The 57,671-nt window shown below is 62.5% G+C and carries 53 protein-coding genes and 1 pseudogene (1 of these 54 running past the window's edge); 35 read left to right on the top strand and 19 right to left on the bottom strand.

Going from position 1 to position 57,671, the window contains the following annotated elements:
* The 3 genes from ABWI03_RS30590 to ABWI03_RS30580 all read left to right on the top strand — a co-directional run.
* A protein-coding gene (locus tag ABWI03_RS30590) for a ChuX/HutX family heme-like substrate-binding protein (protein ID WP_298775785.1) crosses the window boundary here: on the top strand, positions 1-66 show its 3' end. The gene continues 828 nt to the left of window position 1, outside the view; the window shows 66 of its 894 coding nt (coding positions 829-894); the start codon falls outside the window, past its left edge; its stop codon occupies positions 64-66.
* 129 nt (positions 67-195) lie between these two features.
* The gene (locus ABWI03_RS30585; RefSeq protein ID WP_298775783.1) at positions 196-1,815 is read left to right on the top strand and encodes an ATP-binding cassette domain-containing protein; all 1,620 of its coding nucleotides are present in this window, start codon (positions 196-198) and stop codon (positions 1,813-1,815) included.
* Positions 1,812-3,359: an ATP-binding cassette domain-containing protein gene (locus ABWI03_RS30580; RefSeq protein ID WP_298775781.1), complete on the top strand. Its 1,548-nt coding sequence runs from the start codon at positions 1,812-1,814 to the stop codon at positions 3,357-3,359. The genes ABWI03_RS30585 and ABWI03_RS30580 overlap by 4 nt, the downstream gene beginning before the upstream one ends.
* A 60-nt stretch (positions 3,360-3,419) precedes the next feature.
* Here the strand turns inward: ABWI03_RS30580 and ABWI03_RS30575 are convergent, their stop codons facing one another.
* A complete protein-coding gene (locus ABWI03_RS30575) occupies positions 3,420-4,577 on the bottom strand; it encodes an acetyl-CoA C-acetyltransferase (protein WP_298775779.1) in 1,158 nt (385 codons plus the stop codon).
* Between the two features lie 666 nt (positions 4,578-5,243).
* Here ABWI03_RS30575 and ABWI03_RS30570 point away from each other — a divergent pair.
* The gene (locus tag ABWI03_RS30570; protein WP_298775776.1) at positions 5,244-5,663 is read left to right on the top strand and encodes a hypothetical protein; all 420 of its coding nucleotides are present in this window, start codon (positions 5,244-5,246) and stop codon (positions 5,661-5,663) included.
* A 96-nt stretch (positions 5,664-5,759) separates the two neighbouring features.
* Here the strand turns inward: ABWI03_RS30570 and ABWI03_RS30565 are convergent, their stop codons facing one another.
* Positions 5,760-6,845 carry an ABC transporter substrate-binding protein gene (locus tag ABWI03_RS30565; RefSeq protein ID WP_298775774.1) on the bottom strand — a complete coding sequence of 362 codons (1,086 nt, stop codon included), beginning with the start codon at positions 6,843-6,845 and terminating at the stop codon, positions 5,760-5,762.
* 72 nt (positions 6,846-6,917) lie between these two features.
* Entirely contained in the window at positions 6,918-7,748 is an 831-nt protein-coding gene (locus tag ABWI03_RS30560) for a siderophore-interacting protein (protein ID WP_298775771.1), read from the bottom strand.
* Positions 7,749-7,917: 169 nt separating this feature from the next.
* Here ABWI03_RS30560 and ABWI03_RS30555 point away from each other — a divergent pair, with 169 nt between their 5' ends.
* The gene (locus tag ABWI03_RS30555) at positions 7,918-9,504 is read left to right on the top strand and encodes a helix-turn-helix domain-containing protein (RefSeq protein WP_298775768.1); all 1,587 of its coding nucleotides are present in this window, start codon (positions 7,918-7,920) and stop codon (positions 9,502-9,504) included.
* A 31-nt stretch (positions 9,505-9,535) separates the two neighbouring features.
* On the opposite strand, the gene ABWI03_RS30550 is transcribed toward ABWI03_RS30555, so the two are convergent.
* Positions 9,536-9,850, bottom strand: a complete 315-nt coding sequence (locus ABWI03_RS30550; protein WP_206029123.1) for a hypothetical protein — start codon at positions 9,848-9,850, stop codon at positions 9,536-9,538.
* A gap of 172 nt (positions 9,851-10,022) precedes the next feature.
* Between ABWI03_RS30550 and ABWI03_RS30545 the strand changes: the two genes are divergently transcribed.
* Together ABWI03_RS30545 and ABWI03_RS30540 are read left to right on the top strand one after the other, a co-directional pair.
* On the top strand, positions 10,023-11,138 hold the full coding sequence (locus tag ABWI03_RS30545) for an agmatine deiminase family protein (RefSeq protein WP_298775765.1): 1,116 nt from the start codon (positions 10,023-10,025) through the stop codon (positions 11,136-11,138).
* 36 nt (positions 11,139-11,174) lie between these two features.
* Complete coding sequence (locus tag ABWI03_RS30540; protein WP_298775763.1) at positions 11,175-11,747, top strand: TetR/AcrR family transcriptional regulator; 573 nt, start codon at positions 11,175-11,177, stop codon at positions 11,745-11,747.
* Positions 11,748-11,757: 10 nt separating this feature from the next.
* On the opposite strand, the gene ABWI03_RS30535 is transcribed toward ABWI03_RS30540, so the two are convergent.
* Complete coding sequence (locus ABWI03_RS30535; RefSeq protein ID WP_172436663.1) at positions 11,758-12,399, bottom strand: TetR/AcrR family transcriptional regulator; 642 nt, start codon at positions 12,397-12,399, stop codon at positions 11,758-11,760.
* Between the two features lie 176 nt (positions 12,400-12,575).
* On the opposite strand from ABWI03_RS30535, the gene ABWI03_RS30530 reads away from it, so the two are divergent.
* Genes ABWI03_RS30530 through ABWI03_RS30505 form a run of 6 tightly spaced genes read left to right on the top strand, consistent with a single transcriptional unit; the run spans position 12,576 to position 20,353 of the window.
* Positions 12,576-13,964, top strand: a complete 1,389-nt coding sequence (locus ABWI03_RS30530; protein ID WP_298775754.1) for a flavin-containing monooxygenase — start codon at positions 12,576-12,578, stop codon at positions 13,962-13,964.
* The gene (locus tag ABWI03_RS30525; RefSeq protein WP_298775752.1) at positions 13,961-15,115 is read left to right on the top strand and encodes a serine hydrolase domain-containing protein; all 1,155 of its coding nucleotides are present in this window, start codon (positions 13,961-13,963) and stop codon (positions 15,113-15,115) included. The genes ABWI03_RS30530 and ABWI03_RS30525 overlap by 4 nt, the downstream gene beginning before the upstream one ends.
* Positions 15,112-16,152 carry an NAD(P)-dependent alcohol dehydrogenase gene (locus tag ABWI03_RS30520; protein WP_298775750.1) on the top strand — a complete coding sequence of 347 codons (1,041 nt, stop codon included), beginning with the start codon at positions 15,112-15,114 and terminating at the stop codon, positions 16,150-16,152. Before ABWI03_RS30525 ends, ABWI03_RS30520 begins: the two co-directional genes overlap by 4 nt.
* Positions 16,153-16,171: 19 nt before the next feature.
* Positions 16,172-17,833 (top strand): steroid-24-oyl-CoA synthetase, encoded by a 1,662-nt coding sequence (gene casG, locus ABWI03_RS30515; protein ID WP_353799023.1) that lies wholly within the window; start codon positions 16,172-16,174, stop codon positions 17,831-17,833.
* A complete protein-coding gene (locus ABWI03_RS30510) occupies positions 17,830-19,575 on the top strand; it encodes an N-acyl-D-amino-acid deacylase family protein (RefSeq protein WP_298775745.1) in 1,746 nt (581 codons plus the stop codon). The genes casG and ABWI03_RS30510 overlap by 4 nt, the downstream gene beginning before the upstream one ends.
* The gene (locus tag ABWI03_RS30505) at positions 19,565-20,353 is read left to right on the top strand and encodes an SDR family NAD(P)-dependent oxidoreductase (protein WP_298775743.1); all 789 of its coding nucleotides are present in this window, start codon (positions 19,565-19,567) and stop codon (positions 20,351-20,353) included. The genes ABWI03_RS30510 and ABWI03_RS30505 overlap by 11 nt, the downstream gene beginning before the upstream one ends.
* 1 nt (position 20,354) lies before the next feature.
* On the opposite strand, the gene ABWI03_RS30500 is transcribed toward ABWI03_RS30505, so the two are convergent.
* The 3 genes from ABWI03_RS30500 to ABWI03_RS30490 form a co-directional block, all read right to left on the bottom strand.
* The gene (locus ABWI03_RS30500) at positions 20,355-20,834 is read right to left on the bottom strand and encodes a carboxymuconolactone decarboxylase family protein (RefSeq protein WP_019745891.1); all 480 of its coding nucleotides are present in this window, start codon (positions 20,832-20,834) and stop codon (positions 20,355-20,357) included.
* The gene (locus ABWI03_RS30495; protein WP_298775738.1) at positions 20,831-21,955 is read right to left on the bottom strand and encodes an NAD(P)H-dependent amine dehydrogenase family protein; all 1,125 of its coding nucleotides are present in this window, start codon (positions 21,953-21,955) and stop codon (positions 20,831-20,833) included. Before ABWI03_RS30495 ends, ABWI03_RS30500 begins: the two co-directional genes overlap by 4 nt.
* A gap of 61 nt (positions 21,956-22,016) precedes the next feature.
* The gene (locus ABWI03_RS30490) at positions 22,017-22,697 is read right to left on the bottom strand and encodes an NUDIX hydrolase (RefSeq protein WP_166809915.1); all 681 of its coding nucleotides are present in this window, start codon (positions 22,695-22,697) and stop codon (positions 22,017-22,019) included.
* A 79-nt stretch (positions 22,698-22,776) separates the two neighbouring features.
* Here ABWI03_RS30490 and ABWI03_RS30485 point away from each other — a divergent pair.
* Together ABWI03_RS30485 and ABWI03_RS30480 are read left to right on the top strand one after the other, a co-directional pair.
* Positions 22,777-23,658: pseudogene (locus tag ABWI03_RS30485) on the top strand (ADP-ribosylglycohydrolase family protein); the annotation flags it as partial.
* Between the two features lie 561 nt (positions 23,659-24,219).
* The gene (locus ABWI03_RS30480) at positions 24,220-24,729 is read left to right on the top strand and encodes an O-acetyl-ADP-ribose deacetylase (RefSeq protein WP_296554066.1); all 510 of its coding nucleotides are present in this window, start codon (positions 24,220-24,222) and stop codon (positions 24,727-24,729) included.
* A gap of 15 nt (positions 24,730-24,744) precedes the next feature.
* On the opposite strand, the gene ABWI03_RS30475 is transcribed toward ABWI03_RS30480, so the two are convergent.
* Complete coding sequence (locus ABWI03_RS30475; protein WP_298775734.1) at positions 24,745-25,482, bottom strand: helix-turn-helix transcriptional regulator; 738 nt, start codon at positions 25,480-25,482, stop codon at positions 24,745-24,747.
* A gap of 176 nt (positions 25,483-25,658) precedes the next feature.
* On the opposite strand from ABWI03_RS30475, the gene ABWI03_RS30470 reads away from it, so the two are divergent.
* From ABWI03_RS30470 to ABWI03_RS30435, 8 genes are all read left to right on the top strand, one after another.
* Positions 25,659-27,392: an amidohydrolase gene (locus ABWI03_RS30470; RefSeq protein ID WP_298775732.1), complete on the top strand. Its 1,734-nt coding sequence runs from the start codon at positions 25,659-25,661 to the stop codon at positions 27,390-27,392.
* Positions 27,389-28,825 carry an amidase gene (locus tag ABWI03_RS30465; RefSeq protein WP_298775730.1) on the top strand — a complete coding sequence of 479 codons (1,437 nt, stop codon included), beginning with the start codon at positions 27,389-27,391 and terminating at the stop codon, positions 28,823-28,825. Before ABWI03_RS30470 ends, ABWI03_RS30465 begins: the two co-directional genes overlap by 4 nt.
* The gene (locus tag ABWI03_RS30460) at positions 28,815-29,948 is read left to right on the top strand and encodes a nitrilase-related carbon-nitrogen hydrolase (protein WP_209910377.1); all 1,134 of its coding nucleotides are present in this window, start codon (positions 28,815-28,817) and stop codon (positions 29,946-29,948) included. Before ABWI03_RS30465 ends, ABWI03_RS30460 begins: the two co-directional genes overlap by 11 nt.
* A 238-nt stretch (positions 29,949-30,186) precedes the next feature.
* Positions 30,187-31,329: an Ig-like domain-containing protein gene (locus ABWI03_RS30455; protein ID WP_124567159.1), complete on the top strand. Its 1,143-nt coding sequence runs from the start codon at positions 30,187-30,189 to the stop codon at positions 31,327-31,329.
* 29 nt (positions 31,330-31,358) lie between these two features.
* On the top strand, positions 31,359-33,104 hold the full coding sequence (locus tag ABWI03_RS30450; protein ID WP_298775723.1) for an Ig-like domain-containing protein: 1,746 nt from the start codon (positions 31,359-31,361) through the stop codon (positions 33,102-33,104).
* A gap of 104 nt (positions 33,105-33,208) precedes the next feature.
* Positions 33,209-35,332 carry a phosphocholine-specific phospholipase C gene (locus tag ABWI03_RS30445; protein ID WP_298775720.1) on the top strand — a complete coding sequence of 708 codons (2,124 nt, stop codon included), beginning with the start codon at positions 33,209-33,211 and terminating at the stop codon, positions 35,330-35,332.
* A gap of 82 nt (positions 35,333-35,414) precedes the next feature.
* Positions 35,415-36,884, top strand: coding sequence for a cellulase family glycosylhydrolase (locus ABWI03_RS30440; protein WP_298775717.1), 1,470 nt, complete (start codon positions 35,415-35,417; stop codon positions 36,882-36,884).
* 83 nt (positions 36,885-36,967) lie between these two features.
* Positions 36,968-38,029, top strand: coding sequence for an alpha/beta hydrolase (locus ABWI03_RS30435; RefSeq protein WP_298775715.1), 1,062 nt, complete (start codon positions 36,968-36,970; stop codon positions 38,027-38,029).
* Between the two features lie 7 nt (positions 38,030-38,036).
* On the opposite strand, the gene ABWI03_RS30430 is transcribed toward ABWI03_RS30435, so the two are convergent.
* Positions 38,037-38,363, bottom strand: coding sequence for a winged helix-turn-helix transcriptional regulator (locus tag ABWI03_RS30430; RefSeq protein ID WP_296554053.1), 327 nt, complete (start codon positions 38,361-38,363; stop codon positions 38,037-38,039).
* A gap of 56 nt (positions 38,364-38,419) precedes the next feature.
* Between ABWI03_RS30430 and ABWI03_RS30425 the strand changes: the two genes are divergently transcribed.
* Positions 38,420-39,304 (top strand): SDR family oxidoreductase, encoded by an 885-nt coding sequence (locus tag ABWI03_RS30425; RefSeq protein WP_298775712.1) that lies wholly within the window; start codon positions 38,420-38,422, stop codon positions 39,302-39,304.
* 61 nt (positions 39,305-39,365) lie between these two features.
* Here ABWI03_RS30425 and ABWI03_RS30420 read toward each other — a convergent pair whose 3' ends face one another.
* Positions 39,366-39,494, bottom strand: a complete 129-nt coding sequence (locus ABWI03_RS30420) for a hypothetical protein (RefSeq protein WP_003943237.1) — start codon at positions 39,492-39,494, stop codon at positions 39,366-39,368.
* A 179-nt stretch (positions 39,495-39,673) separates the two neighbouring features.
* Entirely contained in the window at positions 39,674-40,246 is a 573-nt protein-coding gene (locus ABWI03_RS30415) for a TetR/AcrR family transcriptional regulator (RefSeq protein WP_298775708.1), read from the bottom strand.
* A 53-nt stretch (positions 40,247-40,299) separates the two neighbouring features.
* Between ABWI03_RS30415 and ABWI03_RS30410 the strand changes: the two genes are divergently transcribed.
* Positions 40,300-40,737, top strand: a complete 438-nt coding sequence (locus ABWI03_RS30410; protein ID WP_298775706.1) for a DUF2867 domain-containing protein — start codon at positions 40,300-40,302, stop codon at positions 40,735-40,737.
* Here the strand turns inward: ABWI03_RS30410 and ABWI03_RS30405 are convergent, their stop codons facing one another.
* From ABWI03_RS30405 to ABWI03_RS30395, 3 genes are read right to left on the bottom strand one after another with little or no spacing between them, the layout of a single operon-like run.
* Positions 40,738-42,366: a cation:proton antiporter gene (locus ABWI03_RS30405; RefSeq protein ID WP_298775704.1), complete on the bottom strand. Its 1,629-nt coding sequence runs from the start codon at positions 42,364-42,366 to the stop codon at positions 40,738-40,740.
* 39 nt (positions 42,367-42,405) lie between these two features.
* Positions 42,406-43,071: a YoaK family protein gene (locus ABWI03_RS30400; RefSeq protein ID WP_124567166.1), complete on the bottom strand. Its 666-nt coding sequence runs from the start codon at positions 43,069-43,071 to the stop codon at positions 42,406-42,408.
* Positions 43,072-43,085: 14 nt separating this feature from the next.
* Complete coding sequence (locus ABWI03_RS30395) at positions 43,086-44,639, bottom strand: MBL fold metallo-hydrolase (RefSeq protein WP_298775702.1); 1,554 nt, start codon at positions 44,637-44,639, stop codon at positions 43,086-43,088.
* Between the two features lie 244 nt (positions 44,640-44,883).
* Here ABWI03_RS30395 and ABWI03_RS30390 point away from each other — a divergent pair, with 244 nt between their 5' ends.
* Positions 44,884-45,861, top strand: coding sequence for an ABC transporter substrate-binding protein (locus ABWI03_RS30390; protein ID WP_298775699.1), 978 nt, complete (start codon positions 44,884-44,886; stop codon positions 45,859-45,861).
* Positions 45,862-45,863: 2 nt separating this feature from the next.
* On the opposite strand, the gene ABWI03_RS30385 is transcribed toward ABWI03_RS30390, so the two are convergent.
* Entirely contained in the window at positions 45,864-46,742 is an 879-nt protein-coding gene (locus ABWI03_RS30385; protein WP_124567169.1) for an alpha/beta fold hydrolase, read from the bottom strand.
* A gap of 98 nt (positions 46,743-46,840) precedes the next feature.
* On the opposite strand from ABWI03_RS30385, the gene ABWI03_RS30380 reads away from it, so the two are divergent.
* Positions 46,841-48,781 carry an AfsR/SARP family transcriptional regulator gene (locus ABWI03_RS30380; protein WP_298775696.1) on the top strand — a complete coding sequence of 647 codons (1,941 nt, stop codon included), beginning with the start codon at positions 46,841-46,843 and terminating at the stop codon, positions 48,779-48,781.
* A 10-nt stretch (positions 48,782-48,791) separates the two neighbouring features.
* On the opposite strand, the gene ABWI03_RS30375 is transcribed toward ABWI03_RS30380, so the two are convergent.
* A complete protein-coding gene (locus ABWI03_RS30375) occupies positions 48,792-50,369 on the bottom strand; it encodes a carboxylesterase/lipase family protein (RefSeq protein WP_298775695.1) in 1,578 nt (525 codons plus the stop codon).
* 61 nt (positions 50,370-50,430) lie between these two features.
* On the opposite strand from ABWI03_RS30375, the gene ABWI03_RS30370 reads away from it, so the two are divergent.
* Positions 50,431-50,700 (top strand): hypothetical protein, encoded by a 270-nt coding sequence (locus tag ABWI03_RS30370; RefSeq protein ID WP_298775796.1) that lies wholly within the window; start codon positions 50,431-50,433, stop codon positions 50,698-50,700.
* On the opposite strand, the gene ABWI03_RS30365 is transcribed toward ABWI03_RS30370, so the two are convergent.
* On the bottom strand, positions 50,681-52,009 hold the full coding sequence (locus ABWI03_RS30365; RefSeq protein WP_298775693.1) for a diacylglycerol/lipid kinase family protein: 1,329 nt from the start codon (positions 52,007-52,009) through the stop codon (positions 50,681-50,683). The genes ABWI03_RS30370 and ABWI03_RS30365 overlap by 20 nt on opposite strands.
* Before the next feature lie 143 nt (positions 52,010-52,152).
* Between ABWI03_RS30365 and ABWI03_RS30360 the strand changes: the two genes are divergently transcribed.
* From ABWI03_RS30360 to ABWI03_RS30345, 4 genes are read left to right on the top strand one after another with little or no spacing between them, the layout of a single operon-like run.
* Positions 52,153-52,587 (top strand): hypothetical protein, encoded by a 435-nt coding sequence (locus ABWI03_RS30360; RefSeq protein ID WP_298775691.1) that lies wholly within the window; start codon positions 52,153-52,155, stop codon positions 52,585-52,587.
* Positions 52,584-52,847 (top strand): hypothetical protein, encoded by a 264-nt coding sequence (locus ABWI03_RS30355; RefSeq protein WP_298775688.1) that lies wholly within the window; start codon positions 52,584-52,586, stop codon positions 52,845-52,847. Before ABWI03_RS30360 ends, ABWI03_RS30355 begins: the two co-directional genes overlap by 4 nt.
* Positions 52,835-53,479, top strand: coding sequence for a TetR/AcrR family transcriptional regulator (locus ABWI03_RS30350; RefSeq protein ID WP_124567179.1), 645 nt, complete (start codon positions 52,835-52,837; stop codon positions 53,477-53,479). Before ABWI03_RS30355 ends, ABWI03_RS30350 begins: the two co-directional genes overlap by 13 nt.
* 10 nt (positions 53,480-53,489) lie before the next feature.
* Positions 53,490-54,128 (top strand): DUF5701 family protein, encoded by a 639-nt coding sequence (locus ABWI03_RS30345; protein WP_235170641.1) that lies wholly within the window; start codon positions 53,490-53,492, stop codon positions 54,126-54,128.
* Here ABWI03_RS30345 and ABWI03_RS30340 read toward each other — a convergent pair.
* Positions 54,125-55,558, bottom strand: a complete 1,434-nt coding sequence (locus ABWI03_RS30340; protein WP_298775683.1) for an amidase — start codon at positions 55,556-55,558, stop codon at positions 54,125-54,127. The genes ABWI03_RS30345 and ABWI03_RS30340 overlap by 4 nt on opposite strands.
* Before the next feature lie 68 nt (positions 55,559-55,626).
* Here ABWI03_RS30340 and ABWI03_RS30335 point away from each other — a divergent pair, with 68 nt between their 5' ends.
* The 3 genes from ABWI03_RS30335 to ABWI03_RS30325 form a co-directional block, all read left to right on the top strand.
* Entirely contained in the window at positions 55,627-56,259 is a 633-nt protein-coding gene (locus ABWI03_RS30335) for a TetR/AcrR family transcriptional regulator (protein WP_260395404.1), read from the top strand.
* Positions 56,256-57,110, top strand: coding sequence for an alpha/beta fold hydrolase (locus ABWI03_RS30330; RefSeq protein WP_298775676.1), 855 nt, complete (start codon positions 56,256-56,258; stop codon positions 57,108-57,110). Before ABWI03_RS30335 ends, ABWI03_RS30330 begins: the two co-directional genes overlap by 4 nt.
* 58 nt (positions 57,111-57,168) lie before the next feature.
* Positions 57,169-57,671 (top strand): DUF222 domain-containing protein (locus ABWI03_RS30325; protein ID WP_353799024.1); only part of this gene is annotated, 503 nt, incomplete at its 3' end.

Raw genomic sequence — 57,671 nt, 5'->3', positions numbered from 1 at the left:
CCAGCCGAACCCGCAGTCATGGACATGTGGGAAGACGTGTTGACTTCCATTTCGGCCGCATCCTGACGCCGACGGCTGCCAATCGAGTGTAAGAAATCGGCGTACTGCGATAACCAAGAGTGGCAACCGAAGCCTAACCTCAGGTTTCGGTCACTTGTCGTGCCCGCACCCTGACGCTGATTCAAGGAGTTATCCATGCCCCGCCCTCTCGTCGAACCATCGCTGGTCCCGGCCTTGCGCCCGGCGCTGCCTGCATTGGCCGCCGGGGTGGTCGCGGCGGCTGCGTCGGGGGTCGCGATGCTCGGAGCGCTCTGGTGCGTCGTGCAACTCATCGGTGAACCGTCCATGAGTTGGGCCGAATGGGCATGCGGGCTCTGGCTCGTCGGCGTCACGCTCGCCGCCACGTCGTCGTGGCTCTCGCACCACGCCGAGGCGCTGTTCGAGGCCAGGCTCAGGCGCCAGCTCGCTGCCCACGTCGTCCGGTTGCCGGCAAGCACGCTGTCCCGCTACAGCGGGGACGCGCTGAGAAGGCTCGTCTCCGAAGACATCTCGGCGCTGCACCATATGACTGCGCACCTACCTGCCGAGTTCGCGACGCTCGTGGTGGTCCCGGCGCTCACGATCGCGGCGCTGGCCGTCTCAGCCGGCCCGGTGGCGCTTCTCGCTCTGGCTCCCGGCATCGTGGCAGCACTGTTCTATGTGATCGTGATCCCTCGAATGGCTGCGCGGTACAGCGCTGAACGTGCGGATGTCATGGGCGACATCGTGACCGCCGTGGACGACTATGCCCGCGGCATCCGCGTCTGCCGGATCTACGGCGCGCAGACCGGTGCTGCCGCTGACTATGCAGAATCGACAGCACGGTTCACTCGGGGAATGCAGGAGCGCGTTCGACTCGTGGCGACCCCTGCGGCCGTCGCCGTTTCCCTCATGCAGGCGACGGCAACGTTTGCGATCGCCTATGCCGTCGGATTTCGCTGGGATGCACCGACATTGGCCGCCACCATTCTCTTCAGTCTCGCAATCGTGACACCGGCCCTGCGGCTCGGGCACGGCCTCGACTACGTCGCGGCTGGACGCTCTGCTGCAGTCCGACTCGCCGCAGCGCTGGAGGAAGCCACCCTCCCGGCTGGTGAAGCATCAACCGTTCCGGCCGCCAGTCCCTCCGATCGACTGGAGATCCTCGGCCTGACTGTCACGATCGCGGACCGCAGAGTCATCGACGGCGTCACGCATGCATTCCGCCCGTCCGCAATCACTGCGATCACGGGACCGAGTGGAGCGGGCAAGTCGACGCTGCTGAAAGCACTGGCCGGCTTCGAAATCCCGGATCTGGGTACCGTCCGCTACGCGGGCCAGAGCGTCGACACTATCGACGAGAACCTGCGGCCACGGTCCATTCTGCTCACGCCTCAGGGCGCAGACGTATTGCCTGCCACGGTGCGCGAGAACATCGCGCTGGCCGCCCCCGACGCAACAGACGCGGAATACGCCGCAGCGCTTCGCCGGGCACAGATCGACGTCAGCCTCGATGTCGATGCCGCTTCACTCTCCGGCGGAGAACGTCAGAGAGTCGGGCTTGCTCGGGTATTCCTTTCGCCCGCAACAGTACTGCTGCTCGACGAGCCGACCAGCGCACTCGACGATCGGACAGCGGCCGAACTGTTGAAAGAACTACGACATCTCGCACACGACGAAGGAAAGACGATCGTGATCGTCACCCACGACCCCGCTCTTGCAGACGACGCCGACGATCGGCTCGACCTCCGGAGTCTCATCGCATCCGATGCTGCCCTGACTGGAGCCGAACAATGAACAGCACCACTGCAGCCCGTCGACGCTTGATCACCATCGGACTCGGTTGGGTGTCCGTCGCGGTCCTCGAGGCGATCGCGTACACCACTCTCGCGCTCTCGATCGCCGATCACCGGCCGCCGGTTCTCGTCCTGGCCACGGCCGCAATCGCCCTCTTCGTGACCGTCCTGGTCTCGCGGGGCGGATATTTCACCGGGGCTCGACTCGTCGGCGATCTCTACGACGCGCTCGGGGATGCCTTCGCCCGCGCGAAGCTGTCCTGGTTCACCGACGACAACCGGGCTCTGCTCGCCACCGTCACCGGGCGCGGGATCCCGTCGCTGATGAGTGTTCCCGCACACCAACTTCAGACCTTCCTCGTTGCACCGCTGATCCCGCTGCTCCTGCTTCCTGGAATCGCGGTCGTCGCGGGACCCGGAGTCATGCTGCTCGTCGGGGGACTTCTCGCGGTGTCGCTCGCAGCTCAGACGCTGGCCCAACGCGCTCTCAGCCGAGCGGACGAGCGCCGGCACGAGGTTGAACTCGCTGCGACGCAGTCAACTCTCGAGCTCACCGACCATCTCGAATTACTGCGTACAGCAGCGGGTCCCACTCGTTCCGTCGAACGGATCGAGCGAAGCTGGCGGGATCAGGAAACCGCGCTTGCACGGACCAATCTCGCCGCGGCGCCAGCGACATTCATCTCGGCGATCGCGGCGATCGTGCCGCTGGCAGGTGCAGTAATCTTCCTCGCCGCCACCGGATTCGACGATCCTGCAGCCGCTCTCGCGCTCGTCGTCCTCACCGCCCGCGCCGCCGCCCCGCTCGACGAACTCGCACTGGCCGGAATCGGAGTCAATGAACTTCGCGCGACGGTTCGCGACTACCGCACCGCGACTTCAGCTCCCGCGCTGCCCGAGCCTGAACCCCAGGACGCAGGTCGCCCGGCAGGAACCGACATCAAGATCGTCGACGTGGATCACGCGCCAGTTCTGCGCGGCATCAACGCGCAGATCCCCGCTGGTGATCGCGTGCTCGTAGCGGGACGCTCCGGTACCGGGAAGAGCACACTTCTCGGGCTGCTCATGCGCTTCGACGACCCGGACGAAGGCAGCGTCACTCTGGGCGGAGTTTCATTGCGCGACTTGCCCTACGACGACCTGGCCGCGCACATCGGCTACGTGTCGCAGGATCCACTCATGTTCTCCGGCACCCTCGGGGAAAACATCGGACTGGGAAGACCTGGGGCTAACGAAACCGAGATCGAGGACGCCGCCAGGCGCGCTGCCCTCGGCGCCGTTCTCGACCGCTCGACGCTCGGCATTCATCAGGACGTCGGACACCAAGGGTCCGCTCTCTCCGGTGGCGAACGTCAGCGAGTGGCGATCGCTCGCGCCTTCCTCAAAAACGCACCCGTGCTTGTGCTCGATGAGGCCACTTCGGCTCTCGACGAGGGCACCGAGCGCCGCATCGCCGTCGCTGTGCAGGAATTGGCGGCCACCGTCTTCGTCGTCACCCACCGCGACCCCTCCATCTGGGAGCCGACCCGCACGATCACGCTCTGATACCGCCTACCTGACGGAGCGCTGCAACAGTGCGGCTTCCATGCCGCCCGATTCTTCCTTTCAGCTCAGCCGCTCGATGACAGTGACGTTCGCGGTTCCGCCACCCTCACACATGGTTTGGAGTCCATACCGTCCGTCAATGCGTTCCAGCTCGTGCAGCATCGTGGCGAACAGCTTGGTTCCGGTGGCTCCAAGAGGGTGACCCAATGCGATTCCACCACCGTTGGGGTTTACTCGGGAGGGATCTGCACCCGTCTCGATCAGCCAGCTCAGAACTACCGAAGCGAATGCCTCGTTCATCTCTACGGTATCCATCTGGCCGATCGACATGCCTGACTTCGCGAGCGCAAACTTGGTCGCTGGTATGGGTGCCGACAGTTGCAGCATCGGATCGTCGCCGCGCACGCTCATATGATGAATACGCGCCCTCGGCTTCAATCCATGAACCTCGAGCGCCTTCTCGGAGACGATCAAGGCCGCTGACGCGCCGTCACAGATCTGCGAGGCCACAGCAGCTGTCAGTAGCGAGCCTTCCCTCAGCGCGGGCAATGCAGCCATCTGCTCCAAGGATGTCTCTCGTGGGCATTCGTCAACGACGCAGTGACCCAGTGACACGGTCTCACGCTCGAATCGCTCGTCGGCGATGGCAGCACGGGCACGCTGATGCGATTGCAGTGCCCATTCCTCCATGTCCTCACGGCTGATACCCCACTTCTTGGCAATCAGGTCGGCACCGACGAACTGTGAGATTTCGGCCTCGCCGAATCGAGCAGCCCACCCCCGTGACTTACTGAAGGGTGTGTCGAATCCGTATTCGTTGCCGGCACGCATCGCCGCAGAGATAGGAATCGCAGACATGTTCTGCACACCGCCGACAAGCACCACATCTTGGGTCCCACTCATGACTGCTTGTGCTGCGAAGTGGATGGCTTGCTGTGAAGATCCGCATTGTCTGTCGACTGTCGTTCCCGGGATATCCAGCGGTAAGCCTGCTGCAAGCCAGGCGGTACGGGCGATGTTGCCCGATTGCGGCCCGATAGCGTCGACACAACCGAAGATCACGTCGTCGACAGCCATCGGGTCCAGTTGGGTGCGGTCGAGAATCGAGGTGATGACATGGGCTCCCATGTCCGCCGGGTGTTCCCCGGCGAGCGAGCCGTTCCGTTTACCCACCGGAGTGCGGACTGCATCGACTACATAGGCCTGGGGTGCAACCATACGAACTCCTTCGAAATCGAGCTTTTGTCGGGCGTTTTGATGTCCACACTCTAGCGATCAAGCATTTGCTTGGTATGCGAAGCGTGATTTTGACACCCACCCTTACCCGCGGGCCAGAGGTCGCCGAGTCCGGGCATGCCCCTAGACGACCAACCCGGTGTCGACAGGCCTGATCTTCGTGATTCCATCCAACGAAACCCACTGCTGTCGAAAGTATTCGGCAGTCGACACTCGACCTCCCAATGTCACACGGCAGCCCACGCCGTATCAACCGCACGTAGATGTGAAGCAGCAGAAGTTGCGAGAACACCTGCGGGCGTTCAGCTTCTAGCGAAGCGAGTACACCATTCGCATCCATCGCCTCCACTGTAGAGACATTCAACCCGTCTCGCGAGCGGCACCAAGTTGCTCGAGCTACACCACCTGCCGGCCGGCCGAAGCATGAAAAGTTAGTACTTTCGGTGGAGCCCAATGAGATAGGGCAGTTCACCGCGCATTACAGGGTACATGTACCGATACTCGTTGCAGGACAACGATTCTACCGACAGCAGCGCACTCGGTGATTTGCAAACCGTCACTGATCTGAAACGTGGATCCCCTTGCGGCAATTGCACTCCGGGTACAGTATGAGCACCACACCGTCTTCGATTACCGGAGGTTACCGTGATGAGTCTCGTACGCCGATTGACCGCCTGCGCATCCGTAGTTGCCGTTTCGGTTCTGGCACCCGCAGCCATCGCCTCCGCGGCAGTCACAGTTCCGTTCCAAATCAACCCGGCACCGTTCGGGAACCCCAATGGCAGCTTCGACGCGCCTCCTGTCCGCTGCGTGGCGGTAGTCGGCGAACAACCTGGCACGGTGACGATCACCGGCGCCCCAGACGCCCGGTGGGGATGCATGCTGTCGACCGAAGTGCGTTGGCTGAACCTCTCGACAGGGACCTCCGGCACCGGTCGGCTTTCGGGCGACAACCAAGCAACCCCGGGTGAGACCACCCTGCAGACCGGGGCCGGGCAAGTTGCGGTCACCATATTGCCTGCCGCCGGACCGGTCACTCCAGGTTTCGCAACCTTTTTCGTGCCATAGGTAACCCCGAAACCCGGGGTTCTTGCTGTACGAACAACCCGCCGCCACACAATCATGTGGCGACGGGTGAGCGCTTTCCGTTCTCCAGTTGTCCGCCTACAGCTTCTCGCTGATGAGCGGAACGACATGCTCAGCCGCCCACATCGTTCCGATCGGACCACCACTCGTGATCGCCCACAGAACGTCCCCACCGTCGGCGGTACGAGGAGGCAGAGCGACCCAATGCCCGGATGACACGGCTCCCAGCGCCTGGAAGAGCTTTCCATCGGTCAGCTTGTCGAAATCCTCTTCGCTGCCGGCAGCGCTGCGGCCGATCAGCAGGAAGTCCGCATCGATGTTCTCGAGAAGTTCCTCGCCGACGGTGCTCTGGGTGACGAATTCCTTTGCGCGCGGGTTCTCGGCGAAGCCGAGCTCACCCAGGAATGTTGCCGGAGCCGAACCGGGTGCTGAAAGATACTGCAGCCCATTGCCGGTTCCGTAGAAGATCGCCCAGGTTGCAGTCAAGCCCGCGAGTTGCGGGTTCTCCTGGCGCACGTTCGCGAAATACCGGTCATGGTCGGCCACGATCTTTTCGGCCGCCTTCGAGAGGTCGAGGGTCTCGCCGAGTACGCGAATCGATTCCTTCCACGGTACGAGCATCCGCGATTTCGTGTCGGGACTCGTCACCACCGGTGCGATGGAGGACAAACGCTCGTAGTAGTCGCCCATGGACAAACCACCCAGGCCGTCAGCCCAGCCGACGGCAACGATGAGATCAGGCTCGCTCGCGGCGATGGCTTCGACGGGAAGTGTTCCGCCCATCGCGAACTCGAAAGTGTCAAGATCCTCTGCGTCGTAAGGCAACAAGTACGACTGGGAAGCCGATTCCTTGACCATCGACGAGGAGAGGACCGGTTTAACGCCGAGGGCGAGGAGCATTTCCGTGTCGACAGCATTGGGCACGATCGCGGCGATACGCTCCGGCCGCTTCTCGAGAACGCTTGTACCGTAAGGGGATTCCAGGGTGAGCGGGTAGGTGGTCGTTCCTTCCGCCGCGGGAAGGGCACTTCCTTCCGAATTGGGGGAGGATGCCGTTTTCGAGTCTTCGGCCGGGGCCGAGCACCCGGTTACGAGGAGCGCTGCGGCGAGCGCGACCCCGATCAGTCCGGTGATCCGTGATCGTCTGGTGCGCAGGACTGTCATTTCTGCCTTTCGGTGTTATCGAGCGCTGTCGGTCTTACTGAGTACAGATGTCGGGTGAGCGATGGAGCCAGGTCAGGAATCTGCACGTACGGCCTCGCCGCGTTTCCAGTAGCCGGTGAAGTCGATGTCGGTCTTCGCAATTCCTCGATCACGAATGAGGTACCGACGAAGCGAGCGAACCGTCGCCTGTTCGCCTGCAAGCCAGGCGAATACGCGTTCGTCACACCATTCGGCGGCAGTGACCGCGTCGAGTAACAAAGAAGTGGTGCCGGGCTCGGCCCCCTCGCGCGGCAACCACGTGACACTCACCCCGGGCAACTCGCGCACCGATTGAATGTGAGCTGAGTTCGCAATTTCGACGAACACCTGCCCCCTGGTATCGGCGGGCAATCCTTCGAGCAGACGCGCGATCGCAGGGAGCGCCGTCTCGTCACCGACGACCAGCAGATGCTCGCAATCCTCCGGAAGTCCCTGCGATACAGAGGGACCCGCGATGTGCATTCGGTCGCCCGGACCGGCGCCGCGTGCCCAGGCGGTAGCCACTCCACTGCCGTGAACGACGAAATCGACCTCGAGTTCCCTTGTTCGCGGATCGTAGCGACGCACGGTGTAGACGCGGGCAAGTGGGCGGCGCCCCGCAGCGAAAGTCACACTGCCGTCGACCATCACCGGTAGGACGGGGTCGATTTCGCCAGGGTAGGCGAACAGCAACCGAATGTCGTCATCGAAGCCCGTGCTGGTGAAGGCAGGCTCGACGTAACCGTCGGCGTTGGTAAAGGTTTCGAGCTGGGTGCCGGTGAGCGTTACTCTCCTCATGCCCGGCGTCACGTCTGCCACCCGACATACCTCGAGTTCACGCAAGGTGACGGGGTACGCCGTTGTCGGACGGGTGTTTCGGGGCACGGAAAGACTCCTCGGAAGCGCACAGACGGGGGTTCGGCCCACGTTCGATCACGGCGAGACGGCCAGTAATTAAAGCTAGCCTGCCCTAATCGGATACGGTTATCCGTGCGTGCCGACTTCTTACACTCATCGGTCGCCTGTGCGAGAAGGCATCTACATTGGGGGCATCGTGGGACCACGGTTGGTGTTCTCTGCGGGAGAAGTCCCCGAAATCCCTGCCGCTCGACTCGCCTCGATTGCGAATGAACGCGAGCCGCTGCTGTTCTGGGTACACACCGGACGCGCAGAACTGCAGATCGGCGACCGCGTCCGCAACGTGCCCGCGGGGGCCGCAGTGTGGGTACCGGCGGGAATCGCGTACAGCATTCGAGTGGACCCGGAGGCGGTCGCATTTCCCATCCCGATGCCCGCTGCCGACCTGCCTCCCACGTTGAACCGAATCATCGACTTCGAGATCCCGGCCGCCTGGCAGGACTGGCTCGTCCACCAGTTCGCACACAACTTGGGATTTCTGCGCGGTGGGACGGCCGTGGGTGCCGGGCTGCTCGAGCTGGTCGCGGGAGCCCATGCCAAAAAGTCGGGCGCTTCGGTGCCGCACTCCCCGCCGAGATTGCCTCGCTCGGCCGAAACCCTCGAGATCGCTCGCACACTTCTTCGGACACCAGCCGACGACACCGAACTTTCCCAGTTTGCCCGGCAACTCAAGATCGGTGTCCGCACCCTGCAGCGCCGATTCACCGAGGAGACTGGGTTGTCTTTCGTGCGTTGGCGTACCTCGGCCCGGATCGCAGCAGCAACCGCCTACCTGGACGCCGGACGCGAAATCGGTTGGACGGGTGGACAGGTCGGATTCGCGACGCCCGCGGGATTCACCCGCGCCTTCCGTGAACACACCGGCATGACACCAAGCGCCTACGCACGTGCACACCGAGGTGCGGCGCCGATCCATGAGAACGAAACGTTGGCACAGAGCGTCGCGCTGTTGTCCGAGGAAGGCACCCAACCACGCTCGGCACCGATACCGCCGACGATCTCCGCAAGCGGAACATGGGCTAGGGTCAACGACTTTCACGTCGTCGTCTGGATATATCGAGGCTCCGCCCGGGTTACTTTCGGCGACCGAACGTGGAATCTGAGGCGGGGCGACGCGATGTGGCTTCCAGCGGGAGTTCGCAACAGTGTCGAGATCGCGGAAGGCTCTCTACTACTTCCCCTCGGGTCCCAGCCGGGCGCCTCTCCGGTCGCCGCACCGCCGCCACGTGTGCTGCACTTCGCGCGCGAAGCGGAGAGGTATCTGTTGCACACGGTGGTCGCGAATTACACCCACCTGCGCCCCGAGATCCACGACCCGGCGCGGATCTCGAGGCTGGTCCGCAACTCTGCGGCGGCTCGTCCACATGGCAGTCGTCAGAGCGATCCAGTCGAGACGATCCTTGGCGCGCTTCGGGCCGACCCCACCGATTCGCGCACGCTGTCGGAGTGGAGCGCTCGACTCGGCGTCGACGAGAATTTGCTCCACCAAGGCTTCACTGAGGCCACCGGCCAGAGCTACCCACGCTGGCGTGCCCAATTACGTATGACCCTCGCCCGTGCTCATCTCGAGGAGGGTCTCTCGGCCGGAGAGACTGCCCGCCGACTCGGCTACGCGCACGCCTCCGGCTTCACCAAGGTCTTCATCGCTGCCCACGGCATGTCGCCGCGGGCTTACCAGCGCCGCGGTTGGCGGGGCGCGGCCGAAGGTCTCATCGACTCGTGACCCTTCGGTCGGAGTATTCCGACAGGCCCCACTACACGAACAATGCGGCGGCCATTCCGGCGAAAACCAGGGAGATGGCAAACAAGTAGAGACGCAGAATTCCGCGATATCTCTCGCGAGCCTGCTCCACTTCGTACGAACTGCTCAGTGTCCTGAAGAGAACTATGAGCATCAGAGCGACGGCTGTGAACAGTGTGACCACGATGACCCAGTCGGTCGTGGTTTCCACCGGCGCTTTGCCGTCGTCGCGAATTGCCCACTGAGCCAGAAAGTTCAGCAAGAACCCCAAGATGATGCCGAGCGAAGTCACCATTGGCTGGCGGGTATCCCGAATGTCGTCATTCATGCTCACTACTTTCTTGACTGAATTTTCAGTCAGGGTTTATGCTCTGTGCAAGTAAGTCGACGCCAGAAAAATCTGGTGGGATCGAACAGTAGCTGGATGTTGGCCCGTTCGCGCGATGAACAGATTCCTCGGCGACCAAGCGAGCACGCGAAAAACAGAAGGAGTCACCGCAATGCACAGACGTCGGTTCATTCAGGCAGGCGCCGCTGCGCTCAGTGGCCTCTTTTTGGCAGGTTGCGGCGATTCCGACTCAGCCTCGGGCGGGAGCAACGGAGATGACGATCTTCGCGAGTGGGTGATGCCGGAAGAGGGTGATCCGCACAAGCGCACCTGGATGGCGTTCGGCGCCAGCGAAGCGATCTGGGGAGCGGCCCTCCTGCCCGAGGTCCAGCGCAACCTTGCGACGATCGCGCAAACTATCGCGCAGTTCGAGCCCGTCTCGATGCTAGTCCGTTCCGAGGAGCTGGACTTGGCACGCACCCTCGTCGGCCCATCCGTCGAACTGATCGCCGCACCTCTCGACGACCTCTGGATGCGCGACACCGGTCCCGTATTCGTGAAAGGCAACGGGACCAAAGCGGGTATCGATTTCAACTTCAACGGCTGGGGCGAGAAGCAGGATTTTGATCAGGACGGCCGCGTCGCAGCGTTTGTCGCAGCCCGCGCGGGTGTCGAATCACTGCCAACCGATCTGATCCTCGAAGGCGGCGGCATCGAGGTCGACGGCGAAGGAACGGCCATCATCACCGAAAGCTGTGTCCTCAACGACAACCGCAACCCGGGATGGTCGAAGTCGGACGTCGAGGCCGAGCTCGGCCCCCTGCTCGGTCTCGACAAGATCATCTGGCTACCCGGGATCGCAGGCAAGGACATCACGGACGGCCACACGGATTTCTACGCCCGCTTCGCGCGACCGGGTGTGGTGGTTGCCGGACTCGACACAGACCCGGAGTCGTTTGATCACGACGTGACCAAACGTCACCTCGAGATTCTCGAGAACGCAACCGACGCACAGGGACGAAACCTGGATGTTGTCGTCCTCGAGGCGCCTGTTTCGATCAGGCCGGACTTCGAATCAGATGATTTCGCTGCCGGATACATCAACTTCTACGTATGCAACGGAGCGGTCATCGCCCCTGAATTCGGTGACCCCGAGGCCGACCAGGCCGCCAAAGGCGAGTTGGAGCGCCTCTTCCCCGACCGTCGTGTCGTGCAGATCAACATCGACGCAATCGCCGCCGGTGGTGGCGGTATTCACTGCACCACCCAACAGGAGCCTGTGGACTGAAAACCCGCCCCGACCATCCTCGTAGAATTCGGACTCGTGTCGAACCGTCAAACGCAAATCTTGGAAGCAGCAGTCCGCGTCATCGCTCAGCACGGCGTACGCGGACTGAGAGTGGAGACGCTCGCTGCCGAGGCCGGCGTGTCGACGGCACTCATCTACTACCACTTCCAGAACCGCGCGGGTGTGCTGCGCCGGGCCCTCGATCACGTCAACGATCGCGCCGCTCTGTACACCGAAAGCGCCTTCACGGAGACAGACCCGCGTGCGCAGCTCGAGCAGATGCTCCTGCTGGAGTTTCAGAATTCCCCGAAGATTCGGGAGAACAGCATCGCCTGGGGCGAACTCCGAGCAAGCGCTGTCTTCGCCGACGAGCTGCGCGAGCCGCTGCGCACCACGACTCAACGATGGGCAGACGACGTCGAATCCTTGATCCGACAAGCGCAGGAATCCGGGCTCGCTGACCCGAAGGCAAGCCCGGCCGACGCCGCCGAACGACTCACTGCACTGGTCGAGGGTTTGAGTGAACGCTGGCTGAGCGGCTCGATGTCCATCGAACGAGCCAGAGGACTACTCGTCGGCGCGATCAGCGTGGAGATCGATCCGAAGTAACCCTGAACCGTTAGTCGGTGCCCTTCGATTCCGGCGACAGGGCCGGGAACCATATATCGGTCAGAACCTCGGCCGCTTGAACCCGCGTCACGTCGATCGTCCCCTGCACGGCCCAGCGTGTGAAGAATCGCTCCAGCTGACTCACGAGCAGTTCGACGCGCAACCTCGCCTCGTCGTGCTGTTCCACCGGCCACCGGCCCAGATACTTGGGCATGGCGTTCGGTAGTTCGGTCATACCGTCCCGCGCTGTCTCGCGGAACTCCGGTTCGAGTGCCACGGCCTCGTCCCACGCCGGCAGCAGGCGCTTGTTCTCGTCGAACCAGTCGAAGGCACGTTCCAGCCATGCGGTGAATTCCACGCGAGAGTTCGTGTCGAGGACTCGATCGAGATCGATGTAGAAAGCGAACGCACTCGCAGCCATCCCGGCCGCGCCGATCGTCCTGAGCATCTCCACCTTGCTGGCGAAATGCACGTAGAACGTGGCTCTACTGCATCCGACGACCGAGGCGATGTCGTCGACCGTGACTGCCGCATATCCCCGCTCTTCGAACAGGGTGCGTGCGGCGTCCACGAGTTTGGCCCGCGTCGCGCGTTTCTGCTCGTCGCGAAGGGTCCCCCGCCTGTTCTTCGGGCCATCGGTAGTCGTGCTCACGTCGCCAACCTTGCTCGCATTTCGACCTCCTGGCAAATCACCGACTCACCGTCATCAAAAAACATTGCGTCATTCATTGACACATTGTCAGCGAATGACGCACTATGACTCAAGTCACTTCTCGGGCTTCGATACTTCTTCTCGCACGCCCCAGACAGAACAGAAAGCGATGGCGAATGAGCCCCTCCCCCTTGCCGAGCGTGTGCATCATCGGCGCCGGGCCCACCGGAATCACGACGGCCAAGCGAATGAAGGAATTCGGAATACCCTTCGACTGCTACGAAGCGTCCGACGAGGTCGGCGGAAACTGGTACTACAAGAACCCCAACGGAATGTCTGCCTGCTACCAGAGCCTGCATATCGACACGTCGAAGTGGCGCTTGGCATTCGAGGACTTCCCGGTCTCCGCCGACCTTCCCGATTTCCCCCACCACTCCGAACTCTTCCAATACTTCAAGGACTACGTCGAGCACTTCGGCCTGCGTGAGTCGATCATCTTCAACACCAGTGTCGTTGCAGCAGAACGTGATGCAGACGGACTGTGGACCATCACGCGCTCCGACGGCGAAGTTCGCACCTACGACGTCCTGATGGTCTGCAACGGACATCACTGGGATCCCAACATCCCCGACTACCCGGGTGAGTTCGACGGCGTGCTGATGCACAGCCACAGCTACAACGACCCGTTCGATCCGATCGACATGCGCGGCAAGAAGGTTGTCGTGGTCGGAATGGGCAACTCCGGCTTGGACATTGCTTCCGAACTGGGCCAGAGATACCTCGCCGACAAGCTCATCGTCTCGGCGCGCCGCGGCGTGTGGGTGTTGCCGAAATACCTGGGCGGCGTGCCGGGAGACAAACTGATCACCCCGCCCTGGATGCCTCGGGATCTGCGCCTGTTCCTGAGTCGGCGATTCCTCGGCAAGAACCTGGGAACCATGGAGGGCTACGGACTACCCAAGCCAGACCACCGTCCGTTCGAGGCCCACCCGTCGGCCAGCGGCGAGTTCCTGGGACGCGCCGGATCGGGCGACATAACCTTCAAGCCCGCCATCACCAGACTCGACGGAGAGCAGGTTCACTTCGCGGACGGCACTTCCGAGGACATCGACGTGGTCATCTGCGCCACCGGCTACAACATCAGCTTCCCCTTCTTCAGCGATCCGAATCTTCTGCCGGACAAAGACAACCGATTCCCACTCTTCAAACGAATGATGAAGCCCGGAATCGACAACCTCTTCTTCATGGGACTGGCGCAGCCCATGCCGACGCTCGTCAACTTCGCCGAGCAGCAGAGCAAGCTCGTCGCGGCCTACCTCACCGGTAAATACCAACTGCCGTCCGCCAGTGAGATGCAGGAGATCACCAAGGCCGACGAGGCGTACTTCCTCGCTCCCTATTACAAGTCACCGCGACACACCATCCAGCTCGAGTTCGATCCCTACGTCCGCAACATGAACAAGGAAATCGCCAAGGGCACCAAGCGCGCAGCGGCCTCCGGAAACAAGCTCCCTGTTGCGGCTCGTGCAGCAGCACACGAACTCGAGAAGGCGGACCGCGCATGAGCACGGTGAACGGTCATTGCAACAACGAGTTCGACGCCGTCCGCACCGCCTTCGAGGCTCAACTCGAATCCGGCGAAGAACTCGGCGGGTCCATCGCCATCACCGTCGCCGGAGAATCCGTGGTCGATCTCTGGGGCGGGTACGCCGACGAATCCCGTACCACTCCTTGGGGTCCGGACACCATCGTCAATACGTTCTCCATCACCAAGACCATGACAGCTCTGTGTGCGCTCCTGCTGGTCGAACGCGGCCAATTGGATGTGTTCCAGAAGGTCGCTCATTACTGGCCCGAATTTGCGGTAAACGGCAAGGAAGACATCGAAGTTCGCCACCTCCTCTCGCATACGTCCGGAGTCTCCGGCTGGGAACGCCCGATCGAACTGAAGGACATCTACGACCTCGAGGCGTCCACCACCCGCCTCGCTACGCAGAAGCCGTGGTGGACCCCCGGTACGGCGTCGGGCTATCACGCGATCAACTACGGCCATCTCGTCGGTGAGGTCATTCGTCGCATCGACGGGCGGACTCTCGGCAGGTTCTTTGCCGAAGAGCTCGCCGGTCCACTGGGCGCCGACTTCCACATCGGCACGTCCGCAGAGCACTTCGGCCGAATCGCCACTCTGGTTCCGCCGCCCGCACTGGAATTCGACCTGTCTACTCTCGACCAGGACAGCATCTTCATCAAGACCCTGACCTGCCCATTGCTCGACTATCCCGAGGTCAACACCGCGCCCTGGCGGGAAGCTGAAATCGGCGGAGTCAACGGTCATGGCAACGCCCGTTCGATCGCTCGGGTCCAATCCTTGATCTCGAACGGTGGTGTGCTCGACGGCCAGAAGTTGCTCTCGCAGAGCACCATCGACCTGATCTTCGAGATCCAAGCCGACGGTATCGACCTCGGGATCATGACTCCGCTCAAGTTCGGCATCGGATACGGACTGCCGCACCCGGATACCGCACCCCTGGTTCCCGACGGACGCGCCTGCTGGTGGGCCGGTATCGGCGGCTCGATGCTGGTCAACGATCTGGACCGTCGGATGACCTTCGCCTACGTCATGAACAAGATGGCGCCGGGTCTGATCGGATCCGATCGCAGCAACGCGTATCTGAGTGCCGCATACAACTGCGAGATCAGCGAGGTCAACTCATGAAGGCAGCTCAGCTCATGGGGCCTGGTCTCCTCGAGATCAACGACGTGCCGGTCCCCGAGATCGGTCCGTCAGAACTACTGATTCGGGTTGGTGCAGCGGGAATCTGCCACTCCGATCTCCATCTCCTGCACTTTCCGTACAAGATGCGCGAAGAGCCGCTGACCATCGGCCACGAGATCGCCGGCACCATCGAAGCGGTCGGGACCGGCGTCGACGGTCGCTCGGTCGGCGAACGCGGCGTCGTCTATCTGTGCTGGTCGTGTGGACAGTGCCGAGAATGTATGAGCGGCAACGAGAACATGTGCCTCGCCGCTGGACGCACCGCCATGCCGCCCTGCCCCGGGCTCGGTCCCGAAGGCGGGATGGCCGAGTACGTCAAGATCCCGGCTCGCTCCTTCGTACCCATCGGAGACCTCGACTTCCTGCAGGCCGCACCACTCGCCGATGCAGCACTGACGAGCTACCACGCCATTCGCGGCGCACGCGAACATCTCCAGCCCGGTGCCACCGCCGTCGTGATCGGCGTCGGCGGACTCGGTCACGTTGCAGTACAGATACTTCGCGCAATCAGTGCCGTGCGCATCATCGCCGTCGATGTCGGACAGGATCAACTCGATCTCGCCAAACGCTGCGGCGCCGACATCACGCTCGAATCGGGACCGGACACCGCGCAGCAGATCCTCGACCTCACCTCGGCCAGAGGCGCAGAAGTCATCTTCGACTTCGTCGGTGTCGATGCAACTGCTCAGATGTCCGTTCAAGCGGTTGCGCCGAACGGCGCGTATCGCATGGTGGGTCTGGGAGGCGGAAACCCCGGGATCACCGCCGAAGCTGCCGGTGGACCGGGCTGGCCGTGGGGCGCATCGATCCGGAAGTCCTATGGCGGCACCAGAAACGACCTCGTCGATTCCATCGCCCTGGCACAGGCCGGTCTGGTAACGGTAGAAGTAGCCCGCTTCGACCTCGCTGATGCCCGCGACGCACTCGACCGTCTCGAACACGGCAAGGTCACCGGACGCGCAGTGCTCGTACCCTAATCTTCGAAAGGCGCTTCACGTGACCACTTCCGCTGATACACAAGCATTCATCGCGTCCGTCATGGCCGGGCTGACCGGTCCCGGTGGCCCTTTCGAGATGCAAGTCGAGGACGTACTTGGCAGCTCGATGCCCGTCATGAAGAACCGTGACAAGGCACTCGGCGACGTGCTCGCTGCATCCTTCGACTACGGATCACGCGACTACCTGGTGGCCAAGGACCGACGCTTCAGCTACCTCGAGCACGGCGAGGCCGTAGCAGCATTGGCCACGGCGCTGCGCGAGCGGTACGGCGTCCGCAAGGGCGATCGGGTGGGCATCCTCGCCGCCAATACGCCGGAATGGGTGATGACCTTCTGGGCGGCTCAGGCGCTGGGTGCGATCGCAGTAGGGTTCAACTCGTGGTGGGTGGCGCGTGAGGTGCAGTACGGAATCGATCACACCACTCCTACTGTCGTGATCGCCGACGCCAAACGCGCACAAGTTCTTTCCGAGCTGAACACCGATGTTCCCGTGCTCACGATGGAAGAAGATCTACCGGCTCTGATGGAGAAGTACTCGGGATCGCCACTCCCCCGAACCACGGTCGACGAGGACGATCCGGCTGTGATCCTGTATACGAGCGGAACCAGTGGGCGCCCGAAGGGGGCAGTTCACACTCACCGAAACGTGTTGGCCGTCATCGACTACCACCGCTACAGCGATCGCCTCGCTGCGGCGTTCACCGGAAAACCCAGCGATGGCAGACCAAGCGACTTGCGGTATCTGCTGACCGCACCGCTGTTTCACATTGCAAGCCTGCATAACCTGGCGATCCCACGACTCGCAACGGGCGGGGCCGTGGTCATCCACCAGGGCGCCTTCGACGTCGACGAGGTCCTTTCCCTCGTCGAACGCGAGAAGGTCACCAACTGGGCGGTGGTCCCCACCACGGCAACCCGACTCCTCGAACACGGCGATATCGAGAAGTACGACCTGAGCTCACTGAGTGCCTTTGCATTGGCGTCAGCGCCGTCGTCCCCGGCCTTGCAGGAACGCCTGCGTGCACGCCTGCCTTTTGCGCAGCACACCTTGGTAGACAGCTACGGGCTCACCGAATCCTCTACTGGCATTTCGGTTGCCACGCCACCGGAACTTGCCGCGTTCCCCGGAACTCTCGGCCGGCCGATCATCGGTGTGAGCGTGGAGGTCCGAGACGCCTTCGGGAGTGCAGTCCCCGACGGGGAGGAGGGTGAAATCTGTGCGCGAAGCCCCTACGTGATGTTGGGATACTGGAACGACGAGACCGCGACGGCTGCCGCTATCGGTCCTGATCGGTGGCTCCGAACCGGCGACTTCGGAGTTCTCGAAGACGGCCGGCTCCGCCTGACGGGCCGCCGGTCCGACCTGATCCTGCGCGGCGGCGAAAACGTCTACCCCGTCGAAATCGAGCAAACCATCGACGAGCATCCCGCAGTCCTCGAATGCGCTGTGATCGGCATTGATTCGGCAGACCTCGGCCAGGAAGTGGCGGCCGTTGTCGTTCTTCGCAACGAGGGAGAGGCGACCGAAGAAGAACTACGCGACTATGTCGCCGAAAAGCTCGCCTACTTCAAGGTGCCGGTGAAGTGGAAACTGAGCACAACTCCTCTGCCCCGCAATGCAACCGGGAAGACCATCCGCGCAAAGGTGGCTATCTCATGACCTATGACGCCGTGATCAACAACGGTCTGTGGTTCGACGGCACCGGGGCGAAAGCAGCTGTCCGAAATCTGGGCATCCGAGGCGGGTTGGTCACCGCCATCTCGCTCGATCCACTCGACGAAACCGGCTGTCCCCGTGTCATCGACGCGCGGCGCAAGTGGGTGATCCCGGGCATCGTAGACATCCACACTCACTACGACGTCGAAATCCTCGAGGGGCCGGCGCTCAGCGAATCTCTCAGACACGGAGTCACGTCGATCTTTGTCGGATCGTGTTCCCTGTCCACCATTCACGCCAGCCCGTCGGACGCCGGCGATCTTTTCGGCAGAGTCGAGGCGATTCCGCGCAAGCACGTTGTCGATGCACTCACGCGGGCCAAGACCTGGAACTCCGCGCGTGAATACATCGCGGCGCTCGAGTCACTTCCGTTGGGACCCAACGTCGCAGCATTCATCGGGCACTCCGACATGCGAGCCGCGGAGATGGGATTGGACCGTGCAACGCGGAAGGATGTGCACCCCACCGACTCCGAACTCGCGTCGATGGAAGCACAATTGACCGAGGCGCTTGACGCCGGATTCGTTGGGATGTCCAGTCAGCAATTATTGTTCGACAAACTCGACGGCGAGACCTGCCGCTCACGCACACTGCCGTCGACGTATGCAACCACGAAGGAACGACGTCGACTCAATGCGATTCTCCGCCGTCGGGGACGGGTATTTCAGGCTGGACCTGACCTCTCCAACCCCATGAGTACCGGTGCAATGGCGTTCTCCAGCGCCGGCCTGTGGCGCAAGCGACTCAAGACGAGCATGCTCTCGGCGGCTGATATCAAGTCCAACAAGTTGGCCGTGGTGATCCTCGGTCCGCTGGCGCATCTGGTCAATCGACTCGGCGGCGACCTGCGCTGGCAGCACCTACCGGTTCCCTTCGAGGTGTACGCCGACGGCATCGACCTGGTTGTCTTCGAGGAGTTCGGATCCGGCGCTGCAGCACTGCATCTGACCGACGAGATGGAGCGCAACGTTCTGATGCAGAGTGAGGAGTACCGGCGACAGTTCCGCAAGGACTACGACCAAAAGTTCGGTGTCAAAGTCTGGCATCGAGATTTCTTCGACGCCGAAATCGTCTCCTGCCCCGACGAATCCCTGCTCGGCAAGAGCTTCGGACAGGTCGGCGTCGAGCGCGGAGGCCTCCACCCGGTCGACGCCTTCCTGGATCTGGTCCTCGAGCACGGCACGAAGGTGCGCTGGCGCACAACCATCTCCAATCACCGGCCGGAGATTCTGGACAAGTTCGCCCAGGACAACGGTGTCCAACTCGGGTTCTCCGACGCCGGAGCACATTTGCGCAACATGGCGTTCTACAACTTCGGCTTACGACTACTCCGACGTGTCTACGACGCCCAAAAGGTCGGGCGGCCGTTCATGACCGTCGAGGCAGCCGTGCATCGTCTCACCGGTGAACTGGCCGAGTGGTACGACGTGGATGCCGGGCACCTTCGATTAGGTGACCGCGCCGACCTGGTTGTGATCGATCCCGCCCACCTCGACGATTCACTCGAGACGTACGCGGAGAGTCCAGTTGTGGAGTACGACAATCTCTCCCGCATGGTCAATCGCAACGACCAGACTGTCACCGCAGTGTTCGTCGGCGGCGAGTACGTCTTCGGAGACGGAGAAGCAGCACCCGTTCTCGGCAACCGCCGGACCGGAAAGTTCTTGAAAGCAGGTGCTCATTAACACGTCCAGATTCGCCGGAAGAACCGCAGTCGTCACTGGCGCAGCCTCGGGGATCGGCGCGGCCATCGCACTACGACTTATCAGCGAAGGCGCACGGGTGGCCGGAATAGACATCGCGGCAGAGGGTTTGAAGGAGACAGCGTCCCAGCACGGCGCGTCTTTCCTCGCCGTTCCCGCTGACGTCACCAAGGAATCCGATGTCGCCGGGGCTATTGCCGCTGCGGCAGCGGAATTCGGCGGTATCGATCTGGCTTTCAACGTTGCCGGGGCGTCGAGGGTGGGTCAGATCGTCGACCTCGACGAGGCCGACTGGGACTTCACCATCGACCTGGTGCAGAAGGGCGTCTTCCTCTGTACCAAACATGAAGCTCGACATATCCGAGAGCACGGGCGCGGCGGTGCGATAGTCAACGTTTCCTCCCTCAACGCGCACGTACCGAGCCCTTACGGGAGCGCGTATGCGACGGGTAAGGCCGGGGTCGAGATGTTCAGCAAGAATGCCGCGATCGAACTGGCGGCGTCGAAAATTCGGGTCAATGCAGTTCTGCCCGGCCTGGTCGACACCCCGTTGGTCGCACCGGTCATGAACTACGAGCCTGCCCGCGACATGTTTCTGAGCCGAATCCCCATGTTCCGAGCGGCAACTCCCGACGAGATCGCCGGACCGTGCCTCTATCTCGCCAGCGACGACGCCTCGTACATCACCGGAACCAGCCTGGTCGTCGACGGCGGCTGGGAGGTCTCGAACTACCCGGATCTGACGACGCTGGGCAATTAGTTCAGTTACCGGGCAACACACATTGAGTGTCGAGGCCGAGGACGTGGTTGAGCCGACCGAAGGCCAACCACGATCCGAGGCACATGCTCAACTCGACGATTTCTCGCTGGGAGTAGTGAGCTGTCATACGTTCCCAGAACTCGTCGTCGAGTCCGTGGTGGTCGAGAGCGTATCTCTCGGCGTATTCGGCAGCGAGGCGTGTCCTGTCGTCGAAGGCATCGGTGGTGCGCCAGTCCGTGACAGCCTGATCGAACGTCGATTCCACTGTCTCGCCGTCGCGCTCGGTGCGCCAGTCCTGACAGAAGATGCATCCGTTGATCTGAGCAATCCGAAGCCTGGCCGCCTCGAACTCGCGGAGTCCGAGAGTGCCGTCCGTGTAGACCTTTTGGGAGAAGCCGGCGGCCGCGGGCCCGATGCCTGGGACCATCTCGCCCCACACGTAGCCGATCGGATTCTTGCCTTCGGGTATGTCGATGTTCATGTGAGTACCTCCGAGTTTCGGGCACCGAGCTTGCCGACGCCGGGTGTGAGCGGAACGTCCAGCGCGTCGTAAAGACCGGGTTCAGCCTGACGAAGCCACGGAATTGCGTTGACGAGACGTCCTACAGCCGTGGCATTTCCGCCGGCTGCGCGGTTTCCACCTTCATCGGTGGCCTCGACGTTGATCTCGATACGTGGTCGTCCTTCGACGATCACCTTGTGCGCACCATCCCCACCGTCGGGCGGAAGCGGCCAATCGCGGGCACAGGACGGATGAATACGCGTGACGTGTTCGATCACGATCAAGGGTTCCCCGCCGACGATTCCCTGAACCTCGAATCGCAGTGCGCCCTGGGTGCCGGCCGCGAACTCCCCCATATGGTCGGTCGACACGGTTTCCTCGAGCGGGCGGCGCAGCAAGGTCTCGCGGATCTCGTCGAGTTCCACCCCGAGCGCCCGGGCGATGAGCCGAATCTGGCCGCCCCAGACCATGGTGGGCACACTCGGCGCGACCATGGGAGGTTCGTAGTCCATCGGCTGACCCATCCCGATCAGGTAGCGGACCGAATCCGGCTGTTCGTAGGTCGTGTAGTCGAAAATTTCCTGACACCGGATCTGGTCGATTGTCCCCGCAAGCCCGCTGACGAGAATCGGCAGGATGTCGTTGCCCCAGCCTGGGTCGATGCCGGAGACGAACAGAGCGCCGCCGCCTGCCTTGGCTGCAGCTTCGACGGGATCACGAAGCTCGGAGGGTGCAGATTTCGGGTCGTACAGCGCGTATACGGACGGCGTGACCACCACAGCTCCGGCGGCCAGCGCCCGCGTGATGTCTGCAACCGCGTCATCGGGCCGAATGTCACCGGAAGCCGCGTAGACCACCGCGCCCGGGGACCCTGCGAGCACGGCATCGGCATCATCGGTCGCCGCGACGCCCAGGTGCACTCCCAGATCGGCGAGATCACCGGCGTCTCGTCCGACCTTCGCCGGGTTGGCAACGATGACGCCGACGAGTTCGAGGGCAGGATTGGCTGTCACAGCGCGAATCGATGCACGCCCGACATTGCCCGTACCCCACACGGCGGTCGGAATCTTGGACTCGGCTTCATTCGAAACTGCACCCATCAACCGGACATTACCCAGCTCAGCGCGTCAGGTCAGCAGAATTGCAAGAATTCGTTTCACTTCATCCGGCCAAGAATGCCATTGCCTGCGCAGTCAGTGCGCCGTCACCGCGTCTCCGGTAAGTCTCGGCGGGCCGGCCGTTACCCGGCCTACTCATCTCGCCGGTACTTTCGAGCGCGTCGAACACCTGCCGGCGGAAGCTGTCCTTCTGAAACGGACGATCGAAGATCACCTCGTACAGTCCCCGAAGTTCGGCGACGGTGAACGATCCTCCCGACAATCCGTCCGGATCCACGTACGACGCGTACCTCGTGCGGAGGTCCGTGACCGCGAGTCGCACCATGTCGGCGTGATCGAACGCGAGTCCGCTCACTGCTTCGTCGTCGTACACATCGACGAGAAGTGCCGAATCGGGCAGAGCCGATTCCGGTAGGCCCACGGTATGCGCGACCGACAGAACCCAACCGCGATCGTCGCGGTCAGGTCGGTCGAAGATCGCCAACTGGCGAAAGTCCGTCCGAGCCAAGTCTGCCTTGACCGACAATGCACGATCAGCTGCGGCCGTGAGCAACTCGCGTTCGTGGAGAAAAGTTCCCGGTAGCGCCAGCGAGCCCAGACGGTGCCGAACAACCAGAACCTTCAGGGATTCACCGCTGTACGTCAACACCGCGACGTCCACTGCCACGGACGGACGCGGGTAGTCCGATAATGCCCTGCCGCTCGTGTCTGTCCATTTATTCACCCTTGCATGTTATCTCAAACATGATCTATGGTTAGCGCAAAGTTGATCAAACGATCTCCGCGAACTTGAAAAGGTGGCTATGAAACTCACCGCACAGCAGTCCGATCGAGCGGCCGGCGTTCTGCTCGGCACCGCAGCAGGCGACGCACTCGGCGCCGGGTACGAATTCACCTATCCGAACACCGAGGTCACCATCGACATGATCGGCGGCGGTCCGTTCAACTGGGCGCTGGGAGAATGGACCGACGACACCTCGATGGCAGTTTCAATCGCCGAGGTGGCCGCGACAGGAATCGACATCGGCGGCTCTGATGGCCTCGATGCCATTGCAGCACAGTTCATCCGGTGGTACGACTCGAAGCCCGCAGACATCGGCAACCAGACGCGAGCGGTATTGTCTACCCGCTCCGAAAGCGCAGCCGTCATGGCGGATCGTGCGCGGGCGATCAGCGGCCGCAAGGCCGGCAACGGCTCGCTCATGCGCACCGCTCCCGTCGCCCTCGCCTACTTGGACGATGCAGAGCGAGCCAGGTCGGCCGCGCACCGGATCAGTTCACTCACGCATGACGACCCGCGCGCCGGACAGGCGTGCGAGTTGTGGACCCACGCCATCCGCCATGCCGTTGTCGCCGGCAACTTCGAGGGGGCTCGCGACTTCCTCTCCGTTGCCGATCAGGAGGTCGCCGAATACTGGGGCCCGCTGCTCGATCAGGCCGAAACCGGGAAACCTCAGGACTTCTCCAAGAACGGTTGGGTGGTGCATGCACTTCAAACCGCTTGGTGGGCCATCACTTCCACGGACAATGCCGATGCTCGCCACCTCCAGTACGCGCTGGAAGCAGCCGTGCGAGCCGGCGGGGACACCGACACGACTGCGGCCATCGCGGGTGGCCTCCTCGGCGCCCGTTGGGGAGCGTCGGCGGTTCCCGCCCGGTGGCGCCGGATCATGCACGGCTGGCCGGGATACCGTTCCTCCGATCTGGTTCGCCTGGCGATCAAGACTGCTCGCGGCGGCACCGACGACAAGAACGGTTGGCCGTCGACGGCAGAACTCGATTACTCGCGGTTCCGCGGAACCCACCACCTGACCACGCACCCGCACGACGACGGCGTCCTGCTCGGCGGCGTCGATGCGGTGTCCACTGCGGACTACGACGCTGTGGTCAGCCTGTGCCGCATGGGAACACGGCAGGTCTGCTCCGATCACGTCGAGTTCTGGTTGGTCGACGATGGTCCCGATTCCAACGCCAACCTCGAGTTCGTCCTCGACGACGCAGCGCGCACCGTCCAGGCGTTGCGGGCTGAAGGCAAGCGCGTACTCCTTCATTGCGTTCAGGCACACAGTCGCACACCGTCGGTTGCGGCGCGATACTCGATGTTGATCGGACGTGACCCCTACGACGTACGCTCGGCTATGCCGTGGGCTCGCCCCAAGCGTGAACTCTGGACCACGGCCCTCGGAAACACGGCCCTCGGAAACACGGCCGTTGGAAACACGGCCGTTGGAAACACAGGAGGATCCATGCCCGCTATTACCGTCGTCGAAGGCGACATCACGACGCTGACCCTCGACGCCATCGTCAACGCGGCCAACTCCAGGCTCCTCGGCGGCGGCGGTGTCGACGGCGCGATCCACCGCGCCGGCGGACCGGAGATCCTGAAAGCTTGCGAGGTATTGCGCAACACCAGCCTCCCCGACGGCCTGCCGGTGGGTGCGGCCGTAGCCACCACCGCGGGAAAGCTCCACGCCAAGGCCGTGATTCACACCGTCGGCCCGAGGTATTCACGATCCGAGGACCGATCCGGATTGCTTCGGTCGGCGTACACGCGCAGTCTCGCCGTTGCAGACTCGATCGGTGCACGAACCGTCGCCTTTCCGTTGATCTCGGCAGGGGTCTACGGCTGGCCGAAGGAAGATGCGGTCCGACAGGCCGTTTCAGCGATTCGCGCGGCGAAGACCGACGTCGAGACGGTCACACTGGTCGCATTCAACAAGGAGACGGCAGACCTGATGCGCCGCGCGATCGCTTGAACACCAGCGGCGCAGTCAGCCGTGCACCAGACGTGATACCAACTCGGTACGTGAATGCACGCTCGACTTTCGATATACGTGCTGGAGATGGCTCTTCACGGTCGGGACGCTGATGAACAGCGCACGGGAGATGTCGAGATTGCTCGCACCCTGTGCCAGGAGTTCGACGACATCACGCTCCCGAACAGAAAGCTTCCAATGTTCGGGTACTGCAGAAGAATCCGGTGCACTGGGGAATTGGCGCAGCATGCAGTAGGACTGTTCAACGAATCCATGGGACTTCTGCAGAAATTGGACCTCTTCCCTCGAGAAGTCACCGTCACGAGAACTTCGGAGCAAGGACACCCCGGCCACGATACGTCCGGCATGCCGTAGATACAGCTCAGCCTCGTATCGATACCCCATCGGGCGAAAGAAGCCTGCGTAGTAGTCGGTCTTGTCGAACCGCTGGCCGATGTCGTTCGACGTTGCGAGGTCGGCACCCGACTCGGCGAACCTACGCGGATGAAAAGGGTCCAACTCGTGGAAGTGACCGGTGTATCGGCCATTCTCTTCAGGGCAAACCCGATCGAACACGTGGGTGTCGGCATTCATGCCGCGATCAACGGAGTAGAAGACCATCCCGGACACGCGGACAAACCTGGCAAGAAACTCCATCGCGTTGCGTTTGAATTCGGTGTTGCGTGCGAAATCGTGGTTGCACCTGATCGGTTGGGGATTCGGTTCAACGAATTCCGACTGAACCACCGACATATCGCACTCCTCCACAACGAACCGGTACGACGCTACCTCTGGCCATAATCACTGGTCAAGACCAATCGGAGTTCATCCTTTCGGATGATTCTCGCCCAGGTGGGCCACTCATAGAGTGCTACTACCTGGCGAGCCACACGCGGTGGACTCGTCGAGATGTACGGAGGTAGGTCCACGTGAGCAAAACACTCATCCGATCGTCGAAGGTCCTGACATTCGACGATGCGAACCCTGTCGTGGAAGCGGTACTCGTGGACAATGGCGTGATCCTCGACTTGGGCAGATTCTCCGACCTGGTCGAGTCCGCCGGCCCGAACACCCAGATCATGGAAGCCGGCGAAGCGGTCGTCATGCCAGGACTCATCGACACGCACCCACACGTCATGCACTTCGGCGCACTACGAGGCGGCCTTGTCGATCTGAGCGATGCCGTCGATCATGCCGATATCGTCGAACGAATCCGTGCTCGCGCAGTGGTCACAGCGCCCGGTGAGTGGATCATCTGCACGCCCGTCGGTGAAGCTCACTACTTCATCCGCAGATCGTGGCGCGACCTTGCCGAGCGACGGTTGCCCGACCGTCACGCCCTCGACCAGGCAACAACCGACCACCCGGTGCTCATCCAGGCGTGGGCACCACGTACCCCGAATATCGTGGCGTTCAACAGCGCCGGCCTACGTACTGTCGGTCTGTCGGACTTCATTCCCGATCGCGTGTGTGATGTGGAGATCGACAAGGACGAAGCAGGACGTTTGACGGGAATACTTCGCGGGCCGGTGAACAACTACTACACCTACGACCCGTTCTGGGGGCAGATCCTTCTCAAGCTCCCACCACTCGATCCCGATCACGCAGTCCCCGGAGTACTCGACGAAATGGCTCGCTTCTCCGCTCGCGGCGTCACCACTTTGTACGAGGGACACGCTATGGAACCAATCCACATACAGATGTATCGACATCTCCGTGCAGCTGACTTGCTCACCATCCGGGTCCAGGCGACTCACGATGTGGAGTCGGTCATCTTCTACCCCTTCGAACCGTTGTCGTCGCACGAGTTCGACGATCGATTGAAATCGCTTGCGCCACAGTCATCCGATACTGCCGACGACATGTTTCGAATCGACGGTATGACCATCAGCCCTGGGGGGCCCTGTTTTGCAGGGCATTTCGCCATGCACGAAAGCTATACCGACCCTTTCGGCAGACCCACCAAGGGGAATCGCTTCGTCTCACTGGAGAAAGAAGAATCGTACGTCCGATTCTGCGCGGAGAACGGCATCCGGGCAAACATCTGTATCGGCTCCTACCGTGAGCATGACGACTTTCTCGAAATCGCCGAGCGTGTCGTCACCGAACACGATTTTCGAGACAAGGCGTGGATTCTGCAGCATGCGATCACTGTCAGCCCGGACCACGTTCGCCGTTACAAAGCACTCGGGTTCCAGATCACCACTTCTGTCGGGTTCGCATGGGGCAAGGGTGCTGTGTACGAAGAGCGAATCGGCCGACACGTCTGGCGTGACATGGTCCTCTTGAGACGTCTACTCGACGCAGGCCTCGACGTCTCCGGCGGGTCTGACTGGGGACCGAAGAATCCCTGGGAACAGATTGCACTTGCGCAGACGCACGAGATTGCCGGCACCGATCTGAGAAACGACGGTCCAGACCAGGTCATCAGTCGCCAGGAATCTCTCGCCATGTGGACAACAAGCGCTGCGAAGATCCTCGGATGGGACGGAATCGGATCCATCAGCCCCGGCAATCACGCGGACCTCATCTTCGTCGACCGCGACCCGTCGACCTGCGATCTCGATGACTTGAAGAACACCCGAGTACATCGAACCATGCTGGGCGGAAACATAGTTCACGACGACGCCGTCCTCCCTGCTGCCGAGAGGGTTCTTCGATGAAGCCGAACGAGTACATCGAACATGACGCTACGGGGCTCGCCGAACTGATTCGCGACAAGCGGGTATCCGTCGACGAAGTTCACGAGGCAGCACGCACCGCGGTCGAAGCCGTCAATCCGACGCTGAACGCCGTGGTCGACGGCCCGTGGGATCGCGCTCTCGATTACAACGAACAGGGACTGTTTGCGGGGGTTCCCTTTGCACTCAAGGATTTTGCCGTACACGCGGCTGGAGTCCCGACCCGGTTCGGAAGTCGGCTTGCGGGCGAAGGGGCAATCTTTCCCCACGACACCGAACTCATGACACGATTCCGGGCCGCAGGATTGGCTGCTGTGGCAGTGACCGCCACACCGGAATTCGCATTCAACGGAAACACCGAACCTGTTGCTCAAGGCTCGACGCGCAATCCGTGGGACACCAAACGCAGCGCCGGTGGATCGAGTGGCGGATCAGCAGCATTGGTCGCAGCGCGAGCCCTTCCCATCGCTCACGCTACCGACGGTGGAGGGTCGATCCGAATTCCTGCGTCCGCCAACGGGTTGGTGGGTCTGAAACCGAGCCGAGGCCGTGTACCAGTAGGCCCTGACTCGAGCGAGCCACTCTCAGGGCTGGGGGCTGAGTTGGGGCTCACCCGATCGGTGCGTGACTGCGCAGCGTTACTCGATGCCGTGAGCGGGCCGGCCCCCGGAGACAAGTACGTGATCCGTGATCCCGCGCGGCCATACACCGACGAACTCAACCGCTCACCGGGGCGTTTACGCATTGCGATCCACACTCAGTCGTGGTCCGGAGACCCGGTGGACATCGAGGTCGCGAGTGCCGTGTCCGCTGTCGGCACGGTCCTCGAGGGACTCGGCCATCACGTCACACCCGACACGCCGGCCTTCGACTGGGATCAGTTCGTCGAAGCCAACCTGCCGGTCTGGAGTGTCTCTCTTGCCGAAGGCGTCGACGCGCTTGCCGGAGCCTTCGGCGTGACCCCCGGACCCGAAAATCTCGAGGCGACAACCTTGGCCTGCGCGGAGTACGGGCGCCGAGTCACGGCCATTCAGCTCGCCGGAGCGCTCAATGTCCTCAACCAGGTATCCCGTACGGTCGGAACCTTCTTCACGAATTACGATCTGCTGCTCACCCCGACACTCGGTGAGCCACCCCAATTATTGGGCAAACTCGATTCCAATGACGCATCACTCTCCCCGATCGAATGGACTCGCAAGTTGTTCGGCATCTGTTCGTTCACTCCACTTTTCAATGCGACGGGCGGACCCGCAATCAGCCTGCCGCTCGGTTCCACGCGCTCGGGGTTGCCTATCGGTGTTCAACTGGCCGCACCCATGTGTGAGGAGGGCTCCCTGATAGCGGTTGCATCTCAATTGGAGAAGTTGTTACCGTGGGCGCACCGCATACCGGAAGTGAACGCCGGTGAATGCTGACACGGCCGCAACTCCGATCGCACCCTATACAGCGATTGGTCTCTCGACAGTGGTGCGCAACATCGAACGCCGATCACACATAATCGCGAACCTCGACGTAGTGGAGGAAGCGATTCACGCTGCGGTGTCAACGGTTTCGATCAACATTCCTGTCAAACTGATTGCATTGGCAGAAGGCGCCTTGACCGGATTCGGGGACGAAGTCTTCGACATACCTCATGTGAAGGCCGCGCGCGAGATGTTCATCGACATCCCCGGCCCCGAGACAGACCGACTCGGCGGACTTGCCAAGCAATACGGGGTTTACATCATCGCTCAATGCAAGGCGCGGTGGCCCGAAGTCATGGCCGATCGCTTCTTCAACTCCATGGTGGTGATCTCCCCGACGGGCGAGGTGGTACATCGCGCCACGAAGAATCACGTGTGGTGCCGCGAGCGTTCCTGCACGCCGCATGATGTCTACGACCGCTGGACAGAACTGTTCGGCGACGGCATCGACGCATTTTATCCCGTCCTGCATACCTCGGACATCGGTTCGATCGGTACGATCTGCTGCAGCGACGGAGAGTATCCGGAAGCAGTACGCGCCTTGGCTTTTCAAGGTGCCGAGGTCGTGTATCGTCCGAGCGAGGCGGTTCCGATGACGCAATCAGGACCTGACCCAGGGGGAACGTGGCTACTCCAGAACCGTGCACACGCGCATTTCAACAGCCTGTACATGATCTGCCCGAACACCGGACCGGTATATTCGACTCAGTCGGCGACACAGTCATTCGACATTGCCGGAGGAAATTCACATGTCGTGGATTACAACGGAGCGGTACTCGGCCACACCGTCTCCGGGCACAATTCGTTCGTGTCGGGTGTGATCGACATCGAAGCATTGCGCCAGTTCCGCGTCTTGAACCTGAACTCAAATTGGCTCAAAGACCTCCGTACCGAACTCTTCAGCCGTATGTACGACGAACCCATTCATCCTGCAAACCTATGGCTCGAGAGTGATCCCGTTCTCCATGCCGAAGCCGACGAGATTTACCGGGCCAACATCGCCCGACTGCTCACCCGCGGGGCATACCGGAAGCCCGCATACGACTGCCGCAGCGCCCACATCACACCACGTTGAAGCGCTGCAGACCGGGCTGGAGGGTGGAGAAATTTCACCGGTTGGACGTTTGTCCAACAATTTGTCCGATTCGCATATTTCGCGGCGCGCTCTGTGTTCTACTCCTCTCCAGGGTTTGAGCTGGTGGTGAGCAAACGACAAAGACGTATTCGCTTCTCTGTCAGCTCGAGGCCGGTTCCCGGACCCGGCTTCAAGCCGAGAGCTCGATCTTTTCGAGCGCTACTCAAGGAGAATGTGAATGGTGTCGACGTTGATGCGCCGAGGAGTGGGGGTGGCTGCGTCCTTGACCGGATGCGTTGCCCTGGTCGTCGGCGGAGCGGGAGTGTCATCCGCCGCTGATGTGAACCTTCCGTTCACGGCGTCGTGTCACGGGTGGCAGTTCCCCGGCCCGATCACACACAACGAGACACGCGATTCCGGCGTCACGATCAGTGCCCCGACCGTGGTTCCGCCGAACTCCACCTTCACCTACCGCCTTGCCCCCAAGCCGATGACGGTCCCCAAAGACGGCTACGACCTCAGGTCGGTCGTGAACTGGACGCGTCTCAAGTTCGATTTCGACATTCCTGCGGGCACCACCTTCGTGGGAGCGCAGATCGTGGCCGGGACCAGCTCGAATCTGGGTGGGGTCGCTCCCTCGGTCACTCGTGTGAACGATGCCGGTTCACCCGATCCGAATGGGACGCATCTTCGTATCTCGGGCAACAACATCACCGCGGGCAACGGACCGAATACCGACGACAACGGCGGCGGCGGAATCGAAGTCGGTGGAGGAAAGACGTTCCAGCTCCCGGCAGTCGACGTCACCGTCACGTCCGGGGCCGTCGGCACCCAGATCAAGCCCATGCTCCGCGTTTCCGATACCAACTCGGGTTCCTACGACAGTGCCGCCAACTACCTGACCTTCCTGCAACAAGAGACCCTGCTCGGCGGCGTCAAGTACTGGCTGACCACCAATTGCTCACCACGCGACAACCGTTCGGCCGGATTGAACGCTGGCGGCCAGCCACTCGCCGTGATCAATGTCGACTCCAGCCTCGCCCAGACACAGACGCGAATCGACGCACCCGGTAAGGCTGTCGTCGGCGACTCCGTCGAGTTGACGGCAACGGTCACTCCTTGGCCGTCGGGAGGAACGGTGCAGTTCCGTGACGGAGGGGTCGATCTCGGCGCTCCGGTGGCCGTCGTCAACGGCGTCGCGAAGGCCAACCGCACGATGACAACAGCAGGCGACCACAACATCACGGCGTACTACACGGGATCTGCAGGCTTCATGGAATCGATGTCGGGCGCCGTGACGATCAACGTCGTCGAGCCATCCGAGCCCGAGCCTGGCACCGGTAGCCTCGGCAGCCTTGGTACCCCTGGATTCGGGTCGTGAAAACTGTGAACAGAAACCAGGATTCGTCGATGAACTCGAAACTCATCCGCGGCTCTGCGATTGCAACCGTCTCGGTACTGGCCGGCGGCTTGTTCTCCATCGTCGGCGGCGGAATCGCCTCTGCTGCCCCCGAGACCAAGAGCGTGGCCTTCACAACTGCATGCCATGTGCGCGAGATGGACGGTGTGGCAAGCCCGATCACGTTCAACGAGACGCTCGGCTCGGGGGTCACCATCACCGCGCCGACCACCGCGGCACCGGGTGAGACCGTCACCTACCGCGTGCAGCCGAACGAGATGAAAGCAAACAGCGGCGGCCATGCCAGCCGTGGAGTCGTGCATTGGGCCCGAATCAAGTACGACTTCGACATCCCGTCGGGCGTCGAATTCGTGAGTTCCCAGCTTGTGGCGGACAGTGCGTACGGCCTCGGATCCGACAGTGCCACTCCAACAGTCACACGGATCGACGACGGCGGTAATCCATCGACATCCGGAACGCACCTGCGTATCTCCGGATCGAATCGGACCACCGGAAACGGTCCGTCCTCCGCGGTTCGATCGAGTGACGGCATCATCGTCGGCGCCAACACCAAGTTCCGACTCCCTGCAGTCGACGTCACGGTCAAAGCCGGTGCGGCCGGTAGCGAGATCAAGCCTTCGCTGAGAGTTTCCGATCCCGGCTCCGCCAACTACGACGACGACCGCAATGCGCTCACCTTCGTCCAGCGCGAAAAGGACGTCTTCGGCGTCAACTACTGGGAGCGCTACAACTGCTCCCCGAGGGACAACCGGAACTCCGGCCTCAACGCCGGCGGGCAGGCTCTGACGACGATCTACGTCAGCCAACCGACAACGACCACGATCCAGATGCCCGGCTCGATCCAAGCCAGCACTCCGACAGAGCTTGTCGCGAAGGTGGATCCGGCTCCGGTCACTGGAAACGTTCAGTTCAGGGTGGACGGCGCTGACGTCGGTACACCTGTCACGCCCGGTGCCGACGGCACTGCCCGGCTACCGCATACCTTCTTCACCGCCGGAACCGCGCGGGTCTCCGCAACGTTCCAGGGAGTCAACGGATTCCAGAGTTCCAACTCGACAGAGGCGATGGTCACGGTGACTGCCGCCCCTGTCGTCAAGCAGACCGACACTGCCGTGAACGTTCCTACCGATGCAAAGACGGGCGTATCGGTGTCGCTGAGGGCGCAGGTCACGCCGACACCCACCGGCGGCACTCTCCAGTTCAAGGACGGCGCTGCTGATATCGGTGCTCCGATCCCGGTGGGCGCTGACGGCAAGGCCACTCTCGAACATGCTTTCACCTCGGCAGGATCTCACGCAGTGTCGGCCTACTACTCCGGCGCAACAGGTTTCATGCCGTCGATGGCATCGGCCCAAACGGTCACCGTGTCCGATCCCGCGCCGTCCGATGTCACCACCTCGACCTCACTGGCAGCACCCGCGACGGCCAAGCAGAATGTCGCGGCAGAACTTTCCGCGACGGTCGCTCCCAATCCGGGCGGAGGCTCGGTTCAGTTCTTCGACGGTGACCAACCCATCGGACAGCCCGTTGTCGTCGGAGGTGATGGTGTGGCGCGACTGACCCATGCTTTCGCATCGACTGGTGATCATCGGATCACGGCGTCTTTCGCGGGGCGAAGTGGATTCACACAGTCCGCGTCCGACGAATCCGTCGTCAAGGTCTCTGCTGCGCCTGACGATGGCGGGAACGGCGGCTCGGGCAGCCTCGGTTCACTGAGCGGTCTCTTCGGTTCCTGATCGTATTTCGCTCGACACTGTTGCCGCTGCACCGATTCGGAGCAGCGGCAACAGCATGTCACGGCTGTAGTCATAGCACTGATTGATTTATCGATGGAGCACAGGTGTCCAGGAATTCTCTTTCTCGACGGTCCTTTCTCGCCGCCGGGGTCGGTGCGACTGCAGTCGCCGCCGCTTCCCTTCTGCCACCGTCCCTTCAGCGCGCACTGGCAACGCCCGCAAACTCCGGTGGGCTCGATTCGATCGAGCATGTTGTCCTTGTCATGCAGGAGAACCGATCTTTCGACCACTACTACGGCGCACTGAGGGGTGTTCGCGGGTTCGGGGATCCGAATGCGTTGCGTCTACGCAGCGGTCACAGCGTCTTCGAACAACCCGGGCCTACCGGTCCTGTGCTCCCCTTCCCCATCCGCGATTCCGCTGCGGCACAACGCATGGACACCCAGAACGTCACCGGGCTGGATCACAGCTGGGCGGGCGGACATGCCGCACTCGCCGACGGCTGGCACGACGGCTGGGTAGCAGCAAAGACCAGCACGACGATGGCCTACTACGACCGGCAAGACATCCCATTCCATTACGAACTGGCGGACGCGTTCACGATCTGCGATGCCTACCACTGCTCCGTGCCGACCTCGACGAGCCCGAACCGGAACTACTGGGTCTCGGGATACACCGGATACGAGCCACTTTCGCCCAATCCAACCGAGTCGATCCTGCCCTCGGATCCACCCGGCCCCGAGGGAAGAGCTGTCACCAACGCGGCCTACAACCCCTGGCACGCCGGCTACGGATGGAAGACGGTCCCCGAGCGGTTGCAGTCCGCCGGCATTTCCTGGAAGACCTACCAGGAGTGGGACAACTTCGGAGACAACAACCTCGAATACTTCACTGCCTTCAAGAAAGTGGCGGCAGGGCTGCTTGGCCGACCGAGCCTGCTCCCTTTCGAACTGCAGACCCTGGCCGGGTTCTATCTCGCGCTGCCGTCGATGCCGGCTCCGGTCCAGGATGCAGCGGTACTGGCCCTCGAGGATGCCGCAGACCAACTGTCGCCTGCTGATCGCCAACTCTACGATCGCGCGCTGTACCGATCCCGGCCCGGCACACTGGCCGCCGAGTTCAGGAAAGACGTCGAGTCGGGTCGACTGCCGCAAGTCAGCTATCTCGTTCCGTCCGAGATGGATTCGGAGCATCCGTCGGGATCGTCACCCGCGGCGAGCGCAACACTGCTCTATCAAGTGCTCGACGCCGTCGCCTCGGATCCGGATCTGTGGGCCAAGACGGCCGTGATCGTCAACTTCGACGAGAACGACGGTTACTTCGACCATGTACCGCCGCCTCGACCGCCGCGCTCGATCGAAACCGAATGGGTCGGCAATCAGCCGCTCGGTCTCGGCCCGCGGGTGCCGATGACGATCATCTCGCCGTGGACTGTCGGCGGTTTCGTTTGTTCCCAGGTTTTCGACCACACGTCCGTCACACAATTTCTGGAGAAGCGGTTCGGAATCACGCAACCGGAAATCGACCCGTGGCGACGCACGGTGAGTGGTGACCTGACGTCGGCGTTCGACTTCGCCAACCCGCGTAGCCGACCGACGGTGTCCCGTCCGCAACCCACCCCGCCACTGGAACCGCGCTGGACGCCAACCCCACCCACCGAACAGAGAATGCCCCTGCAGGAGAGCGGTACTCGACCTGCGCGGGCACTTCCCTATCAGCCCGACGCTCACATGAGCGTAAACCCTGGCGCCGGCTCGTTGACGCTCCATCTGGCCAATACCGGTGCCGCGTCCGCACACCTGGCCTTGTACCCGTATGCGCGAGAGTTCGACGAGCCGCGACATTACGACGTCGAGGGCGAGATCGACGACACCGTTGCGCTCAACGAACGCGTCTACAACCTGACCCTGTTGGGTCCCAACGGGTTCAGACGAGAGTTCGGCGGAGCGACCGACAGCGCGGCGGCCGCGCTCGACGTCTCCACCACCGTCGACGCAGGGTCGCGCACTCTCATGCTGTCCGCGACAAATTCCGGAAGTCGTGCACTGTCGGTCAATGTGGACGGGGACCGACGAAAACTCGCTGCCGGGGCACGCGGTCGGTGGACGGTGATGTCGGTGGACGGTTGGTATCAGGCCACCGTGACAGTCGACGAAGATCCTGAATTCAGGCGCGTACTCGTCGGGCACATCGAAAACGGGCGGACCAGTGTCAGCCAACCGACGTGAATCAACACCCAGCGATCGAGTCCAGACCCGAATTTCCAGTGGAACAAGTCAATCCATCCACACTTTTTGTAGGAGGCTATCCGTGCGTCGCATCCCGCTCTCGGCACTGATCATCGCAGGCTCGCTGGTTCTGGGCAGCGGCATAGCCGCTGCCGAAGGTAGCCTGCCCATGCCCGGCAGTGCCGGTGGCACGGACGTGCCGCCGTCATATCTGACCGACGACGCCGGCCGCTCTCTGATCCTGCGAGGGTTCAACACGGCGTCGAGCGCAAAAAGCGCTCCGGACGGCATGCCGAAGTTCACCGAAGCCGACCTCGAGCGCGAACACGCGGACATGGGAACAAATTTCGTGCGGTTCCTGATCTCCTGGCGATCGGTGGAACCCGAACCGGGACAGTACGACCAGGAATATCTCGACCGCGTCGAAGACCGGGTCAGCTGGTACGCCGACCGCGGCTACAAGGTCATGCTCGACATGCATCAGGACGTCTACTCCGGCGCGATCACTCCCGAGGGCAACAGTGGAAACGGCGCCGGCAACATCGGCAACGGCGCACCGGCCTGGGCGACCTACATGGACGGCCTTCCGGTCAGCCCTCAAGACCGGTGGGAGCTGTATTACATCCAACCCGGTGTGATGCGTGCATTCGACAACTTCTGGAACACCACGGGCCAACACCCCGAACTGGTCGAGCACTACGCGAATGCCTGGCGGGCGGTGGCCGAGCGCTTCGCAGGCAATGACACCGTCGTGGCCTACGACCTGATGAACGAGCCGTGGGGCGGTTCCCTGCAGGGCCCCGCATTCGAAGGTGGACCACTCGCCGCCCTGTATCAGCGAACCACCAACGCCATCAGGGAAGTTGATCAGGACAGTTGGGTATGTGTGGCTCCGCAGGCGGTCGGCGTCAACCAAGGTGTTCCCAGCGGGCTCACCAAGATCAACGATCCACGTGCCGGCGAGCAGCGTATCGCCTACTGCCCGCACCTGTATCCGCTGCCCCTCGACCTCGGTGACGGATACTCGGGCCTCTCACGCACTCTCACCGACGCGACCATCGACACCTGGCGCGACAGCGTCGAACACATTGCGGGCAACGTACTCGGCGGCGCTCCGATCATTCTCGGCGAATTCGGGCTCGACACAACACTGCCCGGCGCAGGCGACTACATCGACCGCGTCTACACGACCGCCCGAGAACTCGGCGCGGGCGTGTCCTACTGGTCGAGTGATCCCGGGCCCTGGGGTCCGTATCTCCCCGACGGAACACAGACGATCCTCTTCGACACCCTGAACAAGCCGTATCCCCGCGCCGTCGCGGGCACACCCACCGAATGGTCCTCGACCGTTGACCGTCTCCAGCTGACGTTCGCCCCGGACCCCGCGGTGACGGCACCGACCGAGATCTATCTACCTGAGAGCGGCTTTCCCGGCGGCGTCGACGTCGCGGGTGCCGACATAGTGAACTGGGATTCCCAAAGCCGCCTCCTCACAGTGGAAACCGCGGACGACACGGGTCCCGTCACAGTCACGGTCACTCCGGCGGCCTGATCTCGAGAGTCGAAGTTCCTGGATATCCGTCCCGTTCTTTCGTAACGTACACACGACGGGTGATCAGCCGACGGAAGGCGAGTATGTCCACGGAGAAGATGTCTGTCCAAGATCGTGTTGCGCGGGTGGTTCTCGATGTCGTCGGCGCCTTACCGACCGGCGCGCAGCGCATTCTCGGTGGCAAGCCGAAGGAGATCGACGGGCAGACTCTGCACCCGGAGATCCAGCTTGCGCTGCGATTGCTCTCGGCAGTGGAAGGTACGAGCTTCGAGAATCTTCCGGTCGAAGAGGGACGCGCTCAGATCGACGCCGAATCACGGCTGTTCGGCGGTACACCGATCGACATCGAGACGGTTCGTGACCTCGAGATCCCGTGCGGGGATCACGCAATTCCCGCTCGGCTGTATCGCCCGGCCGGAGTCTCCACGCCCGCTCCACTTTTGGTGTACTTCCACGGCGGCGGGTTCGTCCTCGACAGCCTCGAAAGCGGCGACAGTGTGTGCCGCTTCCTGGCCCGACACGGCGAAATCAGCGTGTTGTCGGTGGACTACCGGCTTGCGCCCGAGTTCCCGTTCCCGGCCGGGGTCGACGACGCCGTCGCCGCCTTTCGGTACTGCGTCGAACATGCCGCAGAACTGGGCGCGGATCCGAGATCCATTGCGGTGGGCGGAGACAGCGCCGGCGGGAACCTCGCTGCCGTCGTCGCGCAGTCCACGACCGAAGACGCCGTCAAGCCCGTCTTCCAACTGCTCTTCTTTCCCTGGGTCGACCTCTCGTCGAAGCGTCCGTCGCACAGGATGTTCGGCACCGACTTCTTTCTCACCGACGCCCAACTCGATTGGTATGCAGCCCATTACCTGTCGGGTGGCGCTTCGGCTCTCGACCCGCGAGTCTCGCCGCTGCTCACTCCGGACCTGGCCGGACTGCCGCCCGCGTACGTTGCGGTAGCCGGTTTCGACCCACTACGCGACGAGGGCGAGGCGTATGCGAACCGGCTGCGAGAGGCCGGAGTTCCGGTCGCACTGAGGCGTCACAGCGGATTGATCCATGCCTTCGTCAACACCACCGGCGTCGGCCATACCGGGCAAGACGCGATGTTCGAGGCCTGCGGCGCTCTACGGGTGGGACTCTCGGGCCCGCATTGACGGCAGATCAGGAAACGGGGAGAGCCAGATCCGCCCACTCGACCATCGCTTCGAGCACGGAGCGCAGTTCCATCCCCGTCGCAGTGAGTTCGTACTCCACTCGCGGCGGCACCTCGGCGTAGGCAGTCCGGGTCACCAGGTCGAACTCCTCGAAACGTTTGAGCCTGGCCGACAGTGTCCTTGGACTGATGCCGGGCAATGCGCGTCGTAGTTCCGTGAAGCGCATGGGGCCGTGCGTGAGCTCACGAACGATCAGTGTCGCCCAAGGTCCGTCCAGGACCAGCAGGAAGCGCGCGACGCCACACTCCGGAAGCACGTGACTTGATTCACTCATCGATTCCCCATTAGTTCACTTGAAGTAACTGGTTCCCGATCTGAACTATAGGGGTCATGACTTACACAGTGCATGGCGCCACCGGCGCACAGGGTTCTCCCGTTCTCGCGGGATTGGTCGCGGCTCTCGCCGGATCGACAGGCGCGGAGGTCCGAGCAATCACCCGTAACCCTGACCAGACGTTCGAGGGTGCGAACACCGTCGTCGCGGACAATGCGTCAGTCGACGCTCTCGCCGACGCTTATCGCGGGGCGGACGGAGTGTTCTTTCACCTGCCACTCGCCGGTGACACCGAGACGCTTGCGGGTTACGCCCACAACGTTCTGGCAGCAGCGAGAGTGGCACGTCCTTCACGCTTCGTGATCTCTACCAGCGGCACGGTCATCGGCGACACCACTTCGCCGCTTGCCGGTCCCAACGCCTCCGTTCTCTCCGAGCTCGTCGACGGACTTCGCGCCGAAGGCATCGCGGTGACCGTCCTGACCCCACGCTTGTTCCTCGAGAATCTACTTCTGCCCACCGTTCTGTCGGGGGTGAAAGACGATGGCGTCCTGCGTTACCCACTGCGTGCCGATCTCGCGGTCGCATGGAGTTCACATCTCGACGTCGCTGATGCAGCCGTCGCGGCCTTGACTCTCGACGGGGCACCGGACGCGGTCGACATCGGACAGATTCCGGCGATCACCGGCACCGAATTGGCCGAGGCATTCGCTCAACACTTCTCGCGCGCAGTAACTTTCGAAGCCGTGACACCCGACGCCTTCGGTGCGTCGATTGCACCGATCATCGGAGCGGGCGCAGCGGCCGGGGTTTCTCAGCTCTACACGGGGCTTGAGTCCGCCGACAACGTCGCGTTCGACTCGGCGACGGGTTCTGCTGCCACCTTGGGTATCACTGCCCGCAGCACCCGGGCCTGGCTGGCAGATCTCGGGGTGAACTGACCGGAACAACGCAAACGGCCGGCTCCGCGAAGCATCGCGTGGAGCCGGCCGTTTTCCGGGGTCACCGGTGCGTGCGGGTCTTCAACTGGCGGTTCAGCTGCCGACTCCCGAAGTCCAGACCGGCACCGTCACTGGTGGCCAGCACGGTGAGTCCAGCGGCGACCAGCAACGAAATAAGCACAACGCTCATGGTGAGTCACCTTTCTTCCTGTCGTGAAACGGTTTTGCGCCTCCGGGAAATGTCGACATATCCGGCACCCCACTTCAGCTGACCCCAAAGTATCTGTAACTATGGGTTACGCGCAATGTGTGGTCCCTCACCTGAAAGCGCAGGGTGATACGCAGATCACGCTGCGTTCGTTGGCGGACTTACCCGGCCAGAACCATGTTCACGAACTCGTCGGCGAGTGCATGACGGTCCGCATCGCTGCGAGGAACCGCATCGGGCGCACTGTGCACCAGCTGCATCTGCCCCAGGTACATCGAATACGCAAGTACGCCACGATATTCCGCCTTCTGCCTGTCCATACCCAGATCGATCAACAACGTCACGATGTAGGCGACTCGACGCTCGGTGACACGTCGAACCGCCGCCGAAACCAAAGGATGGTCGATCCCGGCAAGCAGTTCCAATTCCGCACGGCGTCCTGCCAGTCCGGTCGTGACCGCCTCGACCAGGCGACGCAATCTGACCTCCGCCGGTTCACCGGACGACTCGACGGACGAGATCAGGCGCTCGGTTGCCAGGACCTCCCATCGATCGAGCGCAGCCTGCAGTAATTCGTCGCGGCTCGCAAAGTGCCAATAGAAGGAACCCTTGGTCGATCCGAGCGTGCGCGCCACCTTTTCCACGGCTACTGCATCAGGCCCATGGCTGGTCAGAGCCTGGAAAGCTGCAGCGATCCACTGGTCGCGAGAGAGTCGGGCACGGGCATTCGTCACCTCCGTACGGTACCGTATGGGCAGGTTCCATACGGCACCGTACGGAGGACGAAATGACACTCGCTTTCAAGGCCATGCCTGCACCGGACTGGGCAGAAGCCACCACGATCACCATCCCGTCTGTTCCGACCCATACCTCCGAGGAGTGGGCGCAGGCAGTCTTCGACGTCAAGAATGTCCCCGCGCCAGTCCTCGCGATGTTCTGGCTCAGGGAGCGGATAGTCGGACTGCTCGGCATCGCCCAGGGACGCCCGGACACCTTTGCCGTCGACAAGATCGCCGACGGCGAGGCCCTCATCGAAGCGGACGAGAAACACCTACGATTCGTCGCCTCGGTTCAGGCCGACAACGACGCCGGTCTCCTGCACGTCGTCACTGCAGTGGAGCTGAAGAACCGCGCAGGCCGAATCTACTTCGCACCCGTTCAGGTACTGCACGGCGTGATCACGCGGGCAATGATGACGTCCGCACGAAAGAGACTGTGCACGTGATCAACCGTCCGGACCGCCCTTGAGTTCCAGACTGATCTGATCGGCATCCAGCGCGGCAAGTGCCGATCCGAGCATCCGGGCGTCAAAGAGCCCGTCGTCCCGCACGTCGAGGAGCGCTTGACGCTGCGCGTCGATCACGTCGAGCTGGGTCTTCTTCTTCGACTGCCCTTCCGGTGGAACGAAACCCGCAGAAGCATCCTCGAGGAGAGCGAGCAATCGTCGATGTTCGTCGAGTTCGGAACTGGTGAGGTCCTGGTCTGCCGGGCCGACCGCTGCGACGACGCGCTTCAACGTCCCGCCCTGCAGTATCAATGAGCCCGCAGCCACCAGGAACGCAACCAAGATCAGGAGTGAGCGGCTCGGGGTGTCTTCCGGAAGAGTCTGCGCGGCAGCCAGAGTGACCGCTCCGCGCATACCAGCCCAGATGACGATCGTGCCTTCACGCCATCCCAGAGGCGCGGCAAGGTAGTAGTCGATATCGGCAACCGTCCGCCGAACCCGAATCTTGAACCGTTCCATCTGATTCGCCGAAGGCTCCCGACGCCTACTGCGGCGTCGTTCGTCCGGTGGGTAGTCCTCGGGATTGTCGAGGCGATTCGCGATGTCGGAGAGTCTGGGCTTCATGCGTTCTCGAAACTTCGCCCGTGCTTGGAGTGCTCGCAGGAGCGGGGCCACGTACAGAGCCCGCACCAAGATCGTGAGGAACAGTGCACCCGCCGCCACGAACACCGCCGTGGATATGCCCTCGTGGTCGACCCGGACGTCGTCGACTATCGACGAGAGTTCGAGGCCCATCACCAGGAAGATCGCACCTTCGAGGACCAGTTCGACTGTGCGCCAGTTCTGGGAGTCCGACAACCGATGACTCGGCGACAGCTTCCGGGGAGCGTCGTAGCCGGTGACGAGCCCGGCCACGACGGCAGCGACCAACCCTGACGCACCCAACTCTTCGGCAGGGATCGCCGCCAGAAACGGCACCGTGAACGAGATGACCGTGTTGACCGTCGAGTCGGTGACACGGGCGCGAACCATCAGGTTGACCTTGCCGACGACCACACCGATGACCGCTGCCACGACCACGGCAAAAGCGAACTTGCCCAACACACTCCACAGCGACACCGACGCGGCCGCCCCGGCGATGGCAGTACGCAGCAGAACCAGAGCGGTGGCGTCGTTGAGCAGGCTTTCGCCTTCGAGGATCGACACCACCCGCGGCGAGACCGGGAGTTTCTTGACGATGGACGTAGCGACGGCGTCTGTCGGGCTCACGATCGCGCCGAGTGCAATGCCCCACCAGATGCCGAGTCCTGGTATCACCCAAGAGAAAAACGCACCGAGAACAAGCGCACTCACCACCACGAGCAGAACGGAGAGTCCACCGATAGCACCGAACTCACGCCGAAACTCCATCGACGGCATCGAGACCGAGGCGGAGTAGAGCAGCGGCGGAAGCACGCCTGCCAGAATCCATTCCGGATCGATGTCCACCGCGGGGACAAAAGGTAAGAGGCTGACAACGATCCCGGCCATCACCAGAATCAGCGGTGCTGCGACTCCGATCCGCGCTCCGAGCGTCGAGGCCGCGACGATACCGAGCAGACCGAGCACCACGATGATCAGAGCATCCACTGCTTCCCCCCACACCCCGGATTTTGTGTCTCGCTCTTTCTACACCTGCGCCGGCGCCGGGGGCGAGACCTGCCAGGCGACGGCGATCAGAACAACCGTGAATGCCGATGCAGGCCACAGAGCGTGAAGACCGATCCATCGATGAACCAACGCACCGATTACCGCTCCGGCGATCAATCCCGCGCACATCCCGAAGTGTTGCAGCCACGCCCACTTCGGGCCGCCCAGGAAGGCTCCGGTCAGACGCTGGCCCATCTTGACCAGCGCACCGGTCATGTACGTGACGCCGATCGTCACCTCGCCGTCGCGCTGGAACACCGAGTTGACGGCTCCCATTGCCAAAGCCATTGCCGAGATCGCGCCGGGGGTGACGTCGAGGCTGCTCATCACCGAACCGATGGCAAGCAGCCCGGCCACAACCGCGAGCACCGTGACCTTGCGAGCCCGGACGGAATAGCGCTCCGTGAAGTGGGTGACGACGGTTCCCAGCGCGATTCCCAGGAGGAAGAGCACGATGATCCCGCCGGCCACCCGCGCGGTCGACCACACCCCGTCGGCAAACGCGACGCTCGCCTGCGTCATGTTGCCGCTCATGAACGAGACGAAAGGCCCTCCGAGCGTGATGAATCCGAGCGCGTCGACGTAACCGGCCAGCCCGGCGAGCGCTGTCGCCAGGCCGATCAGCGACCTGCTGTATCCCGTCACCCGACGAGCTCGGTTCAGCTCAGCTTGCTGGTGCGCAGCTCGTGACCCTTGGACGTCTTGCAGCGGCCGGTCTCGAGATCCCACTGCCAGCCGTGCAGATCGCAGGTGAGGTTGGTGCCGTCGACGACACCGAACTTCGACAGGTCGGCCTTGAGGTGGGGGCAACGACGCTGAATCTCGTACCCGCCCAACTCGATCGACGCGCTGTCGTCGTGGGCCTCGGCGAACCAGCCGTCGGCGTAGGCGATGCGTTCGTCGGTGAGGCACTTGAAGAACGTGTAGAGGAACTCGTTGTAGCCACCGATGCGCCACGCCGTGAACCGCGTCGACAAGAAGATGGTGTTGACCCAGTCGGGCTCGTCGTCACGCAGAACAGTGCGAACCAGTTCGGGAGCGATGCGGAAGCCGTAGCGGTACTTGCCTTCTCCTTCGATGGGCTCGCGAACGATCCGCTTCGGGAAGTCGAGGACGACGGTCTCCTCCCCCATCACGAGTCCGACGGGGTAGCCGATTCCGTCGCAGATGAGGTCGGACTGAGCCATGATCGGCTCGAACTTGGCCTTGAGACCGTCGAGCAGCGGCTCGCCTTCGGCCGGAGCCCACGTGGCCTTCTGCGCGGCGATGACCGGCGCCATCTTCTGCGCCATCTTCTCGATGTATTCGGCCTTGTTCGAGAAGATATTGTCGACGTCCGCGTCCGGGATGGGATGCGTCAGGGCGACCTTCTCGCTTCCCCGAAGTTCGACGGCCGAGCCGGGGATCATCAGCAGACCACGATCGTTGCCGTTGATGCGCATCTGCTCGAGGAACGTGATCTGGTCGGGGAAGATGTTTCCCTCGTCACCGTGATCGTCGTTGAGGTAGCGCAGGTCGTCGTCGAGGAAGACCGGAGGGCCGGCCGACGGGACAACCCAGGCAGCGTCGACCTGGGAGATGTAGTTGCGGCAGCGGTCCATGCCGCGCTGACGCTTCTGCTTGCCGAAGTTGCGCTTGGTGCCCTTCGGGATGTCGTAGACCATCGGGTACCAGATCGCGCCCGAGTACTGCAGCAGATGGATGTCGACCTTCCCGAAGGCGTCGGTCAACGGGTCGAGGTCGACGGGCCTGGCGTCGTTCATGTTGAAACAGGTGGTTTCCCCGTCCGAGACGACGAGGCCCGAGTCACCGATCGGACCGTCCGCGGGAGCGCGTAGAGCGATGATCATGATGTCGAGGTCGCCCTTGGGGCCACTGACCGTGTGCTTGACGGAATCCTCGGTCTCGAAGAACTTGTGGAAGCCGAGCTTCTCGAGTTCACGCTTGAGGTCCGGCACCGGGTAATCGGGGAGCAGGACGGTGGCGTCCTTGTTGACGTGCGCGATCAGATTCTTCGGATCGAAGTGGTCCTTGTGCAGGTGCGAGACGTAGAGGTAATCGCAGTTGCCGAGCGCGTCCCAGTCCAATTCGGTGTTGTCGGGGAACGGCACCCAGGACGCGAAATACGTCGGGGTCACCCATGGATCACACAGGATGGATCCGGCCTCGGTCTGGATGTGAAATCCTGCGTGGCCGACGCTGGTGATCTGCATTGCAACCTCCGAAATCGTACTGCTGGTCAACTCAGCATAGTCGGCGCGATCAGGGCCAAATCGCGATCGAGGAGGCGGTCGGTTGTGACGTCATGCACGTCAGAGGTCGAAAGTGGGTTGCGGATCAGACCGGCCGGTGACGCGGACAACACTCCCTGCGCTGGCGTGTTCGCCGTATTTCTTGGCGCTCGCGGGAGCTGTTTCAGCATTCCCGGAGACAGCCTCTAAGGCTAACCTAACAAGCATGACTCGACTCCTTTCTCCCTCCACGACCGATCGCGACTACTGGGCGATCGTGGACAACCTGACGCGACGCGGTTTCTTCGGCGTCGGCGCGGGCGTCGCTGCGACCGCGTTTCTCGCGGCCTGCGGCAGCACGGAAAGCTCGACGCCCGACAACGCGGAGACCTTCGAGTTCACGCGCGGCGACGAGAAGCTGATCATTCCCACGGACCCCCGGAATGTCGTTGCCCTCGATCCACGCGATGGCCTCGAATTGTCGATCCTCGCCGGATACCCGGTGACCGCCTACCCCACCGGCGCCGCCGAACACCTGCGCCGTGAGGTCCCGGATGCCACGGGTGTCGAGATCTTCGCCGAAGGTGCTTCGGATCCCAACTTCGAATACATCTCGACCCTCGGCGCAGACCTTCTCGTCCTCAGCGCCGGCTGGTGGGACACCGGGTCGTACGGCAACGACCGGATGCAGCAGATTGCACCGGTCCTCCCCGTCGGCAAGGACTTCACCCCGGAGTGGCGGAAGGTCATGTCGGACTTCCTCACCGGCATCGGGCGCAGCGATCGCGCCGAGGAAGTCCTCGCCGAGTACGACGCCCATGTGGCGCAGATCCGCCCGACCGTCGAACCGCTGATGGCCGGCAAGAAGGTTGCCTTCGTTGCCGCCGCAGAGGATCAGATCGCGTGGTTCCAGAACGATTTCCGCACCGCCGTCGCCGAGGACCTCGGGTTCGAGGTGCTCCGTGAAGGCCCCGACCTTCGCGTGATGCTCGGGTCGGAGCAGTTCAACCGCCTCGAAGAAGCCGACGTCATCTTCGCCTTGGATCGCAGCGCCTCCGGCAGTGTGTACACCTCGCCGACGTGGCAGCGCCTGCCCGCCGCGCAGGCCGGTCGCGTCATTCCGTTCGACTACTACAAGGCCGCGGGATACGCCTTGACCGCCAAGGTCCTGGTCGACGACTTGGCTGCCGGGGTCAAGCGCTAGAACTACCTTTTCAGTAGGGTGCGGATCGTTTCGACCACTTCGGCAGGCGCCTCTTCTGCCATGAAGTGACCAGCGGACAGCGTGCGGTGTTCGAGATCGGGCGCCCACGCTTTCCACAGGGCCTCGGCGTCGTAGCCGAGCATCGAACCCCAGTCCTGCTGAATGACCGTGACCGGCATGTGCAGTTGGTTGCCCGCATCGCGATCGGCCTGATCGTGTTCGACGTCGATGCCTGCCGACGCCCGGTAATCGGCAACGATCGACGGCACCGCCTCCCGTGAGGCGCGCAGGTATTCGGCCCGCACGTCTGCCGGAATCGCTTCGCGGTTCTGCGTCCACACGTCGAGAAAGTACTCGAAGAATGCGTCGGCGCTGGCGCTGATCATCTGCTCGGGGAGACCGGGTGGCTGAGCCATGAGATAGAGATGAAATGCCACAGCAGCGTTCGATCCGTGCAGGATGTCCCACATATCCAAGGTGGGGAGCACGTCCAGCGAACCGAGCTGCGTGATCACGTTCGGATGATCCAGCCCCGCTCTGACGGCAACCAGTGCGCCACGATCGTGGCCGACGAGGGCGAACTTCTCGTGTCCCAATTTCCTCGCCACCTCGACGATGTCGGCAGCCATTGTTCTCTTGGAGTAGGTGTCCGGGTTTTCCTCGACCGGTTTGTCGCTGGCCCCGTATCCGCGGAGATCCGGGCAGATGACGGTGTGATCCGACGCCAAGGCAGTGGCTACGTGACGCCACATGAGGTGAGTCTGAGGGAAGCCGTGTAGAAGGACAAGTGGGGTTCCGCTTCCACCGACCGCGACATTGAGTCGCACGCCGTCCGTGGCGGAAATCTGCTGGTAGTCGAAGTCTGGGATGGTGATCGTCATCGGTTGCTCTCGTTCGTCGGGGTGATGGCAAGTCGGGGTGATGGCAATCAGCTTCGCCGCAGTCGATGAGCATTCGATGAGCGCGATAGCGTGGGGAAATGCGAGACCACACAGCTATCGGAGTTCTCGGACCCGTGGTCGCGTGGAACGATTCGTCAGGGTTGATCGATCTGAAGGGCCCACGACACAGAGCGGTCCTCGCTCGTCTGATCATCGCCCGGGGACGTGTCGTTCCGGTGGACGTGATTGTCGACGACCTCTGGGTCGATCCTCCGGCCGGGGCGACCAGCGCAATACGTACGTTCGTTTCCGCACTGAGGCGCTCACTCGAGCCGGATCGTGCGCCGCGAACGAAGCCGAAAGTCATTGTCACCGACGGGCCTGGCTACGCCTTTCATGCTGCACCCGACGCCGTCGACGCCTGGGAATTCGAAAGACTGGTTCGTGAAGCCACCCACTCGACGCCCGCGCAATCACTCGAACTGCTACGAACCGCGCTCCAGTTGTGGCGAGGACCGGCGTACGCGGAGTTCACCGAAGAACCTTGGGCTCGATCCGAGCGGTCACGCTTGGAGGAACTGCGTCTGACTGGCGTCGAAGGCTTGGCATCCGCGCTACTCGATCTCGGGCGAACCGCCGAAGCAATTCCCGAACTGGATGCCCACGTGACGGAACACCCTTGGCGCGAGGACGGTTGGCGGCTACTCGCACTCGCGCTGTACCGCACCGACCGTCAAGGCGATGCTCTGGCAGTCATCCGTCGCGCACGAAAGTTACTCGCCGAAGAGTTGGGTATCGACCCCGGACCACGACTGACCGACCTCGAGTCCGACATTCTCCGCCGCGAGACTCACCTGAATCCTGTAGCAGCAGAACAGATCTTCGCTCAGGTTTCGGCAGCGTACGACCGGACCGTAGCGGCAGGATCGAAATCGAGATTGGAGTCCACAGTCGGTCTCCTCCGAAGTCTGGCAGTTGCGGGTGGAAGCGGACTGGAGACTGCCCGAAACCAGCGACTGACCATCATCGGCGCCGCTGAACAAGTGGACGATGTCGAACTCACCGCACGGATCATCGGCAACTACGACGTGCCCGGAATCTGGACACGATCCGACGATCCTCGGCAGGCTGCGCAGATCGTCGAGGCCGCTCAGCGCACCCTCGATCGACTTCCGGTCGGCAACGAACTCGCTCGGGCCAGACTGTTGGCAACAATCGCACTCGAATCGCGCGGACTATCCGGTCATCGCGGACTCGAATGTGCCCGTGCTGCAGTGCAGATCGGTCGCGCTCTCGATGATCCAGGGCTCCTGGCCTTCGCTCTGAACGGGTTGTTCATGCAGACGTTCTGGACTACCGGTCTGGCCTCCGAGCGCGACTGTATCGGTCGTGAACTGGTAGACCTCTCCGTTCGACACGGCTTGTCCACCTTCGAGATCCTCGGCCATCTGATCCGCATGCAAGCCCTCAGTGCACTGGGGCATTTCGATGCAGCAGAGCTACACGCCGAGACAGTTGATCGATTGGCCGGACGTCACGAGCGACCGTTGGCAGCGGTGTTCACCACCTGGTTTCGCGCTATGCGTACTGCCGCTACCGGCGCGGAGGTCGCGCACTGCGAGAAGCTGTACGAAGCTGCGGCGGTGAACCTTTCCGATTCCGGTATGCCCGGCCTCGAGGACGGCATACTCCCCCTCGCAATTCTCGCCCTCCGCGTGTGGAGGGGACTGCCGGCGGTTTTCGACCCGACTACGCAGTGGGGCCCGTACGAACCCTGGGTCCGGCCGCACCTCCTTCTCGCACACGGGCAGGTGAGCGAGGCCGCCCGGGCAGTCGAGGCAATGCCGGACCCACCCGAAGACCTGCTCTCCGAGGCACTGTGGTGCCTGACTGCCGCAGCGGCCACTGCAGTCGGCAACCCTCGAGTCGAGGAGCGTGCGCGAGCGGCACTCCTACCTGCCGCCGCCGAAATAGCCGGCGCCGGAAGTGGAATGCTCACTGCGGGACCCGTCTCGCACTATCTCGCCAAACTGCAGTAAACCGGAACCATCAGGTGAATGCGATCACCGTGTCACCCCACGCCTCCCGGATCTCGCGGTCGAGATCAGCGACGACGGCGTCGTGCTTGTCGATCAACAGTGTCGAGCGTGTATCGGTGTCATAAGTGGGCCACCCCGGAGCCGTACCCAGTTCGCTATCGGCCCCGATCCCGTAATCACCTGCAGCTCTGGCGAAATCCAGCCACCTCGTCTGCATACGCTCCGATACATGACGCGCCGCGCTCAGTCCTCCCAACTTGTAGGTGATGTCCCGTGCTCCGTGGTTGATGTTGCCGAAGACGTAGGCGAGTTCGGTACCGTGCGTCGCACCGATCTTCAGCGCCTTGAGCATCGGCGGCGCGTAGTCGAACCGGTACAACCACGTCGGCGCAATCTTGCTGTGCGCCTCGGCAATCCACAAGGTCGGCAGACGGAATCCGAAGTCACGGGTCAACCCGAGACCGGCACCGAGCTTGGACAGTCCCGAATACGCACCTTCGATCTGAGAATGATCGGGCAACTCGAACCCTGGATGCTCGTCGGCGATCTCTGCGAACATCGACGTGATCACGACGGGATCGATCGGCATCAACGGCGACTTCATCATCCGGAAGAGCGAAGACTCGTCCTTGTTGGTTCCGATGATCAGCGGAATCGGGTGTGCGTTGCCGTGACGGAACGCTCGCACCGGGTAGTCGGGGAGCAGATCACCGTCGACGATCGGTGCGAACGCCAGAGTTCCCGGTGTCTCCTGCGGAACCCGTGCGAACAGTTCGTCCGAAGGCCCGAGAAGGTCCTCGGCGGCAGTGGTTCGCAACAGCCCCAGATCGGCCTCGCCGCCGCTGAAGATCTCGAGAAACAGCTTCGCGACGATCTCGCCGCGTTCACTCCCGTACACCGAAGTGGCGGGCGAACTTTCGGCGATGGCGCGATGAAACAATCCGCGGGCGGACGGGACGGTCATCAGCGTCGTCACGGCGCCGCCGCCTGCCGACTCACCGAACAGCGTCACTCGATTCGGGTCACCACCGAAGGCTGCGATGTTGCCTTGAACCCATTGCAGCGCTGCAATCATGTCGCGGAGAGCGACATTGGGCTCGAAGGTATGTTCACTCGAATTGAAGGACGAGAAGTCGACGAAGCCGAAAACACCGATACGGTAGTTGATCGAGACGACGACAACGTCACCGTTCTCGGCCAATGTGGTTGCGTCGAAAAGTGGTTGGCTGGATGCTCCGCGGAAGTACGCTCCGCCGTGAATCCAGACCATCACCGGTTTACCCGGCGCATCCGCACCGACCGGGCGCGGCGCCCACACGTTGAGGAACAGGCAGTCCTCGTCCATCGGAACGTTCTCACCGAGCGGAATCATCGCGAGCCGACTTTGCGGCTCACACGGCCCGAACTCTGTTGCGTCCTGAACCTCGGTCCACGGCTGTGGCGGAACTGGCGCGCGAAATCGCAGCGGACCGACAGGAGGTGCCGCGTAACGAATCCCCTTCCAACTCGACACCGAGCCTTCCGTCGATCCTCGAACCGGCCCGTACGTTGTCTCGACTACCGGCGCTTCGCTGGGTGTGATCGTCATTCGATTTCTCCTCGAATCCATACAGGCAAATAATGCTGCCAGCATTCGGGACAAAACGGGCATGTTTGCCGGTTTCCTGGCGACTGTCGACCCTGCGGGTCCCAAGCATTACGCCCGGGACGGCCCTGCGTCGGAGCGCAGTGTGTTCCGAGTGCACTCCTACGACACATCAGGACGGGCCGAAAACGCACCGACGACCCTGAAGATCGACCCGGAGAAGATTGCCCGCACCTACGACGAGGACACCGCTCATTGGCTCAGCGCATTGGCGAACACGCATGACCCACAGGGAGTTCTGGCCGTCGGCCAGGTCATGCGCCGGATTTCGTGAACTTCGCCAACTCTCGCAATCGGACCAGATCCCAGGCATGCCTGGGGCGGCGTACCCCGGGACGATCTTTCGGGACGCGGACGCGGAGTGCCTGCGGGCTGACCGTGCACCGCACCGGAGTGCGCATCACCAGAGCTTCGCCGTCGACGCCGACCGGAATCTCGTCGGTGTCGGCGTCGACGATCACCTCGAATCCGGTGCCCTGAGCCAGACCGTGTTGATGTGCCCGATGGAGCAACCCGACGGCCTGGCGGGCGCTGCCGACGGAGATCGCGACGATGCCGAGAGTGCCCCGGTCCAATCGCGGCCGATGGCCGAGCCCCGCCAGGTCGTTCATCTCGTACGGTCCGTTGCTGACCAGCACAGCCTGTGGGCCCACAGCAGACAGGCTCGCGGAGCGCGCGGTCAGCACCGCTCCCGCACGTCCGGCGAGCAGATCCGGGAGTTTCTGCAGGAAGGTGCTGGTCTTGGCGTCGCGGTACTCCGGACTCTGGACAACTTCGGCGTATGCCCCGAACGATGCGTTGTTGACGAAGGTTCGACCGCCGACATTTCCCAGATCCACGGTGACCTCGACGCCGTCGACAAGAGCGTCGAGGCACCGTGACGGATCGTCGAGGTCGAGACCCAGATCCGCGGCGAAATGATTGCGCGTCCCGGCGCTGACGACCAGGAAGGGCAGGTCGTGTTCGGCCGCAACAGCGGCAACCAACCCCTGAGTTCCGTCGCCACCGGCAACACCGAGTAGGTCGGCGCCGTCCGCGACCGCTTGCCTCGCCAGGGCCGTCACGTCGATCTTCTCCGGCCCCTCGAGCAGTGCGACCGTGGCTCCCCGTTCCTCGGCCTTGCGTTTCAAGTCGAACTTCCCGACCTTGCCACCGCCGGAGTTCGGGTTCATCACGAAGAACGGTTTGACGGGCGGCGTCGCCGGTCGCTCGACTACCGGCAGTTCCTTCTCCTCCCCCTCCAAAGCGGTGCGAGCGCAGATACCGGCTATGACGAACAACCCGATCGAGAGCAGCACCACCCACAGGAGTCGTTCTCGGACCAGGAAGGCGAGCACCACGATCGGTGTCAGAACCGCCACGGCCAACGAGATCCAGCGGAGGAATCCGCGGGTGGTCAGAAACCAGTACACCGCTACGACGCACACGACCACCCCACCGATCCCCAGGATCAGCATGGTCAAGGTTTTCAGTCCGGCGAAAATCAGGAGCACCACGACTGCAAGAACCAGCGCCGCAAATGCCGCACGTGCCAACCAACTCTGTTTCGACGAGGGCCGATCCGTGTGGGCAGGGGTCGTCATCGAACCACCTCCCCGCGATTGTCATTTCGGCCGGTACTTCGACGCTATCCCTTCGACGCAGGCCAGTCACCTACCGGAAGGAAACCCACTTTTCATGCGCTGATACTTTATGACGACACCTCGTCATAAAAAGGAGAAGGCCCGTGACAACACCGACGTCCGCAGCATGGGGATCCTCGGAGGAGCCTCTGACCCTGGCGCGGAAAGCCGGTCTTCACGGGCTGCGATGGATGGCCTGGCTGGCCGGCGCGACTGGCTTCGCACAATTGGTGTCGACCGGGCTGAACTTCACCGACACCGTCCGCGGAGTCGCGCCGGCCACCTACCCGACGGTGGACGTGGTGTGCAGTGTCGTGGCGCTCGTTCTTCTGGTCAGCCTGCTTGTCGGCCGACCCGACGGCCCCGCGATGTTGTCGGGTCTCGCCCTCCTCATGGCCATGCTGATGGCGCCGACTCTCCACAAACATGCACCCGAGTCGCTCTGGCTGGCGGCGGCACACGCCGTCGCGGTGGTCGCCGTCATCATGCTGTCCGTGATGACTTCGCGGTTCTCCAGTGCCGAGTTGGATCGGCCGTGACACCGGATACACCCCTCTCGCTTGCGGCCGAAGAATGGATCACTGATCTGACTGCCGCGGAGATGGAGCGATTGCGCAAACGCACGACGCTCACCGCCGCCGAAGAGCAAGAGGTCTGTCGATCCGTGCGCTCGATCGCGCAGCAGATGATGCTCGTACCCGTCTCGATGTGGCAGGGTGATCCACGCCTTGTAGCGGATCTGTTCGACCTCCCCGTGACCGTGAATCAGACACAGGAGGAACGACCATGCCGAAGCTGACCGGTGGCGCGACAACTGCGGAGCACAAGATTGCTACCCGAGAAGCCATGTTGGACGCGTTCATTCACGAACTTCACGAGCAGGGCTGGCAGAACGTGAAGCTGCAGACCGTGGCTCAGGCAGCCGGCGTCTCGCGGACAGCGGTGTACAACTACTTCCCCGACAAATCTGCATTGCTGCTTGCGTGGTCCACCCGCGAGATGGATAGATTCCTGCTCCTGGCCGAACGTGAACTCGCGGATCGCGAGAATCCTGTCGACCGAATCGAGATCCTCGTCAAACTGACACTCGTCGAGTTCTCACTGCAGCGATTCACGGGAATCGCTTTGGCCGAATTGTTGTCAGCGCAGGATCGCGAAAACTTCCTCGAACATATTGTCCCCCTGTCTGATCTGGTCGAACAACTCGTCCAGGAAGGTATCGACGCTGGCACTTTTGTCGATTCGGACGCCGGCGCTACGGCGCAACTCATCCTCGCCTGCGTGGAGAGCCGACGGCCGATGCTCATGGCCGGTGATCGAGTGGACAGCGTCGTGGCAACCACCGTCCCGTTCATCATGCGCGCGTTGGGCGTCTCGTGGCCGACTTCCCTCACCGCAGATCCTACCGATCGGCCTGCTCACGATCGGTAGGATCGCAGGTATGCACTTCGACCTCCCGCCCATCGATCAGCAGGCCGAGCGATTGATCGAACTCGGGGTACACGAGATGGCCGGACTTTCTGCGGGCGACGTCAGGGCAGCCGCCGCAGCCGGACAGGGCGATGTGGGACTGCTTACCGTGCACGAAAGACTCGCTCCAGCTTCTGTTTTGGCTTCACTGCTCGAACACAAGAACAAGCGGGGCTTCATCGTCGTCGACATGGCCGACGTCGATCTGTTCGCTCCTACCGAGCCTGCCGCGTTGCCTGACACCGCGATGTATCTGCTCGGTGAAGTCGACCGCGGGGATCACCTGGCCAATTGGAGCCCGGACGAAGCACTGCCTGCAATCGTCGAGGCGGACCGGACGCCGCTGACACTCACCGAAGGCATCCACTGGCTGCTGCAGCGCCCCGACGTCCTCGAACGCGGAAAGTGCTTCATGACGATCGGTTCCCGGTTGCGCAAGCCCGATGGATCTTTCGACACCAGGACTCCCGCCGTGTGGATCAGCAACGGAACCGGTCGCGACGGCAAAGACAACCGCAACGCCCCGAAGGTCGGGTGGTGTTGGTGGGGCAACCGCCACACGTGGTTGGGGTTCGCATCGGCGAGCGACCGGATACCGCTCCCGAACTAGAGCACGGTTGCGCGGTCGAATCGGTACCGATCCTTCCACGGCATCTCGGCCTCGAGCATTGCAGCAGCAGAGAGCAATTCCGCGTCGCAACCCCACTTCGCCGAAATCATCACACCGAGCGGAACGCCGTCTTCCGTCCAACCGAGTGGCAGACTGATCGACGGGAAACCGGTTGCATTGGCGACGACGGTGTTTCCGGTGAATGCAACCATGTCGATCAATTCGGTCGCGGGATCTTCGTCGTTGCGCAACTCCCCGATCGCGAGCGGAGGCTTCGTCACCGTCGGGGTGACTACAAGGTCGGCGTCGGCGTAGTCGAGGCTCCATCGCCGCGCCCAGGCTTGAACAATTCCGATTGCCGCGGCCAGATCGCCCGACGGCACCCCGCTTGCTTGAACTCGCAAGTGCTGCACTATCGGACGGAGAAGGTGCTCGTACTCCTCCGGGATCGGCTTGGTGCCGGCCAAGGACGAGAACATCTTGACGAACGCATCGACGAAAACATCATCGCGGGCTTGAGGTCGCTCGAACACGTTGTGCCCCAGGCTCTCCAAAACACTGCCGACCTTCGATACAGCGTCCGAGAGCTGCAGATCCACGACTCCGCCGGAGACCGATCCATGCGCTAGAGCGACGGTCAAGGGCCGAGCGCGCACTCCCCCAGCCTGTACGACGAACTCTTCGAACGACTTCGGCCGCGCCGGGTGGATAGTTCCGGCGCCAGGTCGCGTCGCCAGAACGTCCAGCAGCGCAGCGGTATCGCGAACCGTCCGGGCGATCGGCCCTTTGCTCGCAAATCCGAAGTTGTCATGCCCCGCCACGCCCATCGTGATCAAACCGCGGCTCGGCTTGAGGCCAACCACTCCGCACGTACTCGCCGGAGAACGCAACGACCCCGCCGTGTCGCTTCCCTGCGCAAACGGAACCAGACCAGCTCCGACGGCGGCTGCGGCGCCACCACTGCTGCCGGCAGCACTCCGTGTGCGATCGAACGGACTGCGAGCAGGCGGAGCAACTTCAGGCTCGGTGTAACAGGCTGCCCCGAACTCGGGCACCGTCGTCTTACCGATGTCGATCAGTCCACCTTCTCGGATCGCCTCGACGATCTCGTCGTCAGCGTCCGGCACGAAGTCGCGAAAGAGCGCCGATCCGAAGGTCGTACGAATGCCGCGAGTAGCGTCAAGGTCTTTGATTGCCGTCGGAACGCCGAACAGGCGCGGAAGGGGCCCGGCGTCCCGCTCGTCCAACCTGCGCTGTGCTTGTTCGGCGAGGGCGACTGCGTGCTCCCCGGCGATCGTCGTGAAAGCACCGACGTCGTCGGAAGTGGTCGCACGGTCGACGAAGTACCTGGTGACTTCGGGAATCGAGACCTGCTTGGCGGCGATCACACCGGCAAGTTCGACGGCGGACAGTTGATGGAGATCAGTCATCGGGCAGCGCTCCTTGTAGGTCAATAGACACTTGTAATTTCGATACGCGTATCGCTATTGTTGTCAGCATGGTATCCGAATCCGCCAGCTCTGCAAGGGCCGGTCGACCAAAAGCATTGAGTCACAGACAGATTCTCGATGCCGCGGCAGAGATCGCCGATACGGACGGCCTGGATGCGGTGTCATTTCGAGTGCTCGCCGAACGACTCGGCATATCGCCGATGTCCGTCCACCGCACAACTGGTGGCATCGACGCCTTGAGGCGAGATCTGATCTCGACTCTCGTAGGCGAAGCCGTCTCGTCGATCGACTGGCCGACCGACTGGCGCGGGGTTGCCCGCACGTTCGCCTACGGCCTCCACGATCTCCTGATGCGCCATCCCCTGGTCCTGGAAGCCCATCGGCAGGCATCACTGGAAGCACCCGGGGCCGACGATACTGCCCACCGAGTAGTGAACGCCCTTTCCTTGGCCGGCCTCGAGGACGAACAGGCCACGTACGCGTACGGCGCGCTACACGATTTCGTCACCGGACACGTCGCAATTCAATTGGGACGCGGCGCTTTCGACAGTGCACCGGCCGATCGACGCGAGGCATCGGTGTTCGCGCTTCATCACGATCCCACCCGAAGGTTCGAGTTCGGAGTCGCCCTCATCCTGGACGGTGTGGCGTCGATCGCGCAGCAAGGAAACACACCATGACGAGCAGCGTGACCACAACCGAAATTCGCGACGCCTCGGGCCGTCGTATCGCATTCTGTGAGTACGGCGATCCGACTGGCCACCCGGTAGTCGTGGCCCACGGATCACCTGGCAGCCGATACGAGGGGCTCTCACTCCACAACGCGGCTGCGACGGCAGGCATACGGCTGATAGTCCCTGATCGACCCGGCTTCGGACGCACGGATCCTTACACGGACAAGGGATTTCATTCCTGGGACGACGACTACGTCACCCTGATCGATCACCTCGAGGTGGACTCGGCCACACTGATGGGTTTCTCCGGAGGCGGCGGTTACGCGCTCGCAGTCGCTGCAGCCGTTCCCGAACGAGTCTCGAAACTGGTGCTGGCGTGCGCCATGATCCCCGGGGCGCCGCGAGATACCGTGCGACGCAGAATAAAACTGGTATCCGCGCTGTATTTTGCCGCCAACTGGGCTCCCCGCATGGCCGGCGCAATGCTCGCGGGAACCGGAGTGTTCTCCAAGCTACGCAGCGACTCCGTCTCGATCTGGCCGGCCGCCGATCAAGCTGTCATGACCGACGAGTCGCATCGTCCCGCTCTCCAATTGGATTCATCCGAAGGGATCGCGCAGGGCGGGTCAGCTGCGATTGTCGACTTGGCTCGGTATCGCCACGAGATGCCAGGATTATTTCAATCTATCTCGGTACCAACGGTTTTCCTACACGGAACCGAAGACGGAAACGTACCCATCGAAGTAGCCCGCTGGGCACACTCTTTGATCTCCCACTCACGCTTCGAAGAAGTCAGCGGGGGCGGTCATCTGTTCGTAGTCGCGGACCCCACCCCACTGATTCGCGCCCTCAGATAATTCCCCTTGACTCGAACGCATGTTCGAGTACTCTTTGTGTAGGGGATCGGGGGATTCAATGAGTGTTCTGTTGTCGGATGTGGTGTCGGGTTCTGCGGTGGGGTTACGCGGACGCCTGTGGCAGTTGTCTGCTGCGGAGCTACGTGAGGCTGCCGTGTCCGCGAGCGCGGAGATTCTCCGCCTCGAGGCTGTGCGGGTGGCGGTGGTCGACGAGTTGTCGTTGCGTCCGGATGATCAGGTGATCGCCAGCCGCGGAGTGGGTGCCTGGTTGGCGGCGAACACGATGCTCCAGGTCCGGGACGGGAAGAAGATCGCCGCCCTCGGTGCTGCGCTGCGGCCGTTTCCGGCAGTGGCAGCTCGGTTCGATTGCGGGGATTGTTCGTTCGAGCACGCCGTGTTGATCGTGGCGTTCTGCGAGTCACCTCCGAAGGGGATGCCGGACGAAGCGCTACCGAAGTGCATCGATTTGTTGTTGGCTGCCGCCTCCGGTGTGGAGGCGACGACCACGAAGGTGCGGAACGTGATCGCGACGTTGGAGCGAATCTTCGAATCCGATGAGAT

The sequence above is a fragment of the Rhodococcus baikonurensis genome, from assembly GCF_040489275.1.
Classification (GTDB): Bacteria; Actinomycetota; Actinomycetes; order Mycobacteriales; family Mycobacteriaceae; genus Rhodococcus_F; species Rhodococcus_F baikonurensis.
The sequence above is the reverse complement of the archived record's forward strand: the minus strand, read 5'-3'. Positions and strand labels throughout refer to the sequence as shown.

Bases quoted from the DNA above. Each gene is read 5' to 3' on its own strand.
- ABWI03_RS30330 (WP_298775676.1), top strand. From the start codon at position 56,256: ATGACGAGCAGCGTGACCACAACCGAAATTCGCGACGCCTCGGGCCGT.
- ABWI03_RS30565 (WP_298775774.1), bottom strand. From the start codon at position 6,845: ATGACAGTCCTGCGCACCAGACGATCACGGATCACCGGACTGATCGGG.
- ABWI03_RS30525 (WP_298775752.1), top strand. From the start codon at position 13,961: ATGAGCACGGTGAACGGTCATTGCAACAACGAGTTCGACGCCGTCCGC.
- ABWI03_RS30425 (WP_298775712.1), top strand. From the start codon at position 38,420: ATGACTTACACAGTGCATGGCGCCACCGGCGCACAGGGTTCTCCCGTT.
- ABWI03_RS30350 (WP_124567179.1), top strand. From the start codon at position 52,835: ATGCCGAAGCTGACCGGTGGCGCGACAACTGCGGAGCACAAGATTGCT.
- ABWI03_RS30345 (WP_235170641.1), top strand. From the start codon at position 53,490: ATGCACTTCGACCTCCCGCCCATCGATCAGCAGGCCGAGCGATTGATC.
- ABWI03_RS30585 (WP_298775783.1), top strand. From the start codon at position 196: ATGCCCCGCCCTCTCGTCGAACCATCGCTGGTCCCGGCCTTGCGCCCG.
- ABWI03_RS30495 (WP_298775738.1), bottom strand. From the start codon at position 21,955: ATGGGTGCAGTTTCGAATGAAGCCGAGTCCAAGATTCCGACCGCCGTG.
- ABWI03_RS30570 (WP_298775776.1), top strand. From the start codon at position 5,244: ATGAGTCTCGTACGCCGATTGACCGCCTGCGCATCCGTAGTTGCCGTT.
- ABWI03_RS30465 (WP_298775730.1), top strand. From the start codon at position 27,389: ATGAAGCCGAACGAGTACATCGAACATGACGCTACGGGGCTCGCCGAA.
- ABWI03_RS30530 (WP_298775754.1), top strand. From the start codon at position 12,576: ATGAGCCCCTCCCCCTTGCCGAGCGTGTGCATCATCGGCGCCGGGCCC.
- ABWI03_RS30510 (WP_298775745.1), top strand. From the start codon at position 17,830: ATGACCTATGACGCCGTGATCAACAACGGTCTGTGGTTCGACGGCACC.
- ABWI03_RS30500 (WP_019745891.1), bottom strand. From the start codon at position 20,834: ATGAACATCGACATACCCGAAGGCAAGAATCCGATCGGCTACGTGTGG.
- ABWI03_RS30550 (WP_206029123.1), bottom strand. From the start codon at position 9,850: ATGAATGACGACATTCGGGATACCCGCCAGCCAATGGTGACTTCGCTC.
- ABWI03_RS30340 (WP_298775683.1), bottom strand. From the start codon at position 55,558: ATGACTGATCTCCATCAACTGTCCGCCGTCGAACTTGCCGGTGTGATC.
- ABWI03_RS30435 (WP_298775715.1), top strand. From the start codon at position 36,968: ATGTCCACGGAGAAGATGTCTGTCCAAGATCGTGTTGCGCGGGTGGTT.
- ABWI03_RS30380 (WP_298775696.1), top strand. From the start codon at position 46,841: ATGCGAGACCACACAGCTATCGGAGTTCTCGGACCCGTGGTCGCGTGG.
- ABWI03_RS30480 (WP_296554066.1), top strand. From the start codon at position 24,220: ATGCCCGCTATTACCGTCGTCGAAGGCGACATCACGACGCTGACCCTC.
- ABWI03_RS30420 (WP_003943237.1), bottom strand. From the start codon at position 39,494: ATGAGCGTTGTGCTTATTTCGTTGCTGGTCGCCGCTGGACTCACCGTG.
- ABWI03_RS30335 (WP_260395404.1), top strand. From the start codon at position 55,627: ATGGTATCCGAATCCGCCAGCTCTGCAAGGGCCGGTCGACCAAAAGCA.
- ABWI03_RS30450 (WP_298775723.1), top strand. From the start codon at position 31,359: ATGAACTCGAAACTCATCCGCGGCTCTGCGATTGCAACCGTCTCGGTA.
- ABWI03_RS30365 (WP_298775693.1), bottom strand. From the start codon at position 52,009: ATGACGACCCCTGCCCACACGGATCGGCCCTCGTCGAAACAGAGTTGG.
- ABWI03_RS30370 (WP_298775796.1), top strand. From the start codon at position 50,431: ATGTTTGCCGGTTTCCTGGCGACTGTCGACCCTGCGGGTCCCAAGCAT.
- ABWI03_RS30580 (WP_298775781.1), top strand. From the start codon at position 1,812: ATGAACAGCACCACTGCAGCCCGTCGACGCTTGATCACCATCGGACTC.
- ABWI03_RS30475 (WP_298775734.1), bottom strand. From the start codon at position 25,482: ATGTCGGTGGTTCAGTCGGAATTCGTTGAACCGAATCCCCAACCGATC.
- ABWI03_RS30375 (WP_298775695.1), bottom strand. From the start codon at position 50,369: ATGACGATCACACCCAGCGAAGCGCCGGTAGTCGAGACAACGTACGGG.
- ABWI03_RS30385 (WP_124567169.1), bottom strand. From the start codon at position 46,742: ATGACGATCACCATCCCAGACTTCGACTACCAGCAGATTTCCGCCACG.
- ABWI03_RS30390 (WP_298775699.1), top strand. From the start codon at position 44,884: ATGACTCGACTCCTTTCTCCCTCCACGACCGATCGCGACTACTGGGCG.
- ABWI03_RS30410 (WP_298775706.1), top strand. From the start codon at position 40,300: ATGACACTCGCTTTCAAGGCCATGCCTGCACCGGACTGGGCAGAAGCC.
- ABWI03_RS30395 (WP_298775702.1), bottom strand. From the start codon at position 44,639: ATGCAGATCACCAGCGTCGGCCACGCAGGATTTCACATCCAGACCGAG.
- ABWI03_RS30575 (WP_298775779.1), bottom strand. From the start codon at position 4,577: ATGGTTGCACCCCAGGCCTATGTAGTCGATGCAGTCCGCACTCCGGTG.
- ABWI03_RS30430 (WP_296554053.1), bottom strand. From the start codon at position 38,363: ATGAGTGAATCAAGTCACGTGCTTCCGGAGTGTGGCGTCGCGCGCTTC.
- ABWI03_RS30520 (WP_298775750.1), top strand. From the start codon at position 15,112: ATGAAGGCAGCTCAGCTCATGGGGCCTGGTCTCCTCGAGATCAACGAC.
- ABWI03_RS30545 (WP_298775765.1), top strand. From the start codon at position 10,023: ATGCACAGACGTCGGTTCATTCAGGCAGGCGCCGCTGCGCTCAGTGGC.
- ABWI03_RS30455 (WP_124567159.1), top strand. From the start codon at position 30,187: ATGGTGTCGACGTTGATGCGCCGAGGAGTGGGGGTGGCTGCGTCCTTG.